Source organism: Rhodococcus sp. P3_B8 (assembly GCF_056402775.1).
The window spans coordinates 1-56,025 of record NZ_JBFUGT010000022.1 but is presented as its reverse complement, the minus strand read 5'-3'; the positions used below and the strand labels follow the sequence as shown (position 1 = coordinate 56,025).

Genomic DNA, 56,025 nt, shown 5'->3' with positions numbered 1-56,025 from the left:
GATGGTCGCGGACGCGTCGGGACGGCTCAGCGCCAAACCCTCCGACGTCACCTCCACGCTGGACACCGGCCTGGTGTTGCGCTCGATCGGCTACCGCGGTCAACCCGTGCCCGGCATCCCCTTCGACGACCGGCGCGGCGTCATCCCCAACGAGAACGGCCGGGTGATCGATCCCGAGACCGGCGCGCCGGTGCCCGGCGTGTACGTGGCGGGCTGGATCAAGCGCGGGCCGACGGGCGTGATCGGCACCAACAAGTACTGCTCCGCGGAGACGGTCAAGATGCTGATCGACGATTTCTCCGCCGGTCGGCTCGACGCGCCCGCCGAACGTGAGGCTCTCGACCGCCTGATCGCCGAGCGTGCGCCCGACGCTGTCGACTACCAGGGCTGGCAGCGGATCGACAAGACCGAACGCGCCGGGGGCAAGGCGGCCGGCCGGACGCGCACCAAGCTGATCACCATCGAAAGCATGCTCGCCGCCGCCCGCGCCGAGACCTGATCGTGAGCACTTCTTGACCACTCGGTGACACCACCTCCCCGCAGGCCGCGGAGCGGCAACGATTGCGGGCAAATTGCTCGCGGCCGGATGATGTGTGTTAATGGCAGTGCGCGATTGGTAGGTCCGTCGGGGACGCGCGTTGCACACGTCGTCGAACGAGAGTGGTCATATGGGCAAGTCAGGAATCGGTTTTTCCAGGAACAAGCACTGGTCTTCGCGCGTCGCCGTCGCACTGACCGGGGCCGTCGTCTCGGGAACTGCGCTGGTCGGGGCCGCACAGGCCGCACCGCTCTTTCCCGGTGGACCGGAGATTCCGAGTCTTCCCACCCTTCCCGGGCTGCCCGGCGCGCCGCAGCTGCCGCTTCCCGAACCGGCACCCGCGCCCGCGAACTTCTCGGCTCCGTCCCTCAACCCGGGCGCCGGCGAGGTCGTGGGTGTCGCGCAGCCGGTGATCATCCGCTTCAACGAGGCGATCGGCGACCGCGCCGCCGCCGAGCGGGCCATCAAGGTCACCACCAGCCAGCCCGTCGAGGGTGGTTTCTACTGGATCAACGACAGCCAGGTGCGCTGGAAGCCCACCGAGTTCTGGCCCGCGAACACCGAGGTCACCGTGGATGCCGGCGATGCGCACTCCACGTTCACCATCGGCGACGCGCTGGTGGCGACCGCGGACGACAACACCAAGCAGATCACCGTCACCCGGAACGGCGAAGTGGTCAAGACCATGCCGACGTCGATGGGTAAGACCGATCACGAGACGCCGAACGGCACGTACATCATCGGCGACAAGTTCCGCGACATGTACATGGACTCGTCCACGTACGGAGTCCCGGTCGACTCGGCCGAGGGGTACCGCACGTACGTCGAGTACGCCACCCGCATGTCGTACAGCGGCATCTTCGTCCACGCCGCACCGTGGTCGGTGGACGCCCAGGGCAACACCAACGTCAGTCACGGCTGCCTCAACGTGAGTACCGAGGACGCCAAGTGGTTCTACGAGAACTCGAAGAAGGGTGACGCCGTGGTCGTGCAGAACACCGCGGGCGGCGTGCTGAGCGGCTCCGACGGTCTCGGCGACTGGAACCGCTGACCCCGATTCCCACCGCGTTCTTCCCGTAGCCCGCACAGTTCAATGTGCGGGCTACGGCAATTCACCGGCTATTCGTCATCGGTCGTCAGACTGCCGCAGTGAGATCGAGTCCGCAACGTTCCCTGCCGTCGCCGGGAAAGCAGGGACTGCTCGGGCGTCCGTGGCGGGACTATGCGTTGTTCGCGGCGCTGGTGGGTCCCAATCTGGTTCTGCTCGTACTGTTCACCTACCGGCCCCTGGTCGACAACATCCGGCTGTCGTTCTTCGACTGGAACATCGCCGACCCCGTCGCCACGTTCGTCGGATGGGACAACTACCGCGAGTGGTGGAGCCGGACCGACACCTGGCAGATCGTCGGCAACACCGTCGTGTTCACCGTCGCGACCGTGGTGGGATCGATGATCGCCGGTCTCGCGCTCGCCGTGCTGCTGGACCGTAACCTGCACGGCCGCAACCTCGTCCGCTCGGCGATCTTCGCGCCGTTCGTCATCTCGGGAGCCGCGATCGGCGTGGCGTTCCAGTTCGTGTTCGATCCCCGTTTCGGGTTGATCCAGGATCTGCTGCACCGTGTCGGGATCGACTCCGTCCCCGACTTCTATCAGGACCCGCACTGGGCGCTGTTCATGGTGACGGTCACCTACATGTGGAAGAACCTCGGCTACACGTTCGTGATCTACCTTGCGGCACTGCAGGGCACGCGGCGTGAGCTGACCGAGGCCGCGGAGATCGACGGGGCGGGCCGGTGGACGACGTTCCGCCGGGTCATCCTGCCGCAGTTGCGTCCGACCACCTACTTCCTCTCGATCACGGTGATGCTGGGCTCCCTTCAGGTGTTCGACATCGTCAACGTGATGACCCGGGGCGGTCCGCTCGGCACCGGAACCACCACGATGGTCTACCAGGTCTACAACGAGTCGTTCCGCAACTTCCGTGCCGGCTACGGCGCCACCGTGGCCACGATCATGTTCCTTGTCCTGCTAGGGATCACCGTCTACCAGGTGCGGATCATGGATCGCGGTGAGGTCCGGTGACCGCGGAGACACTGCGCGAACAGCGCAGCACGGAGGTGCCGGTGGCGACAGACCCGGCCCGTGACCATCGCCGCCGGGAAGCGCTCGTGACGGCCCTGGGATACGCCGCGATGGTGGCGGTGCTGGTCATGGTGGCCCTGCCGCTGTACTGGATCGTGATGACGTCCTTCAAGKATCGCCCGGACGTCTACACCCTGCCGGTCACCTGGTGGCCCGGCACCTTCCATCCCGAGAACTACTCGGAGGCCACCACGTCGGTGCCGTTCTGGACGTTCCTGCGCAACTCCGTGATCATCACCGGGGTGCTGGCCGTCGTGAAGTTCGCACTCGGCGTGTTCAGCGCCTACGGACTGGTGTTCCTGCGGTTCCCGGGTAAGAACGTCGTGTTCCTCGGCATCATCGCCGCCTTGATGGTGCCCAACCAGATCACGGTCATCTCCAACTACGCACTCGTCGCCGAATGGGGCTGGCGGAACAGCTTTCACGGCATCATCGTTCCGCTCGCCGGGGTCGCGTTCGGAACGTTCCTGATGCGCAACCACTTCCTGTCGATCCCCACCGAGATCATCGAGGCCGCCCGGATGGACGGCGCAGGCCACTTCCGCCTGCTGTGGCGGGTGATCCTGCCGGTGTCCGGGCCCACCATGGTGGCGTTCGCGATCATCACCGTCGTCACCGAGTGGAACGAATACCTGTGGCCGTTCCTGATGGCCGACGACGCGTCCGTCGCGCCGCTGCCGATCGGGTTGACCCAACTCCAGAACAACGACGGGCTCACCAACTGGGGTCCGGTCATGGCGGGAACGGTACTCACGATGCTGCCGATTCTCGTGGTTTTCCTTGTGCTGCAACGGCGCATGATCAAGGGCCTCACATCGGGTGCGGTCAAGGGATAGCGGAGAACGAGGAGAGACATGAATCGGATGAACCGTCGGGGATTCCTCGGGCTGGCGGGCGCGGTGGCCGCCGGCGCCGCGCTGTCCGCGTGCGCCGGGTCGGGGTCGGGCTCGTCGGCGACGTCCGGCGCGGCGGGCGACGCGAACACCATCACGTTCTGGTCCAACCACCCGGGCAAGTCGCAGGACGTCGAACGGGAACTGATCAACCGGTTCCAGGCGAAATACCCCGACCTCACCGTGAACCTCGTCGACGGCGGAAAGAACTACGAGGAGGTCTCGCAGAAGTTCAACGCGGCCCTGTCGGGCGGCGAACTGCCCGACGTGGTGGTCCTGTCGGACGTCTGGTGGTTCAACTACGCCCTGACCGGGGCCATCGAGCCGCTCGACGGACTGTTCGGCGAGGTCGGTGTCGACTCCTCCGACTATGTCGACTCGCTGCTCGCCGACTACCTGTTCGAGGGCAGGCACTACGCCCTTCCGTATGCGCGGTCGACGCCGCTGTTCTACTACAACAAGCAGGTGTGGGCGCAGGCCGGACTGCCCGACCGGGGGCCCGCCACCTGGCAGGAGTTCGACGAGTGGGGTCCCGAACTGCAGCGGGTGATGGGCGGCGGCAAGCTGGCCCACGGCTGGGGCGACGCCAAGAACTACCTGGGCTGGACGTTCGAGGGGCCGGTCTGGACGTTCGGCGGGGCGTACTCGGACCAGTGGGACCTGAAGTTCGGCGACGAGAAGACAGTCGCCGCGGGGACGTTCCTGAAGGACATGATCCACACGAAGAAATACGCGGCCGTGTCGAGCGACATCGCCAACGAGTTCGGCGCCGGCATCCTCGCGTCGACCATCGCCTCGACCGGCGACCTGTCGGGGATCACCAAGTCGGCCGCGTTCGACTTCGGCACCGCCTTCCTCCCCGCGTCGGGCGCGCCGGGCTGCCCGACCGGTGGCGCGGGCCTCGCGATTCCGGCGCGGATCTCCGACGAGCGGAAGAAGAACGCGCTGACGTTCATCGACTTCGTGACCAACGGCGAGAACACCGCGTACTTCTCCCAGAACGTCGGATACATGCCCGTCCGCAAGTCCGCTGTCGAGGACCCGAGCATGAAGGCGTACCTCGACGCGAACCCCAACGCGCGCACCGCCGTCGACCAGCTCGCGAAGACCCGGTCGCAGGACTACGCCCGGGTGTTCGTGCCCGGCGGCGACCAGATCATCGGCACCGGACTCGAGCAGATCGCGCTGCAGAATGCGGACGTGGCGGCGACGTTCGCCGGCGTCGGGACGCAACTGCAGCAGATCATCGACCGCCAGATCACACCCAAGCTGCCCCAGTAGGAGGAGAAGGAACATCCATGGCCCACGTGCAGTTCGCAGGTGTCACCCACCGTTATTCCGGAGCCGATCGACCGGCGGTCGATCGGCTGGACCTCGACATCGCGGACGGCGAGTTCCTCGTCCTGGTGGGTCCGTCCGGGTGCGGTAAGTCGACCAGTCTGCGAATGCTGGCCGGCCTCGAAGCCGTCGAGGCGGGCCGCATCGAGATCGGCGGCGCCGATGTCACCGCGCTGCCGCCCCGGGCGCGGGACGTGGCCATGGTGTTCCAGAGTTACGCGCTGTACCCGAACATGACCGTCGCCGACAACATGGGTTTCGCGCTCCGCAACGCCGGCGTCGGGAAGGTGGAACGCACCGAACGGGTGCTGGAAGCGGCGCGGATGCTCGAACTCGAACCGCTGCTGGATCGCAAACCGGCGAAACTGTCCGGCGGGCAACGTCAACGGGTCGCGATGGGCCGGGCCATCGTGCGGCACCCCAAGGTGTTCTGCATGGACGAACCGCTGAGCAACCTCGACGCCAAGCTGCGGGTGAGCACCCGCTCGCAGATCGCGGGCCTGCAGCGCCGGCTCGGCACGACCACCGTGTACGTGACCCACGACCAGGTGGAGGCCATGACGATGGGCGACCGGGTGGCGGTCATGCAGGGTGGGCGCCTCCAGCAGGTGGCCCGGCCCCGCGATCTCTACGACGACCCGGTCAACACGTTCGTCGCCGGCTTCATCGGCTCGCCCGGGATGAATCTCATGGACACCCCGATCCGCGACGGCGTCGCCGAACTGGGCGACCTGCGAATTCCCGTGCCGCACTCGGCTATCGGGGACGGCTCCGTGATCGTCGGGGTGCGCCCGGAGTCGTGGGTGCTGGTGGGGTCGTGGCGCAAGGACTCGTACACCGTCGACGCCGACCTGCTCGAGGAACTCGGGGCGGAGTCCTTCGTGTACGCGTCCGGGACGTCCGGGAAGGTGGTGGTGCGGGTGGACCGCACCCGCACCGTCGCCGCGGGGGAGAGGGTGCACCTGCAGCCGAAGCCCGGCGAGGTGTACTTCTTCTCCGCGGCGACGGGGAACCGTCTGCGGTAGTCGCTACCAGATCTTGACGCGCTCCTCCGGATCCAGATACAGGGCGTCACCCGGCTGGACGTCGAACGCGTCGTGGAACGTGTCGAGGTTGCGGACCACGCCGTTGCAGCGGAACTCCGGCGGCGAGTGCGGATCGACGGCCAGCCTGCGGAGCGCCTCGGCGTCCCGGGCCTTGGTGCGCCACACCTGTGCCCAGCCGAAGAACACCCGCTGGATACCGGTGAGGCCGTCGAGAACCTCGGGCTCGGACCCTTCCGTGGCGATCCGGTACGCCGCGATGGCGATGGACAGGCCACCGAGGTCGCCGATGTTCTCACCGATGGTGAACTCGCCGTTCACGCTGTGTCCGGGCAGCGCCTTCGGCTCGAATTCGTTGTACTGCTCGATCAGCGCCTTCGTGCGCTTGCCGAACTCGGTCCGGTCGTCGTCGGTCCACCAGTCGACCATGTTGCCGTCGCCGTCGTACTTGGCGCCCTGATCGTCGAAGCCGTGGCCGATCTCGTGACCGATGACGGCACCGATTCCGCCGTAGTTGGCGGCGTCGTCTGCGGCGGCGTCGAAGAACGGAGGCTGCAGAATGGCTGCGGGAAAAACGATTTCGTTCATGCCCGGGTTGTAGTAGGCGTTGACCGTCTGCGGTGTCATGAACCACTCGTCCCGGTCGACGGGGCCGCCGAGCTTCGCGAGGTCGCGGTCGTACTCCGCCGCGTAGCCGCTGCGGTAGTTGCCCACCAGGTCGTCGCGGGAGATGGTGACGGCCGAGTAGTCGCGCCACTTGTCGGGGTAGCCGATCTTGGGCGTGAATTTCTCCAGCTTGCGGAGCGCCGCCTGCCGCGTCTCGGGGCTCATCCAGTCCAGGTCGGAAATGTTGCGCCGGTAGGCCTCCTGCAGGTTGGCGACGAGTTCCTGCATGCGGGCCTTCGCGTCGGCCGGGAAGTGGCGTTCGACGTACAGCTTGCCGACGGCCTCGCCCAGCAGATCCTGCACCAGGGACACGCCGCGCTTCCAGCGCTCACGGATCTCTTCGGCACCGGTCAGCGTCTTCCCGTAGAACGCGAAGTTCTCGTCGACCAGGGCCTGCGTGAGGTACGGGGCGCGGGAGCGGATGACGTTCCACGTCGCCCACGCCTTCCAGTCGTCGATGTCCTCGGACGTCCACAGCTCGGTCAGCGTGGTGAGGAAGTCGGGCTGGCGGACCACGATCTCGGCGAACTGCTCGGACGTGCCGCCGAGCGCGCCGATCCACGACGACCAGTCCAACCCGGCGGGGAGCTGGTCGAGGGTGAGCAGGTTGTAGCTCAGCTCGGCGTCGCGACGCTTCACGACGTCCCAATGACCGGCCGCGATCTTGGTTTCCAGGTCGAACACGCGCTGCGCGTCGTAGTCGACGCCTGCGAGGGCGAACATCTTCGCGATGTGCTTCACGTACGCCGCGCGGATCTCCGCGTGGTCGTCCTGGCGGTAGTACGACTCGTCGGGCAGGCCGATGCCCGACTGGCTGAAGTGGACGAGGTAACGCTCGGAGTTCTTGGCGTCCGTGTCGACGTAGTGGCCGACGGCTCCGCCGACCCCCGTGCGCTGCTGGCGGCCGATGACGGCGGCGAGCGCGGAGAGGTCGGCGGCCGAGGCCACGTCGGCGAGCTCGCCCGCGATCGGTGCGAGCCCCGCGGCCTCGACGACATCCGCGTCCATGAAGCTGCCGTACAGGTCACCGATGCGCTGCGCGTCGGTCCCCGGCGCCGCGCCGGAGTCCGCCGCCTCCTCGATGATGGTCTGGACGTCTACCTCGGCCTTGTCGTACAGCGTGCGGAACGCGCCGTCGATCGCCCGGTCCGCGGGAATCTCGTAGTCGTCGATCCACTTGCCGTTCACGTGGACGAAGAGGTCGTCCTGGGCGCGGGTGTCGTTGTCGAGGTGAGTGAGGTCGATGCCGGAGCGCTGAGCCGTGGTCATGCGTTCCATCCTTACACCGTTCCGCGCCGGGAGGTCCACCACTGCGCTCAGGGCGAAACAGACGACCGGGGATCGATCAGACGTCGATGCCGAGGTTGATCGCCGCGAGGTAGCCGTCCGACTGCTTGTCGACGGTCAGCAGGCCGGCGGCGTCGTAGATGCTGTCGGTGGAGTTGTTCACGTTGTTCTCGCGTCCGGTGTGATCGGAGTACGGCGCGGTCGCGTACACCTCGTCGAGCAGGGCCTCGTCGAAGAACAGCTGGGTGGTGAGCACCGTCTTCTTGTCGATGTGCACCTTCAGGTGGATGTGGGTGGTCCGGCTGATGTACCAACCGGGGAAGATGGTGGTGAACTGGGCGACACCGTTCGCGTCCGTGGTCTGGGCGCCGCGCAGGTAGGTGCCGTCGTCCGTGGTGGCGGCCTCGCTGTCGCCGACGCTGTAGGACCCGTCGGACGTCTCACCCGAACCGCCGGACATGTCGCCGCCGGGACCACCCGCACCGGGACCACCTGCGCCACCGGGAGCACCGGCCGGGGGTTGGCCGCCACCGGGTCCGCCCGCCGGAGGCGCGCCTGCGGGGGCGCCGTTGCCGCTGAGGTCCGCGGCCTCGGAACCCGACTCGAAGCCGGAGTACACCCCACCCGCGTCGCAGTGCCAGATCTCGACGACGGCATTGCTCACCACCGCGGCGGAGCCGTCCGCGGAACAATTCGTCAGGTCCTGCACCCGCAGTGCGAGCTGCAGGTTCGTGCCCGGCCGGTCCTCGCGGATGTCGCTGCGGATGGAGTCGACGTCGAACCAGTACGGTCCCTGCGTCTCCTCGACGGCCAGGACGCACCGCGGTGCCTGGTCGAGCAGGGCGCTCACGGTGTCGGCGCTCGTCGCGGCACTGGATGCGGCTGCGGTCGACGTGGCCGACGCCGACGTGCTGCTGCTCCCGTTCCCGGTGCAGGCGGCGATGAGCCCACCCAGGCTCACCGTTCCACCGACCGCCAGTGCGCGGCGGCGGCTGATGCGCAGACGGCTCTTCTCGACGTCCTTGTTCACTATGCGTACCTCTCCATGATCGGGCTGTGACCTGATCGTGGCGCACGAACCTGCGCGCAGCGTGCCGTCCGGCTGTGAACTTGCTGGGAACTCACCCGCCGAGGCGGGCGTGCATCTCCCAGACGAGGACCTCGGCGCCGGAGTGCGAGGTGACCTGCTGGCCACCGGAGGCGCTCAGCCGGACGGCGTCCCCCTCGTACAGGGTGCCGACACCCTCCATCTCCGCGGTGCCCCGGGCGACGAAGACGTGGAGGAACGGCGCTTCGGGAAGCGTCACCGATGCGCCGGGGAAGAGTCGCGCGACATGCAGGGCCGCGTGCTTGTTGTGGATCCGGATCGCCGAATTATCTTTGTATTCCGGCATTCCGGACGCAACGGGCATCAGCCCGCCCTTGAGGATCTCGTCCTCGATCTCGAGTTGTTCGTAGCTCGGAGTGAGGCCGGCTTCGTCGGGTACCACCCACATCTGGACGAAATGCACCGGCTCGTGGTGCTGCTCACCCTCGAGGCGCCAGCTGTCGTTCTTCTCGGAATGCATGATGCCCTTGCCTGCGCTCATGCGTTGCGCAAGGCCGGGATAGATGATGCCGGAGTGGCCGATCGAATCCTGATGGACGAGCGAGCCGCGCAGCACCCACGTGACGATCTCCATGTCTTTGTGCGGGTGCGTGTCGAATCCCTGACCGGGGAGCACGGTGTCGTCGTTGTTCACGAGGAGCAGCCCGTGGTGTGTGTTGTCGGGGTCGTAGTGCTGGCCGAAGGAGAACGAGTGCTTCGAATCCAACCAGGAAATCTTGGTTTTCAGCCGATCGCCGGCACGATGAACATAGACATGAGGTGTGGTGACTGCTGGCATATCGGTCCTCCTTCGGGTGGTACCCGGTCCAGAGTACGAGGTGCCGGCTGCAGGTACTCGCAAGACGGTGTCGATTGTGCATCGAATTCATCGCCTGCCGGCAGCGGTGGAGGACCCGCGTCGAAGGCGAAATGAGGTTGCGCAGTGCGACATTGGCGAACCTGACGTCCGTAAGGTGGTGTTCGGCAACAGGTTTCACCGACGGTGCGAAATGCCCGAAAGACGGGCGTCCAGTTCGTGCCGCCGTGAATGCCCGCTTCGGCCGGGCCCGCGGCGTACAGTTCGAATTGTGCGTCCGGAAGTCGCAGGATTTGCGGCCCGTCGCACACAGCGGAAGGAGCGTGATGAAGGCGAATTCGGATCGACACGATCAGCACCTCCCCGAGCACCAGCGGATCGCAGACCTCGTCGACGACATGGAAGACCGGCTGGTGGCCGAGCGCGAGGCGAAGGGAATCGCGGGCAACGCGTCCGAGCGGAAGCAGGCGGAACAGGTCGAGCCCGACGACCAGGCTCCCGAGTAGTGCGGCTTCGCCACCCGTGAGTACTTATTAACCCCGGGCGGTTAATAAGTACTCACAGGTGGGTCACTCGAAGAAGCGGTACACGGCCTCGACGACTACCGCGGGACGCTCGCTGCCCTCGAGTTCGATCTGCCCGGCGACGGTCACCTGGACGCCGCCCTTGGGCAGCTCCTCGACGGACTGCAGCGTCGCGTTCAGCCGGACGCGTCCCTCGGCGGGTACGGGGTTGGTGAATCGGACCTTGTTGAGACCGTAATTGACGGCCATGGTGACGCTGTCGACGGTCAGTACCTCGTCCCACATGGGGATGATCAGCGACAACGTGAGGTAGCCGTGGGCGATGGGCCCGCCGAACGGGCTCTCCGCCTTGGCGCGCTCGGGGTCGACGTGGATCCACTGGTGGTCGTCGGTGGCGTCGGCGAACGTGTTGATTCGCTGCTGGGGGATGTCGATCCACGAGCTGGTGCCCAGCGGCTGGCCCTCGAGTGCGGCGAGGTCGGCGAGGGTGGCGACGCGGGTGGTGGTTGCGGTGGTCACGATAAGTCTCCTGGTGGTTCGGTGGGGCCGGGTCAGTGCTTGATGCCGAGAACGCGCAGCGCGTTCTGCTTGAAGATCAGCGGCGCGACCTCGGGTTTGATGTCGAGGTTCTCGAAGTCCTTCATCCAGCGGTCGACCTGGATGACGGGGAAGTCGGAGCCGAACAGCACCTTGCCGCGGAGCATGCTGTTGGCGGCCTTGACCAGCTGCGGCGGGAAGTACTTCGGCGACCACCCGGACAGGTCGATGAAGACGTTGGCCTTGTGGGTGGCGATGGAGATCTGCGAGTCGACCCACGGCACCGACGGGTGGGCCATGATCACGGTGAGGTCGGGGAAGTCGGCGGCGACGTCGTCGAGCAGCATCGGGTCGGAGTAGCGCAGTTTGATGCCGTGGCCGCCGGGCAGCCCGGCGCCGATCCCGGTCTGACCGGTGTGGAACAGGGCGGGGACCCCGGCCTCGGTGATCGCCTCGTAGAGCGGGTAGAACTGCCGGTCGTTCGGTTCGAAGCCCTGCATGCTCGGGTGGAACTTGAATCCCTTCACGCCGTAGTCGTCGACGAGCCGGTGCACGCGCCGCACGGCGGCCTTGCCCTGCCAGGGGTCGACGGATCCGAACGGGATCAGGACGTCGTTGTGGCGGGCCGCGCCCTCGGCGATCTCCTCGACCGAGTTGGCGGCGTGTCCGCTGGCTGAGGCCGCGTCGACGGTGAACACGACCGCGGCCATGTTGCGCGAGCGGTAGTGATCGGCGATCGCGTCGATGGACGGGGTGCGTTCCTCCCCGGACTTGAAGTACTTCTCCGAGGCGGCCATCAGTTCGTCGTCGAGCGACCGGTGCCCGCAGCCGTCGATCTCGACGTGAGTGTGGATGTCGATGGCGTCGATCTTGTCGAAGTCGATGCCGTACTCGTAGCGGCTCACTTCGCCATCAGCTCCTCGGGGAATTCCTCGCCGACGGACTGGACGGCGTCGCCGAACGTGCCGTTCCACTGAGCCGCGATGTCGTCGGCCGACCAGCCACCGTCGTGGTACTCGACCGCGGTCAGGTCGGGGTGCGACCACAACGCGAGGCGGTCGCCGCCGACGGCGAACGCCTGGCCGGTGATCTCGGCGGCCGCGTCGGACGCGAGGAACGAGATGATGCCTGCGGCGTCCTCGGGGGTGCCCAGGCCCACCTCGCGGCGGATGATGTCGGGGAGCGGCTCGCCGTTCTTCATGCCCTCGATGTAGGGGGCCAGGAACGGGACGGTCTCCGTCATCGCCGTCGCTGCGACAGGGCAGACGGCGTTGGCGGTGATGCCCGCGCGCTGCAGTTCCATCGCCCAGGTGCGGACCATGCCGACGATGCCGGACTTGGCGCCCGAGTAGTTGGTCTGCCCGAAGTTGCCGCGCTGGCCGGCGGGGGAGCCGATGCAGATGATGCGACCACCGTCGCCCTGTTCGCGGAACTTCAGGACGGCTTCGCGTACGCAGGTGAAGGTGCCGCGCAGATGCACGTTGATCACGGCGTCGAAGTCGTCGTCGGTCATCTTCCACAGCACCTTGTCGCGGAGGATGCCGGCATTGGTGACCATGACGTCGAGGCGTCCGAATGCGTCGATCGCGCCGGCGACCAGCTTCTGGGCGGTTTCGGTGCTGCCGACCGGGGCGACGACGGCGACTGCCCGGCCGCCCGCGGCGGTGATCTCGGCGACGGCGGCGTCGGCGGTGGCCTGGTTGACGTCGTTGATCACGACCGCGGCGCCGTGGCGCACCAGGTCCTTGGCGTATGCCAGTCCGAGGCCCTGTCCGCTGCCGGTGACTACGGCGACTTTGTTGCTGAGGTCCATGTCGTGATTCTCCTAAGGTCGTGTTCGCTGGATCACACGTAATCATTGATGATTGAGAATGTCAATGATTAAGGTCTGCTACTCTACCGACAATCATCAGAAGGGGGTCGTCGCATGGCAGAGTCGCAGGCGTTATCGGACGACATCGGGTTCCTGCTCTCGCGCGTCGGCGGAATGGTGCTGGGCGCGGTGAACAAGGCCCTCGTCCCCACGGGTCTGCGGGTGCGCTCCTACTCGGTCCTGGTTCTCGCCTGTGAGCAGGCCGAGGGCGTCAACCAGCGCGGGGTGGCCGCCACCATGGGTCTCGACCCCAGTCAGATCGTGGGGCTGGTCGACGAACTCGAGGAACGCGGACTCGTCGTGCGTACCCTCGACCCCTCGGATCGCCGCAACAAACTGATCGCCGCCACCGAGGAAGGGCGCCGGCTCCGCGACGACGCCAAGGCGCGTGTCGACGCCGCGCACGGACGCTACTTCGAGGGCATCCCCGACACGGTCGTCAATCAGATGCGGGACACGTTGCAGAGCATCGCCTTTCCCACCTTCGTGGAGTAGGGCGCGATGACCGAGCTCCTCGCCCCGGCCCCGCCCGGCATGTCGTTCCTCGCCACGTTCGTCGTGGAGGTGGCCGAGCCGGTGGAGATCGGGTCCACGCCCGAAGGGACACGTCGCATCATCCCCATCGTCGGTGGCCGGGTCGAGGGCCCCGAGCTGCGGGGCACCGTGCTGCCCGTCGGGGCGGACTTCCAGCTGCTCAGCTCGTCCACGCTCACCGAGCTCGAGGCCAAGTACGCCATCGAGACCGACGACGGCGACCGCATCTACGTCACCAACTTCGGGCTGCGCTCGGGTACCGCCGAAGACATCGCCCGACTGGTCGACGGCGAGGCCGTGCCACCCGAGCGCATCTACTTCCGCTGCACGCCGCGGCTCACCGCCGCCGAGGGCCGGTGGTCGTGGCTGCGCTCACGGATCCTCGTCGGCACCGGCGAGCGCCTTCCCGGCGAGGTGCGTCTCACGGTGTTCGTGGTGGACTGACCGGTCGTGGAGATCCGCTGGATGAAGTCGTTCGTCGCGGTCGCCGAAGAACTCAACTACGGCCGGGCGGCCGAGGTGCTGCACATCGCGCAACCCGCAGTGAGTCAGCAGGTGCAGCAACTCGAGAAACGCCTCGGCGTCAAATTGTTCGACCGCACGACGCGATCGGTCCGGCTCACCGCGGCGGGGGAGCGCTTCCTGCAGCCGTGCAAGGACGCGCTCGCCGGAATCGACCGCGCCGTCGATGCCGCGGTGATCGCGGATCCGGCGGTGGAGGGTCGCGTCCGCGTCGGTTTCAGCGGCGCCTACGGGCAGACCGAATTGTCCTCTCTGGCACGGTCGGTGCGCCGTCGGTATCCCCTGATCGATCTCGTTCTCGAAGGGGCGACGGTCAGTGGGCAGATCCTCGACGAAATCTGGGAGGGGCAACTCGACCTCGGGATCGTCTCGGACGCGGTGTCCCACCCCCATGTGCTCACGCGGCAGATCTCGGTGGAGTACCTCAGTGCACTGCTCCCCAGCGATCACCCACTCGCCGAACGGAAGTCGATCGACCTCGCGGAACTACGCGACGAAACGTTCGTCGCGAATCCCGCCGCCACCGGATCCACGCTCCGCCGCGATCTGCTCGCCGCGTGCCGGGATGTCGGGTTCACGCCGAACATCGTGCAGGAGACCACCGACGGGATCGTCCTGACCGCCCTCGTCGCGGCGGGGGTCGGTGTGGCGCTCGTGCCGGGTGACGTCCAGACGTATCCCAATCGGGTGGTCCTGGTTCCCCTCGATGCCGGCCGATACGAAGTCCGGGCCGCGCTGGCCTGGTCGGACCGTCCCGTATCGCCGGTGGTGCGGACGGTCCTCGACCTCGCCGACGAGGTGCTGCCGTCGCCGGATTCCATCGCCGACGAGCAATAACGATCGCTTATCAATCGGTGCCGATACTGCTCTTGGACGGTGATCGGTTTCTTTGGCAGAGTCTCCCTCGGCGGCGCGGATGTGACCTGGACGACTCCGATCCCCGGTGCCGCACCCGCCTCGAGGCCTCTCCGAACTCCCGGATGCCCTTCACATTCAGGTAGGAACCACATGACTTCCACATTCGACGGCCGCGCCGTACGCGCCCACACGAGCGTCCGGTCGCCCCACGCGCGCCGGGCAGCCCTGGCCTCCTTCGTGGGCAGCACCCTCGAGTACTACGACTTCTTCATCTACGCGTCCTTCTCCGCGCTCGCGTTCAACACCCTGTTCTTCCCGGATCTCGGTTCGTTCTGGGGGACCATCGTGTCGATGGCGACCATCGGGATCGGTTACGTCGTCCGGCCGCTCGCGGCCCTCGTCTTCGGGCACTTCGGAGACACGCTCGGGCGTAAGCGGATGCTGGTGGTGACGCTCGTGATGATGGGTGTGGCCACCTCGCTCATCGGCTGCCTGCCGACGTACGGGGCGATCGGCGTCGCGGCGCCGATCCTGCTGGTGCTGCTGCGGGCCGTCCAGGGTGCGTCGGCGGCAGGCGAGTCGGCGGGAGCCGCGTCCCTGGCGCTCGAACACGCACCCGCCCATCGCCGGGCGCTTGCGGCGAGCTGGGTGAACACCGGTGCCGCCGCGGGAATGCTGCTGGCGTCGCTGGTCGTCCTCGTGTTCTCCGGACTGCCCGAGGACGCCTTCCTCAGCTGGGGATGGCGTATCCCGTTCCTGCTCAGCATCTTCGTCGCACTCGCCGGGCTCGTCATCCGCCGGATGCTGCCCGAGAGCGAGGTGTTCGAGGAGGCCGTGTCGACCGGCGAACCGAAGGAGATGCCGGCGAAGGTGATCTTCCGCGACCACTGGCCGAGTGTGCTGCGGGTCGTGGGGTGTGGGCTGTTCGCGGTGGTCTCCACCATCTTCAGTGCCTTCGCCCTGTCGTGGGGCACCCACGAGGCAGGTGTGTCCCGGACCGTCATGGTCGGCGCGACCGTGCTCACCGCCGCACTCGCGCTCGTGGCCCAGCCCGCCGCGGGGATCCTCGCCGACCGGATCGGACGCAAGCCGATCTTCATCACCGGCAACCTCGTCTGCGCCGTCGCCATCTCCGGATTCTTCTGGGCGGTCAGCCAGCGTTCGACGGCGCTGATCCTGATCACGGCGTGCATCGTGATGGTGGCCGGCTACTCGCTCGTCAACGCCGTCGGTCCCGCGCTGTACGCCGAGATGTTCGAGACGCGCATCCGGTATTCGGGCATGGCGATCTCCGGGCAGCTGGCGCTGGTGGCCACCGGATTCGCCCCCACCATCGCCGCGGCTCTCGTCCGGCCCGGACCGAACGGCTGGATCCCGGTGGCCGTGTTCACCGCGTGCTGCTGCCTGGTCAGCGCGCTCACCACGCTCACGGTCCGGGAAACCTACCGGACCAGCACCACCGACCTCGGCAAATGACCGCACTCCCGTCGAAAGTGACCGAACCTGTGAAACACGATGTACTGATCGAGAACGACGTCGAGGCAACGATGCGGGACGGGGTGGTTCTGCGCTCGACCGTGTACCGCCCGAACGGATCCGGACGCTTCCCGGTTCTGCTCACCCGCACCCCGTACGGCCGCGACCTGTCCGTGAACTCGGGATACCTCAACCCCACCACCGTCGCGGCCGCCGCATTCGTCGTGATCATGCAGGACGTCCGCGGCAGGTTCGGCTCGGACGGCGAGTTCGTGCCGTCGGAGAACGAAGGTCCGGACGGTTACGACACGGTGCAGTGGGCCGCCGAACTGTCGTATTCGRCCGGCGCCGTGGGCATGTGGGGACGGTCCTACTTCGCCGAAACCCAGTGGCGTGCAGCCCAGGAGAAGCCGCCGGCCCTGCGCGGCATCGCCCCGGGCATCTCCGCTGGCGGCAATGCGCGGTCCGGTGGGCTCGTGCGCGGCGGCGCGGTGGAACTCGGTGCCCGGCTCGGGTGGGGGCACTATTCGGCCGGACCGGCCGAGATCGCGAAACTGTCCCGGACCGATCCCGCCCGCGCGGAACGCGAATGGGAGTCGTGGGCGCGGATCGATCGGGCGATGTCCGAGGACACGTTCCTCGACATCCTGCCCGTCCGCGACATGGCCGTGGACGCACCGGTGTTCTTCGCGTCGCCGATCGTCGAATCGCTGGGATTCCCGATCGATCACCCCACCCGCGACCTGTGGGACAGCGCGAGCGACCGGGCCGTCGACCTCCCCTCGCTGCACATCGGGGGGTGGTACGACATCTTCGTGAACAGCACCCTCGACCAGTACTTCGGCCAACTGGCGCACAGTGATTCCGGTGCGGCCCCCGCGCCGTACCTGATCGTGGGCCCGTGGAGTCACACCAACTTCTCCGGGCTCGGTGGCTCGGTCGTGTTCGGCAGTCCCGCGAACCAGGCGGTGCTCGACTCGGGTCAGGACCTGTCGTCGGTTCACGCGCAGTGGTACGCGTCGGTGCTCGGCGACGAGGAACCCGCCATGCCCCGCGTCCGGATCTTCGTGATGGGTGAGAACCGGTGGCGGAGGTACGACCGCTTCCCGGAACCCACGCGGACGGCCGAACTCTTCCTCGCTCCCGGCGGAACCCTCGTCGCGCAAGCGGAGGAAAGCGACGGGCGCGTCGACTACGACTACGACCCGGCGGATCCGGTGCCGACGGTCGGTGGGGCGACGATGATGCCGGGAACGTTCGCGCCCGGCGCACTGGAACAGAGCCGCGTCGAATCCCGCGACGACGTCCTCGTCTTCACCGGTGAGACACTCACCGAGCCGTTGACGGTGATCGGCCGGGTGTCCGCGACACTGTTCGCGTCGTCCAGCGCGGTCGACACCGATTTCGTCGTGCGACTGTGCCGGGTGACCGCGGACGGCACGTCGATCACACTCACCGACGGCATGGTGCGGGCCCGCTACCGCGACTCCTACCGAACCCCCGGGACGTACACGTCCACCGAACCGAGCCTGCTCGTGCCCGGGGAGGTGTACGAGTACGCGATCGACCTGTGGTCCACGGCCGTCACCTTCCAGCCGGGCGAGCGGATCCGGGTCCACGTGACGTCCAGCAACCATCCCCGTTGGGACCGCAACCTCAACACCGGCGAATCCGCCTACGAATCATCCGAATTCGTGGTCGCCCACCAGATCGTGCACACAGGGGAGCGCTACCCCAGCCGCGTGTCGCTGTCCGTGGTGCGCTGACGCGCCCGTGAGTACTTATTAACCGCGGGTGGTTGACAAGTACTCACAGGGGGCGAGGGTCGTACTGGATATAGCGGCGCACCTCGCGCGCCCGCTCCGCTCCGGCGAAGCGGGCGACGAGGTGCAATGCCATGTCGATACCCGCGGAGACACCGGCCGACGTGATCACGTCGCCGTCGTCGACGAATCGATCGTCCGGGCGCACGTCGATGGTCGGATCGATCTCCGCCAGCAACGCCAACGACGCCCAATGCGTCGTAGCCGGCCGGTCTTTCAGCAGGCCGGCTTTCGCGTAGACCAGGGAACCCGTGCACACGCTGGTCATCAACGGAACGACGGCGCGCTGCCGGCGCACCCAGTCGAGATGGGCGTCGTCGAGCAGTTGTGGCCGCGTGCCCTGACCGCCGGGATGGAGCAGCACGTCGAGGGGCGGCGCGTCGGCATGGGAATGATGAGAGCCCAGGACGAGGCCCTTGGCGCACTGCACACTCCCGCCCGACGCGGAGAGGCAGGACACGGTGTATCCGTCGTCCGGGTACATGCGCGTCCACGCGGACAGCACCTCCCACGGCCCGACGGCGTCCAACTCCTCGACGCCGTCGAACAACACGATCCCGATGTGCTTCATTCCATAATGCAAGCACGCTCGTGAGTACTTGTTAACCGCCCGCGGTTAAGAAGTACTCACAGGCTGCGAAGCGGCAAGCTTGCGCAGGTCGGGTTTGCGGATCTTGCCGGTGGCGGTGCGGGGGAGTGCCTCCGCGATCTGGATGGACGTGGGAATCTTGAACCCTGCGAGCTTTTCTCGCAGCCGGGCGCGCACCGTCTCCTCGTCGAGTGTCGTGCCGTCGTCGGCGACGACGAAGGCCATGCCGGTCTCACCCCACTTTTCGTGGGGGACGCCGATGACCGCCGCCTCCCGGATGCCGTCCAGTTTCAGGAGCGCCGCCTCGACCTCGGCGGGGTAGACGTTCTCGCCGCCCGAGATGTACATGTCCTTGTAGCGGTCGCAGATGAAGAGGAAGCCTTCGTCGTCGAAGTAGCCGGCGTCGCCGGTGTGCAGCCAGCCGTCGACGATGGTGCGGGCGGTCGCCTCGGGCTGATTCAGGTAGCCGAGCATCACGTTCGGGCCCTTGGCGACGATCTCGCCGATCTCGTGCGGTTCGGCGCTCGACCCGTCCGGGCGTACGACGTCGACGTCGGTGAAGAACGTCCGCTTGCCGGCGGAACCGATCTTGGTGCGCACGTCCGCACTCGACAGCATGGTCACCGACGGCGCGGTCTCCGTCAGGCCGTACGCCTGCGTGATCGCGACGTTCCGGTCCTGCCACGGGGAGATCAACGCTTCGGGTAGCGGAGCCCCGGCGACGCAGATGGCCCGCAGGCTGGACAGGTCGGCGTCCGCGAACCGGGGGTGGTGCCAGAGTTCCTGGATCATCGTGGGGACGGCGAAGAACGTGGTGATGCGTTCCTTCTCGATCGTGTCGAGGACGACGCCGGCATCGAACTTGCGCAGCAGCACCACGGTGCCGCCGTTGAGCAGTGTCGGCGTGACAGCGCCGCCGATCCCGCCGATGTGGAACAGCGGCGCCACCGACAGTGTGCGTTCCTTCGACGTCATGTCCTGGGCGAGAAGCTGGTTCAGTGCGTTCCACAGCATGTTGCCGTGGCTGAGCATGACGCCTTTCGGTGCGCCGGTGGTGCCCGACGAGTACATCAGTACGGACAGGTCGTCCAGGCCGACCTGTTCGTCGATGCGGGTGTCCGGCTGGCCGGCGCGCACGCCCTCGTACGTGTGGGTGGACCACGAGTCGCCCAGGCCGATCCAGGTGGTGACCGGGGTGTCCGACTGCGCCAGCTCCTGCGCGACGTCGGCCTGCTGATCGCCGAAGATCACTGTGGTGCAGCGTGAATCGCCGATCGCGTAGCGTGCTTCCTCCGCGGTGAGGCGTGCATTGAGCGGGAGATACGTGGCGCCGAGCAGCCCGGCAGCGAACATCACCTCGAGCGCCGCCGGGTCGTTGAACCCGAAGAAGCCGACGCAGTCACCCTTCTCGACGCCGAGAGCGCGCAGGCCGTGGGCGAGTCGGCGTGTCCGCAGTGCCATCTCCTCGTACGTGACGGCCTGACCGTCGAAGACGAGCGCCTCGTTCTTCGGCGTCATGGTGATGCGGCGCTCGAGCCACGAGCCGATGCCTTCGTTGTCCATGGTGACTCCTCGTTCTCTTCGAAACTACTCTCGAGCTTGTGGCGGGGTGGTGTGTCAGGCCGACGGGGTGTCGGCGGTCAGGTCGTTGTCCTTGCTCTCCTTCGTCGCGACGAGGAAGACGGCGCTGACCACGCACAGTGCGATGATGAACAGCCCGACCGGGAGGATCGATTTACCGGACGACGCGAACAGCGACGCCAGGATGACGGGGGTGAATCCCGCACCGATGAGGGTGGCCAGCTGATATCCGAGCGACGCACCGGTGTAGCGCGCCCGGGTGCCGAACTGCTCGGAGATGAACGCGGCCATCGGACCGTAGGTGGCCGAGTGGCAGATGGTGTAGCCGACGAAGGCGAGCGCGATGAACAGGAACTGTCCCGTGCTGAGCAGCAGGAAGAGGGGGTAGACGCTGAGGATCATCGCGCCGAGTCCCGCGAGCATGACCGGGCGGCGGCCGATCCGGTCGGACAGTCGCGCCGATCCGAGGACCAGGAAGATCGCGCAGAACTGGCAGAAGGAGAACGCCAGCAGCGCGTCGGACCGCGCGGCGCCGCTCGACACGGCGTACGTGATGGCGAACGTGGTGAACGCGGTTTGCATTCCGAAGCTCGCGATGCAGCTCATCGACGCCACGACGACCGCGCGGGGCCGCTTCAGGATGGTGACGATGGGCGGGGTGGTTTCCTTCTTCGCGGATTCCTTCAGCGCCGCCGTGAACAGCGGGCTCTCCGACACCTTGGACCGGATGAACAGGCCGAGGGCCAGCATGAACGCCGAGATCAGGAACGGGATACGCCAGCCCCAGGTCAGGAACTGCTCGTCGGGGAGGAGTGACACGGCCGCCAGCGCGAGCGTGCCGAGCAGTGCGCCGGTGGGGGCGCCCGCGTTGGTGAACGCCGCCGCGAAACCGCGCTTGCCGGATTCGGCGTGCTCGAGCGACATCAGCGCTGCGCCACCCCATTCGCCGCCGACGGCGAGTCCTTGGCAGACGCGGAGAAGGACGAGGATCACCGCGGCCCAGGAGCCGATCATTTCCGGTGGGGGAATGAGTCCGATCGCGAACGAGGCGATGCCCATGACGGTCATCGAAATCAGCAGCATGGCCTTGCGGCCGACGGTGTCCCCGAAGTGACCGAAGACGATTCCGCCCAGGGGGCGCGCGACATAGCCGGCGGCGAACGTTCCCATCGACGCGATGCTCGCGGCCAGGGGGGCCAGATCGGCGAAGAAGACCGGACCGAAGACGAGGGACGCTGCCGTGGCGTAGAGCAGGAAGTCGTAGAACTCGATGGTGCTGCCCAGGTAGCTCGACAGGATCACCCTGCGAACTTCCTTCTTGCGTTGGGTGGCCGACATGGTGCCGGCGGTGGCGGTGACCGTCATCGAAACTCCTTGGCCGAAGCGTGGGACAACAGAGCGGATCGCGTGTGTAGCGCGGATCACAATTAAACATTAATCATTGAACTTGTCAATGGAAGAGATCGCCAACGCTTCTGTGGTAACCGCACCCATCAGGCACGCGTGAGCGTGCGCCCGATGATTTCCTTCATGATCTCGGTGGTCCCGGCGTAGATCGACCCGCCGCGGCAGTCGAGATAGTCCTGGGCGACGTCGTACTCGCGCATGTATCCGTACCCTCCGTGGAGTTGGACCGCGCGCTGGACCACCCGTTGCTGCAGCTCGGTGACCCACCATTTGGCCATCGCCGCGGTCACCTCGTCGAGCGTGCCGTGGGCGGCGTCGAGGATGCAGCGGTCCGTGAAGCACTGCGCGATCTCGATCTCGGTGGCGAGCTCCGCGAGGTAGAAGCGGTTGGCCTGGAAGTCGGCCACCCGCCGGCCGAACGCCGTGCGGTCGCAGCTGTACGTCAGGGCCTGGTCGAACGTGCGTCGCATCGACGCCATGGACGTGACGGCCACGCTGAGGCGTTCCTGGGGCAGGTTGTGGCGCAAGTAGCCGAAGCCGTCGTTCAGCTCGCCCAGGACGTTCTCGCGGGGGACGCGGACGTCGTCGAACACCAACTCGGCGGTGTCCTGTGCGGTCAGGCCGACCTTGTGCAGCGGTCCGTTGCGGGTGAAGCCGGCCATCCCCTCTTCGACCACCAGCAGGCTCACGCCCTTCTTGCCCGCCACCGGATCCGTCTTGGCCACGACGATCACGAAGTCGGCGAGCATTCCGTTGCTGATGAAGATTTTGGTGCCGTTGAGGACCAGATCGTCGCCGTCGGGGAGGGCGGTCGTGGAGATCGCGGCCAGGTCGCTACCCGCGCCCGGCTCGGTCATGGCGATGGCGCCGATCTTCTCGCCGGTGCACAAGGGGGTCAGGAACCGATGCTTCTGCTCCTCGTTCGCCAGCGAGACGAGGTACGGCGTCACGAGGTCGTTGATGCCGGCCAGGCCCATCACCACGGCGGGGGCCCCGACGCGGCAGAGCTCCTCGATGGCGATGGCGTTGAAACGGAAGTCGTCGATTCCGCCGCCGGCGAATCGTTCCTCGACATTGATCCCGAGGAGCCCGAGCTTGCCGGCCTGACGGTAGAGGTCCCGGTCCACCTGTCCCGCCTCGGCCCAGTCGCGAAGATGCGGGGCCACGTCACGTTCGGCGAACCGGCGCACCGTTTCCCGGAACGCATCGTGATCGGCGTCGAAGATGGTCCGTTCCAGTGCAACCGAAGACATGCGAGGTTCCTTTCGACGGCACGCGTGCGGCGCACGCGTGCATACTCGAAAGGAACCTATCTATCAATCATTGATAATGTCAATGATTGATCATGTCCAACGGAAGGGCGCCGGCGTCAATACCAATACTTCCGCCCGCCGACCGCGCGGCCCGTCGTGCCCAGCAGTAGTAGCACGAGGCCGATGACGAGAAGGATGATTCCGATCGTCGTGAGGATGGAAATCCCCGCGACGAGGCCGATGACGAGCAGGATGATCCCGAGAACGATCACGGTCTTCCCTCTTTCGGTTGACGGTCTGGAGCTACTGACTCGGTTGCGGCACTTCACAATCGATCTTCGGGTTCACACCCGCATAGTTGAGTGGGCCGGCGATCACGGTGACCGCGATCGTTCCGGCGCTGGCGCAATCGGCCGTCGTGTCCTTGAAGTAACCGCGCTGCCACACGGCAACGGCGCCGATGATCAGCCAGATGATCACGATGAGCGTCACGAGCCGTCCGATACGCATTTCCGACCTCCCGTGTGGGCACCGGCGCCCGGCCGGTGCACGTGTCGTACTCGAACGCTATGTCGACGACGTGTCGGTCGGCTTCGCGTGTGCTCCGTGGGTATTCGTGGAGTCCGTGCCGCTGGGGCGACCGTTGGCAGGCCCTGCGCCCGTGGTGCGAGCGTCGGTGGCCCGAGTGTTCGTGGGCCCCGCTCCCGTGGTTCGAGCGTCGGTGGCCCTGGCGTCGTTCGTCGCCGTGTCCGTCTTCTTGACGTCGGGATCGAGCTCGTCGGCGCGCTGCCACTCGTGCTTCAGGTCATCACGCGACGTGGTCGCCGTATTCTGGTGCGTCTGCGCATCGACCTGCAGTCTCTTGGCCTCTGCCGCCTTGGCCTCGGCTTCTGCTTGAGCCCTTCTGGCGTTGGCTGCAGTTTCCTCCGCGATCGCCTCGCGCTTCTCGACGACGGACGTCTGCTCCTGCGCGTTTGCGCGGATGCTGTCGGCCTGCTGACGGTGGCGCTGGTTGCGCTTGCGCGATGCCGCAACGGCCAGCGCGATCAGGGCGAGAACGACGACGATCGCGACGATGATCCAGATGACAGTCATGGTGTCCATTGGCTACTCCCAGCGGTTGTGTTGTTAAGGTACCCCGCGCTGAAACCCGGCAAACAGACCGAGAGCCAATCGCAATCAACCGTCGTATTTCGACACCACATAGGGTGCGGGCATGGAGATCCGCTGGATGCGCGCGTTCCTCGCCGTAGCGGAGGTGTCGAACTACGGCCGGGCCGCCGAGTCGTTGCGCATAGCCCAGCCCGCGGTCAGCCAGCAGATCCAGCAGCTGGAGAGGCATCTCGGAGTGAAGCTGTTCGACCGCGGTACGAGACCGATTCGGCTGACCGCCGCGGGCGAGCAATTTCTCGAACCCTGCCGATCCGCGATGAAAGCCGTTGCCTGGGCCGAGCAGTCGGCGTCGGCGGGCAATCCCGCGGAGGAGGGCCGTGTGCGTGTCGGATTCAGCGGTGCCTACGGACAGTCGAAGCTGCCCCTGTTCGCTCGGACCGTGCGCAAGAGATATCCGAAGCTCGAGCTGGTTCTCGACGGGGCGAGACCGAGCGGGCTGATCCTCGACGACATCTATTCCGGCAAGCTCGATCTCGGTTTCGTCTCGGCGGCCCTGTCGCATCCCGAGATCCGGACGAGAGTGATCTCGGTCGAGCCTCTGGGGGCGCTGATCTACGCCGACCACCGATTGGCGAAACGCTCGGAGATCTCGCTGTCCGAACTGCGCGACGATCCGTTCGTCACCAACCCCGCGGCGTCGGGATCGACTCTGCGTCTGGACGTGCTGGCTGCATGCCACGACGCGGGGTTCACGCCGGAGATCGCGCAGGAAACGTCCGACGGAACGACGCTGACCGCGCTGGTGGCGGCGGGTGTGGGGGTCTCGCTCATTCCTGTCAGTTCCCATCGCACCGGAGCCGTCGACGCCGTCGTCGTGCCCACGGACGGCGGACGCCACCGAATCCGCGGTGCGCTGGCGTGGGCGGACAGGCCCCTGACACCGCTGCTCGAGACGGTCCTCGCCCTCGCGGCGGAGCTCATGCCGACGATCGACGGTGTCGATAAGTAGTTCTTATCGAAAGTATGCCAAGTTGATCTTGGACTGTGATGAAGGGGTTTGGCAGAGTCGTCGGCGCAGCGGTGGTGTGATCCGCGGCACGTCATCACCTCTACTCCGGTCCGAAAGGTCCTCCCATGAGCGTACGAGCTGGTTCTGCTGCGCACCCGGACGCGCAGCAGCCTGTCGGTACCCCGGCGAGTGTGCCCGCGCGTCAGCCGCGTAAGGCGGCCTTCGCGAGTTTCCTCGGCAGCTTCGTCGAGTACTACGACTTCTTCATCTACGGGTCGGCGGCCGCCCTGATCTTCCCGACGGTCTTCTTTCCGTCGGAGAGTCCGGCGACCGGCACGTTGGCGGCACTGGCGACATTCGGCGTCGGATACATCGCCCGCCCGATCGGGGCCGTGGCGCTCGGCCACTACGGCGACCGCATCGGACGCAAGCGTGTGCTCGTCTTCACGCTGGTCCTGATGGGTGTCTCGACGTTCCTCATCGGATGCCTGCCGGGGTTCGGGAGCATCGGGGTCGCGGCGCCGATCCTGCTGGTGGTCCTGCGGCTCATGCAGGGTGCGTCGGCGGCGGGCGAACAGAGTGGCGCCAATTCGCTGACCCTCGAGCATTCGCCGGAGGGTTCGAGGGCGTTCTACACCAGCTTCACGATGAGCGGCACCCAGGCGGGGCAGCTCATCGCGACCCTGGTGTTCATCCCCGTCGCCGCGCTGCCCGAGGGCATGCTGATGACGTGGGGGTGGCGAATCCCGTTCCTCGTCAGCGGAATCCTGACGATCGTCGCGCTGTTCGTCCGCCGGACGATGGAGGAGACACCGGTGTTCCGGGAGGCGGAACGCGACAACGAGCTGGTCGAGATCCCCGTCGTCGAACTGTTCAAGAATTATCGGCTGCAGATGCTCCGGGTGATCGCGTGCTCGCTCTTCGCCGTGTCGGGCACGATCATGACGGTCTTCGCGCTCGCCTACGGTACCGGTGAGGCCGGGCTCGAACGGCAGACCCTGCTGTGGGCGGGCGTCATCGCAAACATCATGCAGCTGTTCGCCATTCCACTCTGGGCGATGCTGGGAGACAGGATCGGCCGCCGGCCCGTGTATCTCGCCGGAATCGTCGGCGCCATCGCCGCGTTCTTCTTCTACTTCGAGGCGATGAGCATCGGTTCCGTTCCCCTGATCTTCGCGGTGTCGGCCTTGTTCGGTGCCGCCGCATCCGGTGTCAGCGGTGTCGGTCCGACCTTCTTCGCGGAAATGTTCGATACCCGAGTGCGGTTCTCCGGCATCGCCATCTCGACGCAGATCGGGTTCGCTTTCGCGGGCTTCGCCCCGAGCATCGGCTATGCGCTGCTCGGAACCGGCACGCACGGGTGGATACCGGTGGCGGCGTTCGGCTCCGTCTGCCTGCTGGTTGCCGGCCTCTCGGCGGTGACCGCCCCGGAGACGGGCAGCGTCGCGATCACCGACCTGGGCAAGAAGTAATCGATCCCCGAACCGCCTCGGTGCGGTTCCCCATCACGAGGAGAACTCATGACGCTCGACCCCGACATGGCAGTGCTGCTGGACAAGCTGAACGACTGGGACGCCGCCGCAGGTCCGCAGACGACGATCGAAGGCGCCCGCAAGCGCATCGAGGAGATGCGTGCCCTCTACTTCGAACCCGAACTGCTCGAGGTACGAGAAGTCGAGAACGTCACCGTCCCGGGTCCTGCCGGCGGCATCCCCGCCCGGATCTACCGGCCGGACACGGAGGAGTCGACTCTGCCGACCGTCCTGTACCTGCACGGCGGCGGCTGGGTGATGGGCGGCCTCGACTCGCACGAGTCACACGCTCGACGCGTCTGCGCCCGAACCGGCTCCGTCGTCGTCGCCGTCGACTACCGGCTGGCACCGGAACACCCGTTCCCGGCGGGCTACGACGACTGCCTGGCATCGCTCCACTGGATCCACGACACCATCGATCGGCTGGGCGGCGACGCGTCCCGAATTGCCGTCGCCGGAGACAGCGCGGGTGCAAATCTCGCGGCGTCGGTGGCCTTGGCGGCCCGCGACGCGGAACTTCCTCTGCGGGCACAACTGCTGCTGTACGTGCCGGTGCATCTCGCGAAGCGTTACCCGTCGATGGACGAACTCGCCGACGGGTATTTCCTCAGGATGCCGGCAAACGAGGACATGGGGGCCGGCTACCTCGACGACCGCAGACTGTCGTCGGACCCCCGCGTCTCGCCGATCGAGGGCGATCTGGCGGGGGTGGCACCCGCCATCGTGTGCGGGGCCGAATGCGATCCGCTCCGAGATCACGCCCCCGCGTACGCCGCTGCGCTGGAGGCCGCCGGTGTGCCGGTGCGACTCCGGATCTCGCCGGGCATGCTGCACGGGTACTGGAGCATGGGCGTCGTGCCACGCGCCAACGACCTCGCGAACCAGCTGTGCGAAGAACTCGCGGAGTTGCTCGCCCCGGAGTAGCTCGCCATTCCACTACCGTGAACCGCATGAACGAGTTGCTGGAACGTGACGGTGTGCGCGGACATCTCCACCGCCCCGCGGGTGACGCAGTGGCGGGGCTGGTTCTGACGCATGGAGCGGGAAGTGACTGCGACACAAAGCTGTTGCGTGCCATGACCGACGGGTTCGTGGAGCGGGGCGTCGTCGTCCTGCGGTTCGATCTGCCGTTCCGTCAGCGCCGCGCGTCGGGTCCGCCGCATCCGTCGAAGGCGGCGGAGGATCGGGACGGCGTCGCGGCCGCGGTGGCCGTGATGCGGGAGCTGGTGTCGGCGCCGGTGTGGGCAGGCGGGCACTCGTACGGCGGGCGGCAGGCGTCCATGCTCGCTTCGGAGCGACCGGGTCTCGTCGACGCCCTGTTGTTGCTGTCGTACCCGCTGCATCCACCGGCCAAGCCGGAGAAGCTCCGCACCGAGCACCTGCCCGGTCTCCGCACCCCAACCGTGGTGGTGCACGGTTCGAAGGACCCATTCGCGACCACCGGCGAAATGCGGTCGGCACTCGAACTGATCCCCGCACCGACGACGCTCGTCGAACTCGAGGGGGCCCGCCACGATCTGGCCCCGGACAAGTTCCCGGTGGTCGAACGCGCGGTCACGGCCATGCTCGACCTTCTGTAGGGCGGGCGAGGACGGCCGCGCGTCGTCGGTATGTTCGGTGAATGAGCAACGTGCAGACGAACGCGCCCCACTGGTTCACCACGGCGTTGGCGTCGCCGGTCGACACCGGCCGGGTCGACGTCGCCGGGGCGCAGGTCCACTACCGTGCGTGGGGGCCGTCGGGCTCACCGGGAATCGTGCTCGTGCACGGCGGCGCCGCCCACAGCCGGTGGTGGGACCATGTGGCACCCATGCTGGCCACGGGCCGTCGCGTCGTCGCACTCGACCTGACCGGGCACGGTGACAGCGACCGGCGCGCGGAGTACGGCCTGGAGCAGTGGGCGGAGGAAGCCCTGGCGGTGGCGAAGCCGGCGGGCATCTCGGGGGCGCCGGTGTTCGTCGGGCACAGCATGGGCGGCATGGTGTCCTACGTGGCAGCGCAGCTGTTCGGCGAGGATCTGGCCGGTGTCCAGCTGATCGATTCGCCCGTCCTCGCCCGCACACCGGAGGAGGAGGAAGCGCGCAAGCAGCGTGCCTTCGGTCCGAAGAAGGTCTACCCGTCCAGGGCCGAGGCGCTCGAGCGGTTCCGGTTCGTCCCGCCGCAGGACACCGCGGTGCCCGCGGTCCTGCGTCACGTCGCCGAGAACTCGATGGAGGAGGTGGACGGCGGCTGGTCGTGGAAGTTCGATTCCACGTTCTTCGCGCGCCACGGCAGCAACCACCTCGGTGGATCCGACCCACGCTGCCGCATCGCGTACTTCCGCGCCGAGAACGGCATCGTCACCGACGCCATGATGGACGACATGCGCCGTCGATTCGGGCCCACCGCGGTGGTCGTGGAAATCCCCGACGCCGGACATCACGTGATGATCGACCAGCCGCTCGCGCTCGTCGTGGGCATCCGGACGGTGCTCGCGTCGTGGGACGTCGAAGATTCCGTGGCCGGGATGCCGGGCTGACTCAGTCGCCGGACCGGACGGCGGCGACGAACTGCTCGATCAGCGCCGCATCCTTCACTCCACGCGAGGATTCGACACCGCTCGACACGTCGACGCCCCACGCGCCGGTCGCGTCGACGGCGGCCCGCACGTTGCCGGGATGAAGTCCGCCGGCGAGGATCCACTCGCCGTCGGGCCGGCTCTGGTTCGCCCAGTCCCAGGGCACGCCCGCCCCGGCGGTCGCCCCGTCGACGAGGATGCGGTCGGCGCCGAAATCGCCCGACGTGTCACCGGCGACCACGGCACGGATCACGCCGAGCCCCGCCTCCCGCAACCGGGCGACGTCGTCGGCGGACTTCAGGTCGTGCACCTGGACGGTCCCGAGACCCGCCGCGGCGGCGACCTCGATCACCTCCGACACGGGACTCCCCTTGAACACACCCACCGCGACGGTGTGACCGGTGACCCGGCGGACCAGCGGCGCGGCGTCCTCGGGGGAGATCCGGCGGACGCTGTCGGCGAACACGAAACCCACGGCGTCGACGCCGAGGCGCACGGCCAGGTCGACGGAGGCCTCGTCTCGCAGACCGCACACCTTGATGAATGTCACTCCGGCAATTTTACCGGTCGCTCCGAGTCGCCGACGCAGTGCGGGTTCGCGCTCTAGGCTTCGTGACGTGGAATGGCTCAGCGACCTCAGCGTGATCTCAGGGCCTCTGCCCTGGATCCTCACGGTGATCGGTGCGCTCGGCGGCGTGTGGCTGCTCGCCGCCCGCGCACCCTGGTACCCCAGGAAAGCGATTCCGATCTGCCTGGCCGTGTCGGTGGTGGTCACCGTCGTCCTCTACGCGATGGTCGAGAAGGTGCTCCGGCCGTTCCCCGACCCCATCGAGATCTCCATCTACGTGTGGATCGGTCTGGGGCTCTTCGCGATCGTCCTGCTCGTGCCGAGGATCCGCGCCGGCCGGACGGTGAAAGCCGCCGTCGTCTCGGTCCTCGCGGTTCTCGCCGTGATTCTCGCGTCCGCGACGCAGATCAACCTGGTGTTCGACGCCTACCCCACGGTGGGCACGGCCTTCGGGGCGGAGCCGTTCGACCGGGTTCAGATGAACGACCTCGGCAGCGCCGCCGAGAACGTGGTGACGGGAACACCTCTCGACGCGTCGTGGACCGCCCCGCCCGGAATGCCGAGCGAGGGACGGGTCCTGACGGCGACCGTTCCCGGGACGGCGTCGGGGTTCGCCGCCCGCGACGCCGAGATCTACTTCCCGCCGGCCTACTTCGCCAACCCACGCCCCCTGTTGCCGGTGCTCGTGATGCTGGCCGGTCAGCCCGGTTCGCCGGAGGACTGGTTCGCCGGCGGCAAGCTCGCCACCACGATGAACGAGTTCGCCGCGAAGCACGGGGGACTGGCCCCGATCGTGGTGGTGGCGGACGGCACCGGCTCGCAGATCGCGAACCCCCTGTGTGTCGATTCGAAGCTGGGCAACGTGGCCACGTATCTGGCGAAGGACGTTCCGTCCTGGGTGAAGTCGAACCTGCAGGTGAACCCGGACCACAAGGCGTGGGCCATCGGCGGCCTCTCCTACGGCGGCACCTGTTCGCTGCAGATGGCCACCAACTATCCCGACGTGTACCCGACGTTCCTCGACATCTCGGGTCAGGAAGAACCCACACTCGGCGACCACCAGCGCACCCTCGACGAGGCGTTCGGCGGTGACGAGGCCGCGTTCAAGAAGGTCAACCCGCTCGATCTGATGGCGTCGAACAAGTACCCGGACTCGGCAGGGGTCTTCGTGGTCGGCTCCGACGACGACGCCTACAAACCGGGCGCGCAGAAGGTGTATCAGGCAGCGAAGGCCGCGGGTATGGACGTGCAGTACGCGGAGGTCCCCGGCGGGCACAGCTTCGCGGTGTGGTCGGCGGGGCTGGAGAAGGAACTGCCGTGGCTGGCACAGCGGTTGGGGCTGATCGGCTCGTAGGCACTCGTCACGGCGGAGAGGGATGAGATGACGGCGGCAGCGCACATACTGCGAGTGGGTTCGGCGTTGCCCGACCCGCCGTTCGAATTCCGGGACGGCGGGGCTCCTGCGGGTTTCGATGTCGAGTTCACGCGGGCCGTCGCGCAGGTGCTCGGCCTCGAATGGTCGCTCGTCCCGTACCGGGGCACCGACTTCAACGGCATCTTCGATGCGCTGGCGGACGGTGAATTCGACTGCATCGCCTCGGGAACCACCGTGACACCGCAGCGGAGGGCGCGCGCAGATTTCTGCGCTCCGTACCTCGTGTCGGGTCAGTCCCTCGCCGTCGACACGTCGCGGCATCCGGGAGTGCGCGGGGTGGACGACCTGGGCGGTCTGACCGTCGGTGTCCAGCACGGCAACACGAGTCAGCCGATCGTGGAGAGACTGGTTGCGGAGGGTCGCGCGGGCGCGATCAGGGTGTACGCCTACGACCGGATCGGGCAGGCCCTCGACGACCTGTCCTCGGGCGGGTGCGACGCCGTCATGAAACTCGCGCCTGTCCTCACCTGGCTCGTCCGGGATCGCCCGCACGTGGAGGTGGTCGAACGGGGAATCTCCCGCGAGGAGATCGCCGTCGCCGTCCGCACGGGCGATCACGCGCTGCGCGAACGCATCGAGTCGGCGCAGCGCACCCTGGCCGCGGACGGCACCCTCGACCGGCTGAGGTCGACGTGGCTCGGGGTCGGTGAAACGGACGGCCGCTAGTGCTGACCGGCACACCTGTCCAAGAATAGGAACGTGTTCTATATTTGCGGCAACCCTTTCTCTCAGTGACTGGAGTGCCCGGCATGTATGAGTGGTCAGATACCGACCTGATGTTCCGCGACGCGATCCGCGGTTTCATCGACAAGGAGATTCGACCGCACGTCGACAAGTTGGAGACCGGTGAGCTGCCTCCGTTCGACATCATCCGCAAACTCTTCGCCACCTTCGGTCTGGACGAGATGGCCCGTGACGCGCTGACGAAGTCGTTGGACCGCGAACGCAGTGGGGCCGTGTCCGGCGCGAAGGAAGAGAAGTCCGGCGGCCTCGGCGGTGCGGGCAGCATGGGCGTCATCATGAACGCCGAGTTGGCCGGCGTCAGCCTCGGGCTCGTCGCCTCGCTCGGGGTGAGCCTCGGGCTGGCGGCGGGCACCATCCGCAGTCGCGGGACGCTGGCGCAGAAGGAGCGCTGGCTACCCGGACTGGTCACGTTCGAGAAGGTCGGAGCCTGGGCCATTACCGAGCCCGACTCCGGCTCGGACGCGTTCGGCGGCATGAAGTCGTACGTGCGCCGCGACGGCGACGACTACATCCTCAACGGGCAGAAGACGTTCATCACCAACGGCCCGTACGCCGACGTCATCATCGTCTACGCGAAGCTCGACGAGGGAGACTCGTCCGTCGACCGCCGCGACCGGAAGGTTCTCGCCTTCGTCCTCGACGCGGGCATGGAGGGGCTCACCCAGGGTGCGCCGTTCAAGAAGATGGGCATGAACTCCTCACCCACCGGAGAACTGTTCTTCGACAACGTGCGCCTCACCCGCGACCGTCTGCTCGGCGAGACGGAGGGCGGCGGCAAGTCCGACGGCAAGTCCAGCGCGAAGGAGAGCTTCGCGGCCGAACGGATCGGCATCGCGTCGCTGTCACTGGGCATCATCAACGAGTGTCACCGGCTGTGCGTCGACTACGCCAAGTCCCGCAAGCTGTGGGGTAAGGAGATCGCCCAGTTCCAGCTCATCCAGCTCAAGCTCGCGGAGATGGAAATTGCCCGCATCAACGTGCAGAACATGGTCTTCAACGCCATCGAGCGCACCGCGGCGGGGGATCAGGTGAGCCTCGCGGAGGCGTCGGCGATGAAGCTCTACTCCTCGCGGGCGGCCACAGAGGTGGCGATGGAGGCGGTGCAGTTGTTCGGCGGCAACGGGTACATGGCCGAGTACCGGGTGGAGCAACTCGCGCGCGATGCGAAGTCGCTGATGATCTACGCAGGCAGCAACGAGATCCAGGTGACGCACATCGCGAAGGGTCTGCTGGCGATGTGAGGTGTGGCCCTCGGGAACAAATGTCGTACGGCGTACGTTAGTGGGGTGTCGTCAACGAAAGGACACCACCGTGAAGGTCACCGCGAGCGCACTGTCGCTGAACGTCGCAGACCCCAGTGCGTCGGCCGAGTTCGCCAAGTCCCACCTGGGCTTCGTCGAGGAGATGGCAGCCGAGGGCTTCGTGTCACTGAAGCGTGCGGACGTGGGCTTCAATCTGGTCTTCCTGGAGACCGGACTGGAAACCTTCAAGCCCGCGCGGATCGCCGGTGACGCCGGCCAGGGGTTGCTGATCGCGCTCGTCGTCGACGGTATCGACGCCGAATACGAGCGACTGCAGGCGGAGGGTGTCCCGATCGTGACGCCCATCGAAACCGAGCCCTGGGGCGAACGCTACTTCCAGATGAGCGACCCCAACGGGGTGATCATCCAACTGGTCGAATGGATGTAGCGGTCACACCGAAGCGAGGAACGGCTCGACGGCCGCGAGCACCTCGGTGCTCGCGGCCACCGCCGTCGAGTGGTCGAAACCGGGCAGGATCGTCAGCGACGCACCGGGAATCAGTGCCGCCACCCGCTGGGTGTCGCCGATCCTCTCGGCGTCGTTCGAACCGACGAACAACAGGGTGGGGACGGCGATCCCGCGCAGGACGTCGTCGTCCACGCCCGGCTCCACACCGGAACGCCGCATGTACGCGGCGAGCGCCTTCGCGTCGTTCGCCGTGAACGCCGCCCGGGTGCCGGCGTCGATCGGCCACGCGCGCAGGGCATTCCACTGCCCCAGGAACGCATCCATGCCGTCCCGCTCGAGGACGTCGATGCAGCCCGGGAAAAACAGGCGGTCGAACGCGCCGGCCTGCGGTCGGCTGCTGCCACCGCCGACGATCAGGCTCTCCAGCCGTTCGGGCGCCCCGACCGCCAAGGCCAGCGCGACCCGGCCGCCGAGCGAATACCCCAGCACGTGCGCGCTCGGAAGATCCAGGTGGTCGAGGACCGCCAGAACGTCGCCGCTGACCAGCTCCATGGCGTACGCGCTCTCGTCGTGCGGCTTGTCGCTGCGCCCGTGGCCCCGCAGATCGACCAGGATCAGCCGGTACCGGTCACGCAGCGCGGCGACGTAACCGAATCCCCGCCAGATCGCGTGGGAGAGCGCCGTGCCGTGAAGGAGAACGAGCGGCTCACCGTCGCCGACGGTCTTGTACGCGATCCGGACACCGTCGACGGGATTGGTAGCGTGCTCCACCCGCCCAGTCTGCATCACTCAGAAGTCGCGGCCCTCCGACACCCACTGCAGATCCTCCGAACGCGCACCCTCCACGTGCTCCCCGGCCGAGTTCAGCACCGCCAGCTGCGCCGCATCGAGTTCGATACCGAGAGCACCGGCGTTCTCCGTCACCCGTTCCGCACTGCGGGTTCCGGGGATGGGCACGACCGGAAGTCCGAACGCGCGGCCTTGCGCGTAGAGCCACGCCAGCGCAACCTGTGCGGGCGTGGCACCCAGGTCGCCTGCGACCGAATTCACCGCGTCCACCACGCCGAAGTTCCGCTGCAGCGTGCCCGCCGCGAACCGGGGGAGAGTCCGGCGGAAGTCGTTGGGCGCCAAGGTATCGACGCCGGTGACGGTCCCGGTGAGGAACCCCCGGCCGAGCGGCGAGTAGGGGACGAACCCGACACCCAGTGCAGCCGTTGCCGGCACGATCCGCGCCTCGACGTCGCGGCTCCAGATGCTCCATTCCGACTGGACTGCCGTGATGGGATGCACCGCGTGCGCTGACGCCAGCTCCCCGGCCGTCACCTCCGACAGTCCGAGGTGTCGCACCTTGCCCGCCGCCACCAATTCGGCCATCGCACCGACGGTGTCCTCGATCGGAACCGACGGGTCGGGGCGGTGCAGGTAGTAGAGGTCGATCGTGTCGGTGCCGAGTCGGCGCAGGCTGGCGTCCACCGCCTCGTGGACGTAGGCGCGGTCGCCGCGGGTCGAGGCGCCGCCCTCGCTCCGCTTCCTCGGATCCCCCACAATCCCGAACTTGGTTGCCAGCGTGACTTCCTCGCGCCGGTCCCTCAGTAACTGCGCGATCAACCGCTCGTTGTCGCCGGCCCCGTACACGTCGGCGGTGTCGAGGAAACTCACTCCGAGATCCACCGCGTGATGCAGCGTCGCGAGCGCCTTCCCCGGTTCCACCCCGCCGTAGACGGGTGTGAGAGCCATTCCTCCGAAACCCATGTCGGAGACGGTGAGCGCGTCACCCAGGGTTGTCGTACCGATGTCGGTCATACTTCTCCTCGTCGTTGTCGGGCAGGGTCTTCGTCGGTCCCTGCGATGAGGGCCCGGTAGTGATCGACCTTGGTGTCGAGTGCCGCCAGGGCGTCGTCGAGCCTCGCCTGCTGGGCGAGGATGCGTTCGCGATGCGCGAGCAGCAGCGCCAACCGCCGCTCGTGGGTCTCGGCGTCCCCAGCCAGCAGCACCGCGAAACGCTGCATGTCACTGGTCGGCATGCCCGTCGTCCGCAGCTTCACCAGCAGTTCGATCAGCCGCACGTCCCGCTCGCTGTAACGGCGGCGACGGTCCGAACCCCGCGCGATCGTCGGGATCATCCCCTCGCGCTCGTACCAGCGCAGGGTGTCCTGCGTGAGGCCCGTGATCGCCGCGACCTCCGAGATACTCGCGAACGTTCCGGTCGACTGCTCCAACTGGGTGGCCATGACTGAACCGTACGACTTGGAGTGCACTCCAGCGCAAGAGCCGGGCGACTCCGTACCCTTGCTACGTCACAGAGGGGGTCGCAGCTGACCTGCATCCCTTTCGAGTGCTGCGCCGACCTGGAGGAGGAGGTCGTCGCGGTGGTGTGAGGCGATGAGTTGGACCGCGCAGGGCAGCCCGTCGGCGCTCAGGCCCATGGGGATGCTGATGGCCGGATTGCCGGTGTCGTTGAATACCGAGGTGTAGGTGATGGGTATCGTCCGGTCGCGCAGCGCCGCGCTCATGTCCGGTCCTTCGGCGGGCCAGGCGGTGGTGGGTGTGGTGGGCGTGAGCAGCAGGTCGTACGGCTCGAACAGGTCGGCCGCCCACACATCGAGCCGGCTGCGGTATTCCCAGTAGCGGGCGAGGTCGTCGAGGGTGGTGGCGCGACCGCGGTCGAGAATCGCCGCGAACCATGGTTCGAAATCTTCTGGACGTGAGTCGAACTCGTCCCGTACCGCAGTGAACCTGATGTACGCGAGGATCTGCTGGCGCAGTTGGAGCGATGCGGGGAACGTTTCCGCGCCGGGGAGTGCAGTGTTGTCGTCCATGACTTGGTGACCGAGTGAGCGCAGCGACTGGGTGGCACGCTCGACCGCGTGCAGGATGTCCGGGTGCGGATTCGCGACGCCGAAGGTCCGGTTGACGCCGACCCGCAGCCGCGGCGACGGCCGATCCAGTGCACCGCGGTAAGAGTATCCAGGATCCGGCAGCGAGAACGTGTCTGCGGGATGGTATCCGGCGACGATGTCGAGGTGCAGTGCGGTGTCACGAACGCTGCGACCCATCGGGGTCGGGCAACTGTGATGGGTCCAGGCAGGTGATGCTGCGGGAATGCGGCCACGGGTGGGTTTGAGGCCGACGATTCCGCACAGAGCTGCGGGGATTCGGGTGGATCCGCCGCCGTCGCCCGCGGTGGCGAGCGGTGCGAGGCCGGCGGCGACCGCGGCGGCCGATCCACCGCTCGAACCGCCGGCCGAGGCCATCGGGTTCCACGGGTTTCGGGTGGTGCCGAAGGCGTCGTTGTCGGTGTGGATGGCGGCGCCCATCGGGGGCGCGTTCGTCTTCCCGATCACGATGGCTCCCGCACGACGAAGGCGGGCGACGTGGATACTGTCCGCGACGGCGTCCGGCCCGAGGCAGAACGCCTTTGTCCCTCTGCTGGTAGGGAATCCGCGCGCGTTCTCGAGGTCTTTGACCACGACCGGTATTCCGGTGAGTGGTCCGACCGTGATTCCGCGGGCGATGTTTCCGGTTGCGGTGGCGGCTTCTGCCCGTGATCGATCGGCGTCGAGGGAGACGACCGCATTGATGTCCGGGTTGTGCTTGTCGATCCGGTCGAGAAAGTGCTCGACCAGTTCGGTCGGGGAGAGGGCCTTGGCATGGATCATGGCGGCGAGATCGCTGACCGCGGTGAAGGCGAAGTCGGACATGCTGATTGTGGCTCCTGCTGTCGAATGTCGGGTCAGTTCGGACTGGATGCGGCGAGTCGGTGGGCGTCCCGCGGGGGATCGACGGTGACGATCGCGACGAGGCCGCCGATCACCATCACCACGGCGGCGGTGAGGAAGGCGTTCTGGTACCCGGCGTGCACGGAGTCCGACCAGCCGATGATCTTGCCCGTCAGAAACGGCGCAATGACCCCGGGCAAGGTGCTCACGGCAAGAGTGATTCCGAAAATTGCGCCGCGCTGATGGGCGGGCATGATTTCTGCCATGGTCAGATAACCGAGGGGGTAGGCCAGCGTGGGTGCACCGAAGGCGATGACCGCCAAAGCAATACACAGGGGCGTGGAATCGACGAACGGGAACGCCAGCATGCAGATGCCGGCGACGGTCACCGCAGTGCCCTGCACGACTCCTCGCATCCATCTACTCGACACACCGCGGCGGATCATCACCCCGGTCAGCGGGACGACGGTGAGCACCAGGACGAGCGACAGCGCCGCCTTGCCGCTGATGACCGACGCCGCACCGCCGGGTGTCATGTCGACCTGAGACTCCAGGTAGGCCGGCACCCACGCCACGGCAATGGCCATGGACCAGTACGCCCCGAAACTGCACGCCAGTCCGCCGAGCACCGTCCCGTTTCCCAGTAGCGTGCGGTACGGCAGTCGCGGGCGGGTCGGGTCACCGTCCGCAGACGCTGCCGGGTCGGCGGTGAACGGTCCGTCCTGGCCGAACCGCAACCACAGAACCGACCACACCATGGCGACGACGCTCAGCGCGATGAATGCGGCGCGCCAACCGTAGTTGGTGATGATGAAGGCCAGGACTGGTGCCGCGAGTAGGAGTCCGATCGAGCCGCCGGCGATTTGCAATGCCGTAGGCAGTGCGCGTTTCCCCTCGGGGAACCACTTGTACAGGGCGTGCATGGACATCGGTGACGCGGGTCCCTCGGCGGCGCCGAGCAGCATGCGGCTGACGACCAGCGTCGGCACTGCCGCCACGAGGAGTACCGGAATCGGTGCGAGTGCCCAGCCCACCGCGAGGGAGAACAGGATCATGCGGCTCGACATCCGAGTGGAGATCAACCCCACCAGGAGTCCGGTGAGGTTGAACAACAGGTAGAAAGCGCTGGCAACCAGGCCATAGGTGCTCTCGCTCATGTTCAACTCGTCCATGAGGGGTATCGCCGCGAATCCGAGCACTGCCTTGTCGGCGAAGTTGATCAGCATGAACACGACGATCAGGCCGAGAACGGTCCAGGAGCGCCGTCGGTCGAATACAGGTTCATCCGGCTGTCTGGGAGTGGGCGGGTGCGGTGTCTTCGTTGTGGCCGCGGAAGTCCGTTGGATCCCGGTGTCGGTCATGGCAGTGTCCTCGAAGTCGTGGGATGCGGTGCGCCGGTCACGTTCAGATGACGCCGTCGGTGCGTAAGCGGGCGAGGTCGTCGCCGGACAGGCCCAGCATCTCGGTGAGGACCGCGTCGGTATGCTCCCCCAGATCGGGGCCGAGGGTGCGGATCCGGCCGGGAGTGCCCGTCATGCGCGGCAGCGGTGCGGCCATCGGCAACACGCCGTGCTGCTCGTCGTCGACGGTGACGACGGTGCCGCGTTCGCTGTAGTGCGGGTCGGCGGCGATGTCGGCGATGTTCATGATCGGAGCGGCCGGAATAGCTGCGTCGTTGAGGAGTTTGACAGCGTGGTCGGCGGTCTGGTCGGCCACCCAGTCGGTGATGATCGAATACAGCGCATCCTGGTGGACGACGCGGTCGGTGCGGGTGGCGAAGCGAGGATCGGTGGCGAGGTCCGGTCGCTCGAGGACCGCGGCGAGCTTGCGGAACAGCGGGTCGGTGCCGGCGTGCAACGAGATCCGCCGTTCGTCGGCGGTGTCGAAGTCGCTCGCCGGCACGATGCCCAGATTCTTGTTGCCCAACCTCTCGCGGATCTGACCGGCGGCCCCGTAGGCGAGCAGTGCGTTCTCGCTGGCCCGGAAGCCGGCCTCGTAGAGCCCGAGATCGATGATCTGCCCGGTACCTCCGCGATGGTCGCGGTGGTAGAGCGCGGTGACGGTGGCGAACGCTGCGAGATACGCCGACATGTAGTCGACCACCGAGTATCCCGAACGCACCGGATCCCGATCCGGCTCACCGCTCACATAGGTCAGGCCCGCGAAGGCACTCGAGATCCGATCGAACGCACCGCGGTCGCGGTAGGGCCCGGTCAGGCCGTACCCGGTGATGAACACCAGAACGGCTCGAGGGTTGAGTTGCTGCAGTGTCTCCGGTCCGAGTCCCCACTTCTCCAGAGTCGGTGGCCGATAGTTCGACACCACCACGTCGAACTGCGGGATCAGCTGCCGGACCAGGTCCCGGCCGCATTCGGTGCGCAGGTCGATCGTCACCGATTTCTTGTTGCGCCCCTCCTGGACCCATTGGAGTGAACGGTGACGACCGTCCTCGCTGCCGAGCCCGGCCCGCGTGAAATCCCCGGTGCCCGGCTCCTCGACCTTGACCACCTCGGCACCGAAGTCGCCCAGGAAGGTCGCGGTGACCGGCGCGGCCAGCACCGTGGACAAATCCAGAACCCGAATGCCTTCCAACGGCAACTGAGTGTCCGTCATACCCGCCCCACCTTCTAACGAAGTGTTATTAACGTTTGGTAGTAACGGACTGTATATTGTGAGTGAGGTCACCACAAGGTGCCGAGGAGAAATCGGAGGACGGTCGATGACCGAGGCGGGTGCAACGCAGAAGAAGCCGCGTAGGCGGCGTGGAAGCCGCGAAGACACCGAGAACGAATTACTCGACGCCACACTGCGATTACTCGAACGCGACGGTGTACTCGCCGGCATCACGCTGCGGGAGGTCGCGCAGGAGGCCGGTGTCAATCACGGGCAGATCTACCAGTATTTCGGCAGCAGACAGATGCTGCTGCGGGCTGCGATCAGCCGCCTGGTCGACCAGAACCGCCTCGACCCCGACGAGCATTGGAGCCTTCCGTTCAGTGACCGCCGGCGGGTGATGTGGCAGCGAGCCCGACAGCATCCCGATTTCGTCAAACTCGAGGCATTGCTCGCCCTCGACGGCGACCCCGACTTCACCCTCTTCCCGCTACTCGACCGGACCCGTGCCGCGCTCGACCGAGACGAGGACACCGGGGCGCTGCCACAGGGCGCCGACGGAGAAGTCATGCACGCCTTGACCGCCGCCACCTATCTCGGATACGGCATATTCCGCGACACCATCGCCAGGGACCTGGGCATCTCGCTCGACGAACTCGACGAACGCGCCGGAGCCGTATTCGACCAGATCCTCGACGGACTGCAGAACGCTGACACCCCAGCACGCACCTCCGACCGTGCAACCACACCTCGCGCGGGCAAGTAGGCGACGCCCGTCGCCGCGGCGCCATGTCCAACCGGAAGAATTGGAGGGCGTCCATGCCTGACCACCCCGAACCCGACTACCGCTTCACCCTCGCGAACGAGCGCACCTTTCTCGCCTGGATCCGCACCTCACTGGCACTGATTGCGGGGGCGGTGGCCGTCACCCATCTCGCACCGACATTCGGCAACTCGTCTACCGGCACTGCCCTCGCGATCGGCTCCACCCTGCTCGCCGTCACCATTATCATCGGCAGTTACTTCCACTGGCGCTCAGTCCAACTCGCCATGCGTCGAGGGCTGCCATTGCCCACGTCCCCGCTGATGCGGATCCTGGTCTGCGGCACCACCGGCCTCGCGGTCCTCACGATGACCACCCCGCTCCTCGGATGACCGATCCGACCGAACGCGATCAGGGTCTGCAACCCGAGAGAACCGCATTGTCGTGGCGCCGGACTGCCCTGTCGTCGGCCACGGTGGCCGGCATCCTCACCCACGCTGCAATACGGACGCAGCACACCGCCGCGATCGTTCCCGCTGCCGCAGCATTGATGACCATGAGCACCATCGTCGTCGTCGCGGGGCTGCGCGGCCGTGCTCTACGTCGGCACACTGCGCGTCTCCCCGACAAGGTCCCCGCCCTGACAAGCCTGGCGGTGCTCACTACCGCACTCGCAGAACTAGTGACGCTCGACCTCCCCCCCATGACACCAACCGATCCGGCGAATGAGGTTGAGTGATCGGGCAAGTCACCCGCGTACCTCACACTCCGGGACGATGCTCTCGCGTGTAGTCCCACGGTCGCAGCTGTTCGACGGCCTTGCCGACCCGGAAGACGGTGGCGTCGTCGTAGGTGTGCCCGACGATCTGCACCCCGGTGGGGACGCCGGATGACGCGTGACCGCTGGGGACGGCCAGGACCGGACACCGGTTGTTGATGTTGAACGGGAGGGTGAGCAACGCCTCCGCGGCGTGATCGAGCCGCTGATCGTCGACGACGATCCCGTCGAGCATGTCGTCCCCCGCGGGGTAGGCCGATACGCCGGACGTCGGGCACAGCAGGGCATCGAACCCGGACATCGCCTCGGCGAGCTGTCGGTGCATCCGGGTCTCGATTCGCAAACCGTCGACGAAGGTGGCCCCCGTGCGCGCGCTCGCGGTTTGGGTCGCGAACGCGCGGGTGTAGGGGGCGAGAAGATCCTCGTTCCCGGCCGCGATCTGCGCCACGATCGCACCCATGATCGTGCCGAAATGTGTTGTCACTGCCAGTCGGATCTCCTCGGCGGTCCACGGCAGCTCGATCTCCTCGACGATCGCCCCGGCGGTCTCGAGCGCACGTGCCACCGCGCGCGTGTTGGCCTCGATCTCCGGTTCCACCACGAAGCAGCCCAGCCGGATACTCAACGCCACGCGCATGCCCTCCACCGAGGGGTACTCGGTGGGCAGCGTGATCGCAGGACGTAGTGAGGTGTGGTCGCGGACGTCCGGCCCGATGAGCGTGTTCGCCAACAGGATCGTGTCGTCGACGGTGCGTGCCATGGGACCGTCGCCGCGATAGAAGTCCATGCTCATCGGAGGCACCCCGGGGATTCGCCCGTACGGGGCCTTGTATCCGACGGTCCCGGTGAACGCCGCCGGGCCCCGGGTCGAGCCGCCGATGTCCGACGCGGTCGCCAGCGGGGTGGTTCCGGCGGCCAGCGCCGCCGCGGAGCCGCCGGAGGATCCGCCCGGGCTGTAGGCGAGGTTCCAGGGGTTGCGGGTCACGCCCCACATCGGGGTGTGGGTGAACCCGGCGACGCTGAATTCGGGGGTGGTGGTGCGGGCGTGGATGATGCCGCCTGCGGCGTGGATTCGCTCGATCACCGGAGCGCTCTCGGCCGCGACAACGTCCTTGTTCACCAGCGAGCCCTCGGTGAGGGATCGCCCGGCGATAGCGTGCTTTTCCTTGGCGGCCACCGGAATGCCCTCCAGCGGACGCGGCGCCGGGCCGCGTCCGAGATAGCGCTGCTCGGCTTCCTCGGCCTGTACGAGTGCCTCGTCGAAGAGTTGCTCGCAGAACGCGTTCACGTGGGGTTCGACCTGCTCGGCACGGTCGATGAGGGCGTGCATCAGCTCTACCGGGGACAGTTCGCGCGAGTCGAACAGTGCTCGCGCTGCGGTGGCGCTGAGGTACGGGAGATCGGTGGTCATATGTTCCTCGTCTTTCGTGAACCCGATGGGTTGTCGAAGCTGTTGTGGCGCAGTGCTAACGGGACGCAGCGTGCGATGAGCGCTCCGTGGCGAGCGCGTGCGTCGCCGCCGCGTGCATTGCTGCGGTCGCGGCGGGCAGCACGGATGCCGGGTCGGGCGCGAACCGTGGTGAGTGGTTCGGTGGGATTCCGGCCGGCGGTTGCCCCGCTGCCAGGGCCGCGAGATCCGCTTCACTGAAGTGCTCGTGTTCCATCCCGCCGATGTGCCAGATCACCGAAGGACACCGCGCCGCGGTCCCGAGTTCGCCGAAGTCCTCGCTGCCGGTCAGTGGATGGGGCAGACGATGTACGGGCATTCCGGCCTCGGCGATTGTCCGCAGCACGGACCCGGTCACGTCCGGAGTGTTGACGGTCAACGGAAAGCTGTTGAACTCCTCGATATCCGGAGACTTCGGCGCATCGGCAGCGGCCGCCTCCGCTTCGGCCAGTCGCCTGATCGCCGTCAGCATCCGCTCACGCGACGCCGGTGTGAACGTCCTGAGACTGAGGAGCAACTCGGCATCGTCGGCGATGATGTTTGCGGCGGTGCCCGCATGCAGTGCACCGGTGGTGAGCACCGGCGCCGGCCGGGCGGAGGCCTCACGGGCGGCGAGAGTCTGGAAACGCAGTGTCAGTGAGGCCGCCATCAGCAACGGATCGACCGCGCTGTGTGGCGTCGACGCGTGGCCACCGCGCCCGAACAGTGTCACTCGGATGCTGTCGGACGCGGCCATCACGGCACCCTCCCGGGAGACGACGACGCCCGCGGGCAACGGCGCTACGTGCTGGCCCAGGCAGATCGCGGGCGTCGGAAACCGTTCGAACAGGCCGTCGTCCAGCATGGCGCGCGCACCCTGCCCCGTCTCCTCTGCGGGCTGGAACACCGCCAGAACCGTGCCGTCGATCGTCGGCGCGCTGGCGAGTCGCGCGCACACCGCGAGGAGCGCAGCGACGTGCACGTCGTGTCCGCACGCATGCATGACCCCGGGCACCCGCGACGCGTAGTCCAAGCCTGTGTCTTCCTGCACAGGCAAGGCGTCCATGTCCGCGCGCAGAAGCACCACCGGCCCGGGGCCGCCCCGCAGAACACCGACGACGCCGGTGCCACCGACGCGCTCGGTCACCTCCCAGCCGCCGAGGGCGCGCAACTCGTGCGCCACGAGACCCGCGGTGCGGTACTCGCACGCTGAAAGCTCGGGATGCGCGTGGAGATCGTTGTAGACGTCTCGCCAATGGGACTGCTGTGCGGCATCATTCGACAGTGGAGTGCTCATGGGTTTCCTCTCGGTCGGGGGTGCGGTCGAGCCGGACGGCGGCGAGCATGTGGTCGGTGGTTTGGGGTGCGGCGAGAACGGCGGCGATCGCGATGAGCGGGCCGATGGCCAGCGCACCGAAAGCAGTGGTCCAGGACGCGGCGTCGACGATCGCTCCGAAAGCCAAGGGCGCCGCGATGCCGGCGATCATGCCGCCGAACAGGATCATCGAGGACGCGGCCCCGGAAACCGAAGCCGGGAGGCTGCGCAGCGGCACCGCGAACGCGGGCATGTAGCACAGTGCACTGATGCCGCTGAGGACGGTTCCGACGACGACGAACATGGTCACCGATTCCGTGTGGGGCAGGACGATCACGAGTGCGGCACTGACGATCATCGCGGGGACGATGATGCGGCTGGGTCTTCCCTCCCACCGGTCCGACAAACGGCCGCCGACGATCACGGCGACGGCGGCCACGAGGGTTGGGGCGATCGAGAGCAGACCCGCGGTGCCGATCGACACGCCCCGCTCCTCGTGGAGATACGAGACGGTCCAGGAGCCGATGCCCCACACGATCACGTCGTATCCGAAGAACACCAGCGCGAAACACCACATCGCGGGCGCTCGGAGCACGATCCCCACGCCACTCGAACTGCTGCTTCGGTGTGCCGTGGCGGGGTCGAGTGCGGACACGTCCGAGGGCAGTGCCTCGGGCATCCAACGCTTGATCGCAACCACGACCACAACCCCGAGGACGGCGATGACGGCGAACATCGGCCGCCATCCCCACAGTGGCAACAGAATCGACGCGATGATCGCGGCGGCGAACGAGCCGAAGGCGTTCGAACTCAGCATCCACCCGTTGGCTGTCATCCGCTGCTCGGGCAAGCTGCGTTCCGACAACAGCTTGATCGCGGCTGCGGGGAACACGCCCTGCGCGAAGCCGAACAGCAACCGGATCGCCAACAGTGCGGTGAACGACCAGGCGATCGCCGTGAGCCCGGTGAACAGGGACCACGCGATGAGACCCGCGAGGGCGATACGCACACCACCGAACCGATCGGCGAGCAGCCCGCCCGGGATCTGCGACAGCGCGTAGGCGACGAAGAACGCCGACACGATCAGGCCGCGCTGCCCGTAGTCGAGTGCGAATTCCGTACCGATCGCGGGCAGGGCGAGATTGATGACGAGTCGGTCGATGTAGTCGACCGCCCACGCCGCGAAGAGCAGTAGCACGGTGATGCGAGTGGAACGCAGCACGATAAATCTCCTCACAAGACGAACTCGATGGGTGGGATGACTCACAATGGACCGCGTGGCACTCGAAACCCCTGACGCGCAGCATTCCGGCGCAGAACACCCCTTCGTGCCGGATTCCGGCGGCACCTCGTTCAGCGAGTTCGACCTGACCCTGCTCAACGCGCTCCAGATCAGCCCACGCGGGTCCTGGGCCCAGATCGGCACTGCCCTCGGTGTGGACGCCACCACCGCCTCACGGCGCTGGCGCCAGCTATCCGACGACGGACAGGCGTGGATCACCGCGTACCCGGTCGGGCAACACCACACGAACGCCTACGTGACGCTCGAGTGCACTCCCGAGGCCGTTCACCGCGTCGGCTCAGCACTGTGCGGGCTGAACTGCGCTTATCAGGTCGAACGCACCGACGGCAAGGCGCAATACTTTGCCGCCGTCGCCACCGCCGGCCCCCAGGCCCTGGACGATCTGGTCCACGACCATCTGAGCCGGATACCCGGAGTGGTCTCGATTCGGGCCGAGCTGTGTCTGCACGTCTACCACGAAGGCGGCGGATGGCAGCCGCGGACGCTGGACAGTGCCCAGCGCGCCCAGCTCACCACGCCACCGAGTGATCCGTTCCCGGTTCCGCTGAAGGCGTCCGACCGTCCGTTGCTGGACGCATTGAGCGCCGACGGGCGCTGCAGCTACGCCGAATTGGCCGACCGGTGCGGAGTCAGCGAGACGACCGTCAGGCGCAGGCTCGGCAAGCTCACGCGATCAGGCCAATTGGCCTTCCGATGTGACATGACCCAGCAGGCAGCAGGCTGGCCGCTCAATGCAATATTCGAGGTCGACGCGGGTGCAGATCTCGACCGTGTGGGCCGTGCCGTGTCCACGTGGCCCGAAATCCGGCTGTGCGCCTCGACCAGCGGGCGATACAACCTGCTCGTGTACCTGTGGCTGCGCTCGGCGCAGGACTGCCGCCGCATCGAGGAACGGCTCGTTGCCCTGTCCGACCACGTTCGCGTCGACAGCCGCCGGGTGACGCTTCGACCGCTCAAACGGATGGGGCGGTTGCTCGGCCCGCACGGCGCCGCAGTCGGCCACGTTCCCTTGGATGTGTGGCGCGACAGTTCGCCGAGATCGGCGTAGCGAACAACCCACACGATTTCGCTGTTGTGGTGGCCGCGTCCCGCAGGGAAGGTAGAGGCATGTCGATTCCCCTGAACTCCGCGCGGGCGGCGCTCGACCCCGAGGAACTGCTGGCCGTGGCGATCGCCGAAGCCGAACTCGGCAAACGTGAGGGCGGAATACCGATCGGGGCTGCATTATTCGCCGGCGACGGAACCCTGCTGGGCAGCGGTCGCAACCGACGAGTCCAGCACGGCGACCCGTCCGTCCACGGTGAGACGGACGCCTTCCGCGCGGCCGGGCGCCAACGTGACTACCGCTCGACGATCATGGTGACGACCCTGTCACCGTGCTGGTACTGCAGCGGCCTGGTCCGGCAGTTCAACATCGGCGCGATCGTGGTGGGGGAGAGCGTCACGTTCACCGGCGGTCACGAATGGCTCCGCGAGAACGGCGTGGACGTGACCGTCCTGCGCGATCAGCACTGCATCGACCTGATGGCCGAATTCATCGAGACCCAGCCCGAACTCTGGAACGAGGACATCGGCGTAGCCGAATGACCGGCGCCTCCGGCACCCGTGCGCCTTTCGGGCCCCACGGGTCCGAAGGGCCTCGTCGGTCAGTTCCAGCCACCGGGTGACGCCGATGTCGTGGAGGAACTGCCGGTCGTGACTGACCACGATCAACGCGCCGCGGTAGCTGCGGAGCGCCTGCGTGAGGTGAGTGAGGCTCGGCAGGTCGAGGTTGTTCGTCGGCTCGTCCATCAGCAGCAGCCGCGGGGCGGGTTCGGCCAGCAGGATGGTCGCGAGCGCGGCCCGCAACCGTTCCCCACCCGACAATGCCGCCGCGAGCACATCGGAATCGTTGCCGCGGAACAGGAACCGGGCCAGTTGGGCACGGATCTGTTCCTGCGACGCGTGAGGCGCCGCCGCGGCCACGTTCTCGGCGACCGTGAGCGATTCGTCAAACACGTCGAGTCGCTGCGGCAGCGCCTTGAACGGAACTCGCGGTCCCGCGGCCACGACGGCGTCGAGCAGGGTCGTCTTGCCGACGCCGTTGCGTCCGACGAGGGCGATCCGCTCGGGGCCCACGACGTCCAGCGACACCTGCTGTCCGCTGAGCAGGCTCACGTCCCGGACGGAGACCACCTCCTGGCCCGAATGCACTTCCGTGGCCGGGAGGTCGATGCGCACCTCGCGGTCGTCCCGCAGGGCACTTTCGGCTTCCGTCAACGACTCCCGCGCCTCGTCGACCTTCGCGATGTGGTTGTTCCGTAGCTTCCCCGCGGATTCCTGCGCCTGACGCTTCCGCAGCCCCATCACGATCTTCGGTTCGCGCTTGTTCTCGAACATCTTCTGCCCGTACCGCTTACGACGGTCGATCTTGATGCGGGCCTCGACGAGTTCCCGCTTCTGCTTCTGCACATCGCTGCGGGCATCGCGCACCGCGGCCCGCGCGGCCCCCTGCTCCGCCTCGACGATCTCCTGGTAGGCACTGAAGTTCCCGCCGAACATGCGGATCTCACCACCACGCAGCTCCGCGACGGAATTCATGAGATCGAGCAGGTCGCGGTCGTGGCTGACCACCAGCAGGGTGCCCGGAAACTGTTGCACCACCTCGTAGAGCTTGCTGCGGGACGCGCTGTCGAGGTTGTTGGTGGGCTCGTCGAGGAGCAGCACCTCCGGTTCCTTCAACAGTTGCGCGGTGAGGCCGAGCAACACGGTCTCACCGCCGGACAGGGTGCCGACGGTGCGATCGAGGTCGGACGTGCTGCCGAGCACGCGTTCGAGACCGAGCCGGTGCAGGGTCGAGACCGCCCGCTCCTCGATGTCCCAGCGGCCGGTCGCGGCATCGAAATCGTCGGGTGTGCCGTCGCCGGACTCGATGCGGTGCAACGCCGCCCGGAGGTCGGCGATGCCCAGGATCCGGTCGACCTTCAGCGTGGGATCGAGCGTGATGTCCTGCGGCAGGTACGCCACCTCGCCCTGCGCCGTCACCGACCCGCGGTCGGGGTGCAGGCGCCCGGCGATCAGCCGGAGCAGGGTGGATTTACCGGAACCGTTGAGACCGACCACCCCGGTGCGTCCGGGGCCGAAGACGGCGTCGAGGCCGTCGAAGACCGGCTCGCCGTCGGGCCAGGTGAACGTGAGGTCGGACAGGGACAGATATGACTGGGCCATGGGGTACTCCCGAGGTGTGTGCGGATGAAGACTCGCGTGACTACCTCGTCAGGAGCAATGGACCGTTCCCCTCTGTCTGACACGCCCGGTGCGCATCGGTGACGTCCACGATAGGACGCCGCCGATGCCCGCGCAATCGAATTAGATCTGGGGGCCGTCGGCCCGGAGTTCGTCCACCTTCGCCATGGCGTCGCGGAGCTCGGCGAGCCACTGTTCGCTGTGCTGGCCGGCCAGGCGCACCGTCCACATCAGGGCGTCCGACCGCGACCGTGCCACGCCGGCGTCGACGAGTGTGTCCAGAACCTTGCGTTCGGGCTGGCGCAGCCGGGTCATCACCGGAACGGCGAGGTGAGTGAACAGTGTCTTGTGGCCGTCGAGGCTGACGCCCCACGCGACCTTGCGCCCGTAACGCCTCTCGGCTTCGTCGGCGATGCGCATCCGATCGCCCCGGGTCGTTTCGCGGAACCGGGAGATGCGTCCGTCGATCGCGGCCTCCGAACCGGAGTCGGCGGACTCGACGGGCGGCAATTCGCCGACCACCACGATCTCCTCGCGGTCGACCTCGACGGTCGCGGGGCCGGTGAACCAGTCGTCGGGAAGACGGCCGGTGAACCATTCGGCCGCGTCGCTCGCATCGGGGACATCCGCCTGCTGCCATCCACCGGGCCGGCCGAAGCGGCGCGGGCCCGGACCTTGTGTGTTCCTCATGGCGTCCTCCTGGGGACCCTGGTGCCGCGATCACTGTGATGCAGCACTGATTACATGATTACACCGATTATTCGAAGCGCGCCACCACGTCAGGCATGATCGAGTCCGTGCGCACCTCAACCGTTCGTCACAGCCCCATCCGTCCCACCCCCACCCGGAAGGCAGCGGCCGGAATCGCCGTCCTCGCGTCCGTGCTCTCCGCCTGCGGACTCTTCGGGCCGGACCAGCCCGACACCGTCTCGCAGCAGTTCGCCGACGCCCTCAACAGCGACGACGTGCAGGCCGCCGCCGAACTCACCACCGATCCGGCCGCCGCAACCGCCGCGATCACGGCGATGTACGACGGGCTCGGAAACAAGGACGGGACGTTCACCCGCACCGACGTTCAGGAGTCGGGTGACAACGGCGGCACGTTCACGATGGACGTGTCGTGGCCGTTCGCGCCGGGGCAGGAGTGGAAGTACAGCACCACCGGCAACGCCACCAAGGAAGGCGACGACTGGAAGATCGTCTGGGACCCGGCCGTCCTCGCACCCGGCCTCACCGACGACACCACCGTCCGGTACACCACCACGACCGGGGCGCCGCCGAAGGTCCTCGCGGCGGGCGGGGCACCGATCCTCGAGCAACAGGTCGTGACGCTCGTCAACCTCGAACCGGGTGCGGACACCGCGGCGGCGGCCGCGTTGCTGTCGCCCATCGCCCCGACGATCACCACCGCCTCGCTCCAACAGGATCTGGCCGGCGCCCAGGGCAAGCCGGTGACGGCCATCTCGCTGCGCGCCGAGGACCTCGCGCCGATCGAACCGCAATTGCGGCAACTCGCCGGCGTGACACTCGCCCCGCAGACCAGACTGCTCAGCACGGACAAGGCGCTGGCCTCACCCACCCTGGCGGGCCTCGGCGACCTGTGGCAGGAGGGACAGGACGCCTCCGCCGGCTGGGCGGTGCAGCTGGTCGGCCAGGACGGCGCGGCCAAGAGCGTCGCCGGCGAGCAGGGCCCCGACGCCCCCGACATCGCGACGACCCTCGACCTCCCGATGCAGATGGCTGCCGAGCGGGCGCTCGCCGACGTCCCGCAGCAGGCCGCGATCGTCGCCCTGCGACCCTCCACCGGCGAGGTGCTGGCGGTAGCGCAGAACGCCCCGGCCGACGCACTCGGGCCGGTCGCGCTGACCGGCCTCTACCCACCGGGATCCACGTTCAAGACGGTGACGACGTCCGCGGCCCTGCAGGCCGGTGCCGCCACACCGGACACCGTTCTGCCCTGCCCCGGCACCGAGAACATCGAGGGCAGGCAGATCCCCAACGACGACGAATTCGACCTCGGTGCGGTCCCGCTGCACACCGCCTTCGCGCGGTCGTGCAACACCACCATGGGACGGCTGGCGGTCGGCCTGCCGCCCGACGCCCTGCAGCAGGCCGCGCTGCAGTTCGGGCTCGGCGTCGACTACGTGACGCCCGGGCTGACGACCGTGACCGGCAACGTGCCCGTCGCCGACAGTCCGGCGGCCCGCGTCGAGTCCGGGATCGGGCAGGGGCAGGTGACCGCGACGCCGTTCGGGATGGCCATGGTGGCCGCCTCCATCGCGAACGGTTCGACGCCGTCGCCTATGATCGTGCAAGGCCAACCGGGAACCGCCGACAAGACGGCGCCCACCGTGCCTGCGAACGTCACCTCCGACCTCCGGACGATGATGCGCGAAACTGTGACGGGCGGTACCGCTACTGCGCTGCAGGACATTCCGGGACTGCTCGGCAAAACGGGGACGGCCGAGTCGGGAAATGGTCCAGCGCACGGCTGGTTCGTCGGAATCAAGGACGACCTAGCATTTGCCGTATTTATAGCAACAGGTGACAGTTCGGCCCCTGCTGTGCAGGCTGCGGGGCGTTTTCTTCGATAAACCCGTTCGCGCTTGGCTGTTCGGGGATAAGTTGTGGCTCAACCGTAACTCCTTCGTAGGCAAATGGTGCTTGTTACGCATGTGACTGAAAGCAAGATGGTGGACATGGGGAATGGACGATCGCTTGGCCGCCGCAACAGATACGTGATCGCCCTGACGTCGGCTGTCGTTCTGGCGGTGATTCTGGCGTCGTGTGTGCTGTCGAAAGAGGAGGCGACCGCTCAGTCGGTCGTCGACGACTTCGTCAACGCACTGAACGAGGGCGACGCCGCCGCTGCTGCAGCGCAGACCTCTTATCCCAACGCCGCGGAGACGGCGATTCAGCAGATGTTCGACGGTCTCAAACCCGAGGACGCCAAGTTCGACCTGACCCAGTTCATGGATCTCGGCTCGGACTCCGGCTTCTTCACCGTCGGTGCCGCTTGGCATTTCGGTGAGGGCAAGGATTGGACCTACCAGGTTCAGGGTGGCGTGCGGAACCTGTCCGTCGGCTGGCGCATCTCCTGGGATCCGTCGATCCTCGCGCCCGACCTGGGCAACGGACGGGTCGTCCGCTACGACCGGACGGACGCCGCTCCGCCGCGGGTCTTCGACGCGTTCGGTGCGTTGCTCATGAACGAGCAGACCATCAACTCGGTCACCCTCGATCCCGCCACGATGCCCGATCCCGTCGCGACCACCCGGCGGCTCGCGGAGGTCCTCGAGCCGGTGGCGCCGCTCGTGACGTCCGACACGATGATGGCGGAGATGGCCGAGAAGCCCGGCCAGCAGGTCACCGCCGTGCTGCTGCGCGACCAGGACTGGGAGTACCTCGAGCAGGATCTCGCTATCCCCGGTGTCGTCACCATCAAGACGCCGAAGCTCATCACGGCGGATCGGCGCATCACGACGCCGCTGCTGGATCCGCTGCGCAAGGTGTGGCAGGCCAACCGGGATGCCACGGCCGGCTGGGCCGTCCATCTCGTGGACCCCGACGGCACGCTCATCCCGCAGGCAGGCTTCCAGGGCCCGCCTGGACCGGACATCGTCGCAACCATGGACTCCCGCCTGCAGCTGGCAGCCGAGGAAGCCGTGGTCAGTGTCGGCACCCCCGCGACGATCGTCGCGATCCAGCCGTCCTCCGGCGCCGTGCTGGCCGCCGCGCAGAACAATCAGGCGATGGAGCAGGGGCCGATCGCGTTCCAGGGCCTGTATCCCGCCGGGTCGAACCTCGACCTGGTGAAGAAGGCCGCCGGACTGCAGAAGGGCGTCGACCCGTCGTCGCTGTCGATCGAGGACATCGAGAAGGCGGGCAATCAGCTCGGGCTCGGCATGAACTACAAGATCCCGGGCCTCGACCATCAGACCGCCGTCTTCACCGCCGACCAGTCGGGCATGAACCAGGTCATGAACCGTAAGGACAGCGACCTGCCCGCCGTGACGCCGTTCGGGATGGCCATGCTGGCCGCGTCGATCGCGCGGGGCAGTGCGCCGGCCCCGATGATCGTCCAGGGACAGCCGGGCACCACGGATGTGGCCGCTCAGCCGCTTCCGGCGAACGTCAACGACCAGCTCCGCGGCATGATGCGCGACAACGTGGTGCGGGGCGGAGCGTCGTTCCTCAACGGCTACCCGGACCTCATGGGCATGAACGGGGCGAGCGGCGACGACCGCTGGTTCTACGGCTCACGCGGCGACCTGGCCTTCGCGGTCTTCGTCGCCGACGCCGATGGTGGCGACCGGGCGGTGAAGATGACCGACATGCTGTTCCGTGAGATGGCGAAGCCGGCGAACTGAGGACACGGTGATGGCGAAGCCGGCGAACTGAGGACACGGCGGGGCCGTCCGCGCTGAGGGAGTAAGTGAGCAAGGGTAAGTTTCTACCTTGTGTCCCTGCTTGATATCGGTCTTCTCGTCGTAGCGGGGTTCTTCGCGGGACTGGTCGGCTTCGTCACCGGCCTGGCGTCCATCGTGTCGTATCCCGCCCTCCTCGCGGTCGGTCTGCCGCCGGTGACCGCGAACGTCACCAACACGGTCGCGATGGTGGCGGTCGGCGTCGGCGCCTTGTCCAACTCGACGCGGGAGGTCGCCGACACCGGTCCCAAGCTGTGGCGCTGGGCGCTGTACTCGGCTGCGGGCGGCCTGGTCGGCGCGGGAATCCTGCTGGTGGCCCCGGCGGGGTCGTTCGAGGCGATCGTTCCGTTCATGGTGGCGTTCGCCGCGCTGGCGCTGCTGTTGCAGCCCCGACTCCGCGCGCTCGCAGGCGAGCGGGACATGCCACGCGCGTATTCGGTGTCGCTGTTCGTCGTCGCCATCTACGGCGGGTACTTCGGCGCCGGCGCCGGCGTGATCTTCCTGGCGATCGCGCTGATCCTCACGTCGGAGAAGATCTGGCGCGCGACCATCTTGAAGAGCTTTTTCCTCGGCGTCGCGAACCTGGTGGCGGCGATCGGGTTCGCGGTCTTCGGTCCCGTCCACTGGGGCGCCGCCGCCGCGATGGCGATCGGCGCCCTGGCCGGTGGCTGGTGCGGGCCGCCTGTCGTCAGGCGGATACCACCGTCCGTCCTCCGCGTCGTCATCGCGATCGCGGGATTCGGGTTGGCCGCGTGGTTGTGGGTGCGCTGAGTCGACGTCCGTGCATCGTCAGTGTCGTAATGCCGCCATGCGTCAGTGCACGCCCTTCATCAGACGCCGGATCCACGGGGAGCCGATGGCGAGGAGCACACCGACGGCGATCGAGCCCAGCCCGACCGCGGTGAAGTACGGGACTTCGTTGTTCTCGTCGTAGTAGCCGGCCAGTGTGCCCGCCATGGCGGTGCCCAGGGCGACGGACAGGAAGAACAACGCCACCATCTGGGTGTGGAAGGCCTCGGGCGCCAGTTTGGTCGACAGCGACAGCCCGACCGGGGACAGCAGCAGTTCGGCGAATGTGAACAGCAACAGGATTCCGGCCAGACCCAGCAGCGGTGCACTGTTCGCGCCGCCACCCGACATCGGGATGAACGCCAGGAACGCGATACCCATGATGACGGTGCCCGCCGCGAACTTGATCGGCGACGACGGCTGGCGGGGTCCGAGCTTCGTCCACGCGGCTGCGAAGACGCCCGCGAAGATGATGATGAAGACCGGGTTGATGGACTGCACCCAGGACGGCGGGAAGTCCCAGCCGAACAGATTGCGGTCGAGTCGCTTGTCGGAGTACACCGCGACGGTGGTGAACTGCTGCTGGAACAGCGACCAGAACACCGCGCTGGCGATGAACATCGGGATGAACGCGTAGACGCGGCTGCGCTCGACGGCCGTGATGCGGCGGCTCGACAACATGATCGCGAAGTAGCCGATCGCCGCGACGATGGTGAGGCCGACCACGATGTCCGACATGTTGGCCGCGGTGATCACCCCGGTCAGGGACAGGGCCGCAATGACCACGACCGCGGCGGCGCCGATCGCGATCCACTTGGGTCGCTGGGCGCGGGGGAGGGGATTGGGCGGTTCCGCGCCGATGCCGCGGAGGTGCTTGCGGCCGAGCGTGTACTGGATCAGTCCGAGCGCCATGCCGATTGCGGCGAGCGCGAAGCCGGCGTGGAAGCCGATGGAGTCCTGCGCCCAGCCCGTCAGCAGCGGGCCGACGAGGGCGCCGAGGTTGATGCCCATGTAGAAGATGGAGAATCCGGCGTCCCGGCGCTCGTCGTTTTCGTCGTAGAGATCACCGACGAGGGATGTGGCGTTGGCCTTGAGCCCGCCACTACCGAATGCGACGCAGACCAGGCCGATTCCCACACCCCACAGTCCCGGGAACACGGCGAGGGCGATGTGGCCGAGCATGACGAGGATGGCGCTGTAGAACAGGGTCCGTTCGGAGCCCAGGAGCCGGTCGGCGATCCAGGCTCCGAGAATGGTGGACAGATACACCGTTCCGCCGTAGGCGCCGACGATGCTGGTCGCGGACGATTCGGCGATTCCGAGGCCACCGTCGGCGGCCGAATAGTAGAGGTAGTAGATCAGGATGCCTTGCATCCCGTAGAAGGAGAATCGCTCCCACATCTCGACGCCGAACAGGTTCGCGAGGGCGAACGGCTGGCCGAAGAAGCCGCGGTCGGACCGCTTCTCGTCCCGGGCCGGATCGATGGTGTCACTCATGGGAAAACTGTCTCACCTCGAGCGGGTGTGCGTGTGCCGTCGGGGCGGATTCGCCGCTATCGGGTGGTGGCGCGCGACTTCGTCACGATCTTCGCGACGGCACGCCAGCCGAGGAGGAACACGGCGAGCACCGTGCCCGCCACGAGGACGAAACTGAACGCCGTTCCCTGGCCGCTGACGACGCGCAACAGCATGCCCACCGCGAGCGTCGACAGCCACACCACGATGCCCGTCGGGACGATGAGGAACGCGTCGAACTTGTCGCGGTAGAGCGCGACGGTGGCGAGCCAGCCGACCGCCAGGCCGGTCAGGAACGGCCACGCCGTGGTGGCCAGACCCGTCAGTGCGTTGGCTTCGTCGTGACTGCGGCGGCCGATGGCGCAGAACACGATCACGAGGACGACGTCCAGGACGAGCGCGGGGAGGTACTTCTTCACACGGCCAGCCTAGAGGTGGTGCCTTCTCACAGTTCCGGCCGATCGACTTCGCGCTGATCGCGAGACCGCGCCGGCCGGAACGCGTCGCGAGCCGACGGTCGTGCGGTCACCGATCGTGGAAGGGCACGGCGTTCATACGATGACGCGGTGCGGGTCGGTACGTGGGAACGTTCGCAGGTTCCTCATCCGCATCGGGTGATGCGGACCGGGGCTGATCACCGCAGTGTTGTCAATCGTAGGGCTCGCCCACAGTCGGGGCCGGTATGGAGACCCGACG

General features: G+C 67.2%; 55 protein-coding genes and 1 pseudogene (1 of these 56 only partly in view). 29 read left to right on the top strand and 27 right to left on the bottom strand.

The genetic code is table 11. The annotated features are described in order from the left end of the window. From AC1D1G_RS11710 to AC1D1G_RS11685, 6 genes are all read left to right on the top strand, one after another. Positions 1–499: the end of an FAD-dependent oxidoreductase gene (locus AC1D1G_RS11710; RefSeq protein ID WP_477952229.1), read on the top strand. The gene continues 1,181 nt to the left of window position 1, outside the view; 499 of the gene's 1,680 nt are visible here — the last part of the coding sequence; its start codon lies beyond the left edge, outside the window; it ends in the stop codon at positions 497–499. Between the two features lie 169 nt (positions 500–668). Further along, positions 669–1,589 carry a L,D-transpeptidase gene (locus AC1D1G_RS11705; RefSeq protein WP_280784596.1) on the top strand — a complete coding sequence of 307 codons (921 nt, stop codon included), beginning with the start codon at positions 669–671 and terminating at the stop codon, positions 1,587–1,589. A 98-nt stretch (positions 1,590–1,687) separates the two neighbouring features. Then, entirely contained in the window at positions 1,688–2,620 is a 933-nt protein-coding gene (locus AC1D1G_RS11700) for a carbohydrate ABC transporter permease (protein WP_283330829.1), read from the top strand. Between the two features lie 41 nt (positions 2,621–2,661). Further along, positions 2,662–3,516, top strand: a complete 855-nt coding sequence (locus AC1D1G_RS11695; RefSeq protein WP_477952238.1) for a carbohydrate ABC transporter permease — start codon at positions 2,662–2,664, stop codon at positions 3,514–3,516. An 18-nt stretch (positions 3,517–3,534) separates the two neighbouring features. Then, entirely contained in the window at positions 3,535–4,854 is a 1,320-nt protein-coding gene (locus AC1D1G_RS11690; protein WP_280784593.1) for an ABC transporter substrate-binding protein, read from the top strand. Between the two features lie 17 nt (positions 4,855–4,871). Continuing rightward, positions 4,872–5,936, top strand: coding sequence for an ABC transporter ATP-binding protein (locus tag AC1D1G_RS11685; protein WP_283330832.1), 1,065 nt, complete (start codon positions 4,872–4,874; stop codon positions 5,934–5,936). A gap of 3 nt (positions 5,937–5,939) precedes the next feature. Here AC1D1G_RS11685 and AC1D1G_RS11680 read toward each other — a convergent pair whose 3' ends face one another. The 3 genes from AC1D1G_RS11680 to AC1D1G_RS11670 all read right to left on the bottom strand — a co-directional run bounded on the left by AC1D1G_RS11680 (position 5,940) and on the right by AC1D1G_RS11670 (position 9,793). Beyond that, positions 5,940–7,889 (bottom strand): M13 family metallopeptidase, encoded by a 1,950-nt coding sequence (locus AC1D1G_RS11680; protein WP_280784591.1) that lies wholly within the window; start codon positions 7,887–7,889, stop codon positions 5,940–5,942. Between the two features lie 76 nt (positions 7,890–7,965). Beyond that, positions 7,966–8,937 (bottom strand): intradiol ring-cleavage dioxygenase, encoded by a 972-nt coding sequence (locus tag AC1D1G_RS11675; protein WP_477952227.1) that lies wholly within the window; start codon positions 8,935–8,937, stop codon positions 7,966–7,968. 91 nt (positions 8,938–9,028) lie between these two features. Next, positions 9,029–9,793 (bottom strand): pirin family protein, encoded by a 765-nt coding sequence (locus tag AC1D1G_RS11670; RefSeq protein WP_283330834.1) that lies wholly within the window; start codon positions 9,791–9,793, stop codon positions 9,029–9,031. Between the two features lie 344 nt (positions 9,794–10,137). Here AC1D1G_RS11670 and AC1D1G_RS11665 point away from each other — a divergent pair, with 344 nt between their 5' ends. Continuing rightward, entirely contained in the window at positions 10,138–10,317 is a 180-nt protein-coding gene (locus AC1D1G_RS11665) for a hypothetical protein (RefSeq protein WP_005243850.1), read from the top strand. A 63-nt stretch (positions 10,318–10,380) separates the two neighbouring features. Here the strand turns inward: AC1D1G_RS11665 and couM are convergent, their stop codons facing one another. From couM to couN, 3 genes are read right to left on the bottom strand one after another with little or no spacing between them, the layout of a single operon-like run. Next, positions 10,381–10,854 carry a p-hydroxycinnamoyl-CoA hydratase gene (gene couM, locus AC1D1G_RS11660; RefSeq protein ID WP_283330835.1) on the bottom strand — a complete coding sequence of 158 codons (474 nt, stop codon included), beginning with the start codon at positions 10,852–10,854 and terminating at the stop codon, positions 10,381–10,383. 32 nt (positions 10,855–10,886) lie between these two features. Continuing rightward, positions 10,887–11,777, bottom strand: coding sequence for a 4-hydroxyphenyl-beta-ketoacyl-CoA hydrolase (couO, locus tag AC1D1G_RS11655; protein ID WP_172649992.1), 891 nt, complete (start codon positions 11,775–11,777; stop codon positions 10,887–10,889). Continuing rightward, the gene (couN, locus tag AC1D1G_RS11650; protein WP_283330836.1) at positions 11,774–12,685 is read right to left on the bottom strand and encodes a 4-hydroxyphenyl-beta-hydroxyacyl-CoA dehydrogenase; all 912 of its coding nucleotides are present in this window, start codon (positions 12,683–12,685) and stop codon (positions 11,774–11,776) included. Before couN ends, couO begins: the two co-directional genes overlap by 4 nt. A gap of 114 nt (positions 12,686–12,799) precedes the next feature. Between couN and couR the strand changes: the two genes are divergently transcribed. The 5 genes from couR (at position 12,800) to AC1D1G_RS11625 (ending at position 17,901) form a co-directional block, all read left to right on the top strand. Next, positions 12,800–13,240: a MarR family transcriptional repressor CouR gene (couR, locus tag AC1D1G_RS11645; protein ID WP_009478157.1), complete on the top strand. Its 441-nt coding sequence runs from the start codon at positions 12,800–12,802 to the stop codon at positions 13,238–13,240. A gap of 6 nt (positions 13,241–13,246) precedes the next feature. After that, positions 13,247–13,723: a DUF3237 domain-containing protein gene (locus AC1D1G_RS11640; RefSeq protein WP_283330837.1), complete on the top strand. Its 477-nt coding sequence runs from the start codon at positions 13,247–13,249 to the stop codon at positions 13,721–13,723. Positions 13,724–13,729: 6 nt separating this feature from the next. Then, positions 13,730–14,638: a LysR family transcriptional regulator gene (locus tag AC1D1G_RS11635; RefSeq protein ID WP_317569941.1), complete on the top strand. Its 909-nt coding sequence runs from the start codon at positions 13,730–13,732 to the stop codon at positions 14,636–14,638. Positions 14,639–14,809: 171 nt separating this feature from the next. Beyond that, positions 14,810–16,135, top strand: a complete 1,326-nt coding sequence (locus tag AC1D1G_RS11630) for an MFS transporter (RefSeq protein ID WP_477952226.1) — start codon at positions 14,810–14,812, stop codon at positions 16,133–16,135. After that, positions 16,132–17,901 carry a CocE/NonD family hydrolase gene (locus AC1D1G_RS11625; protein ID WP_477952225.1) on the top strand — a complete coding sequence of 590 codons (1,770 nt, stop codon included), beginning with the start codon at positions 16,132–16,134 and terminating at the stop codon, positions 17,899–17,901. The genes AC1D1G_RS11630 and AC1D1G_RS11625 overlap by 4 nt, the downstream gene beginning before the upstream one ends. A gap of 43 nt (positions 17,902–17,944) precedes the next feature. On the opposite strand, the gene AC1D1G_RS11620 is transcribed toward AC1D1G_RS11625, so the two are convergent. The 7 genes from AC1D1G_RS11620 to AC1D1G_RS11590 form a co-directional block, all read right to left on the bottom strand. Further along, on the bottom strand, positions 17,945–18,529 hold the full coding sequence (locus AC1D1G_RS11620) for a DJ-1/PfpI family protein (RefSeq protein WP_477952224.1): 585 nt from the start codon (positions 18,527–18,529) through the stop codon (positions 17,945–17,947). A gap of 45 nt (positions 18,530–18,574) precedes the next feature. After that, complete coding sequence (gene couL / locus AC1D1G_RS11615; RefSeq protein ID WP_477952223.1) at positions 18,575–20,110, bottom strand: p-hydroxycinnamoyl-CoA synthetase; 1,536 nt, start codon at positions 20,108–20,110, stop codon at positions 18,575–18,577. A gap of 54 nt (positions 20,111–20,164) precedes the next feature. After that, positions 20,165–21,493 (bottom strand): p-hydroxycinnamate MFS transporter, encoded by a 1,329-nt coding sequence (couT, locus tag AC1D1G_RS11610; protein ID WP_477952221.1) that lies wholly within the window; start codon positions 21,491–21,493, stop codon positions 20,165–20,167. A gap of 128 nt (positions 21,494–21,621) precedes the next feature. Further along, positions 21,622–22,788 carry a dihydro-p-hydroxycinnamoy-CoA dehydrogenase gene (gene couH / locus AC1D1G_RS11605; RefSeq protein WP_477952220.1) on the bottom strand — a complete coding sequence of 389 codons (1,167 nt, stop codon included), beginning with the start codon at positions 22,786–22,788 and terminating at the stop codon, positions 21,622–21,624. 116 nt (positions 22,789–22,904) lie between these two features. Next, the gene (locus AC1D1G_RS11600; RefSeq protein ID WP_005263616.1) at positions 22,905–23,060 is read right to left on the bottom strand and encodes a DUF6131 family protein; all 156 of its coding nucleotides are present in this window, start codon (positions 23,058–23,060) and stop codon (positions 22,905–22,907) included. 31 nt (positions 23,061–23,091) lie between these two features. Continuing rightward, a complete protein-coding gene (locus AC1D1G_RS11595; protein ID WP_005571421.1) occupies positions 23,092–23,298 on the bottom strand; it encodes a hypothetical protein in 207 nt (68 codons plus the stop codon). Positions 23,299–23,355: 57 nt separating this feature from the next. Next, positions 23,356–23,892, bottom strand: a complete 537-nt coding sequence (locus AC1D1G_RS11590) for a hypothetical protein (RefSeq protein WP_280784578.1) — start codon at positions 23,890–23,892, stop codon at positions 23,356–23,358. Between the two features lie 112 nt (positions 23,893–24,004). Between AC1D1G_RS11590 and AC1D1G_RS11585 the strand changes: the two genes are divergently transcribed. From AC1D1G_RS11585 to AC1D1G_RS11565, 5 genes are all read left to right on the top strand, one after another. Continuing rightward, entirely contained in the window at positions 24,005–24,910 is a 906-nt protein-coding gene (locus AC1D1G_RS11585) for a LysR family transcriptional regulator (protein ID WP_477952219.1), read from the top strand. Positions 24,911–25,035: 125 nt separating this feature from the next. Continuing rightward, complete coding sequence (locus AC1D1G_RS11580; RefSeq protein ID WP_477952218.1) at positions 25,036–26,382, top strand: MFS transporter; 1,347 nt, start codon at positions 25,036–25,038, stop codon at positions 26,380–26,382. 48 nt (positions 26,383–26,430) lie between these two features. Continuing rightward, positions 26,431–27,366, top strand: coding sequence for an alpha/beta hydrolase (locus AC1D1G_RS11575; protein WP_283351593.1), 936 nt, complete (start codon positions 26,431–26,433; stop codon positions 27,364–27,366). A 17-nt stretch (positions 27,367–27,383) separates the two neighbouring features. Further along, complete coding sequence (locus AC1D1G_RS11570) at positions 27,384–28,022, top strand: alpha/beta hydrolase family protein (RefSeq protein WP_280784573.1); 639 nt, start codon at positions 27,384–27,386, stop codon at positions 28,020–28,022. 41 nt (positions 28,023–28,063) lie between these two features. After that, positions 28,064–28,960, top strand: coding sequence for an alpha/beta fold hydrolase (locus AC1D1G_RS11565; protein WP_280784572.1), 897 nt, complete (start codon positions 28,064–28,066; stop codon positions 28,958–28,960). Between the two features lies 1 nt (position 28,961). On the opposite strand, the gene AC1D1G_RS11560 is transcribed toward AC1D1G_RS11565, so the two are convergent. Continuing rightward, positions 28,962–29,549 (bottom strand): phosphoribosylanthranilate isomerase, encoded by a 588-nt coding sequence (locus AC1D1G_RS11560; protein WP_280784571.1) that lies wholly within the window; start codon positions 29,547–29,549, stop codon positions 28,962–28,964. Between the two features lie 67 nt (positions 29,550–29,616). Here AC1D1G_RS11560 and AC1D1G_RS11555 point away from each other — a divergent pair, with 67 nt between their 5' ends. The 4 genes from AC1D1G_RS11555 to AC1D1G_RS11540 all read left to right on the top strand — a co-directional run bounded on the left by AC1D1G_RS11555 (position 29,617) and on the right by AC1D1G_RS11540 (position 33,435). Continuing rightward, positions 29,617–30,921, top strand: a complete 1,305-nt coding sequence (locus AC1D1G_RS11555) for an alpha/beta hydrolase (RefSeq protein ID WP_477952217.1) — start codon at positions 29,617–29,619, stop codon at positions 30,919–30,921. 27 nt (positions 30,922–30,948) lie between these two features. Then, entirely contained in the window at positions 30,949–31,668 is a 720-nt protein-coding gene (locus AC1D1G_RS11550) for an ABC transporter substrate-binding protein (protein ID WP_283330848.1), read from the top strand. Positions 31,669–31,751: 83 nt separating this feature from the next. Next, positions 31,752–32,987, top strand: coding sequence for an acyl-CoA dehydrogenase family protein (locus tag AC1D1G_RS11545; RefSeq protein ID WP_477952216.1), 1,236 nt, complete (start codon positions 31,752–31,754; stop codon positions 32,985–32,987). A 70-nt stretch (positions 32,988–33,057) separates the two neighbouring features. Then, a complete protein-coding gene (locus AC1D1G_RS11540; RefSeq protein WP_477952214.1) occupies positions 33,058–33,435 on the top strand; it encodes a VOC family protein in 378 nt (125 codons plus the stop codon). Between the two features lie 3 nt (positions 33,436–33,438). Here AC1D1G_RS11540 and AC1D1G_RS11535 read toward each other — a convergent pair whose 3' ends face one another. The 6 genes from AC1D1G_RS11535 to AC1D1G_RS11510 form a co-directional block, all read right to left on the bottom strand. Next, complete coding sequence (locus AC1D1G_RS11535; RefSeq protein WP_477952213.1) at positions 33,439–34,245, bottom strand: alpha/beta fold hydrolase; 807 nt, start codon at positions 34,243–34,245, stop codon at positions 33,439–33,441. Then, complete coding sequence (locus AC1D1G_RS11530; protein ID WP_477952212.1) at positions 34,246–35,259, bottom strand: aldo/keto reductase; 1,014 nt, start codon at positions 35,257–35,259, stop codon at positions 34,246–34,248. Then, on the bottom strand, positions 35,256–35,687 hold the full coding sequence (locus AC1D1G_RS11525; protein ID WP_477952210.1) for a MerR family transcriptional regulator: 432 nt from the start codon (positions 35,685–35,687) through the stop codon (positions 35,256–35,258). Before AC1D1G_RS11525 ends, AC1D1G_RS11530 begins: the two co-directional genes overlap by 4 nt. Before the next feature lie 66 nt (positions 35,688–35,753). Then, entirely contained in the window at positions 35,754–37,157 is a 1,404-nt protein-coding gene (locus AC1D1G_RS11520; RefSeq protein ID WP_477952208.1) for an amidase, read from the bottom strand. A 32-nt stretch (positions 37,158–37,189) separates the two neighbouring features. Continuing rightward, positions 37,190–38,536: an MFS transporter gene (locus AC1D1G_RS11515; protein ID WP_477952207.1), complete on the bottom strand. Its 1,347-nt coding sequence runs from the start codon at positions 38,534–38,536 to the stop codon at positions 37,190–37,192. 43 nt (positions 38,537–38,579) lie between these two features. Continuing rightward, positions 38,580–39,788 (bottom strand): CaiB/BaiF CoA transferase family protein, encoded by a 1,209-nt coding sequence (locus AC1D1G_RS11510; RefSeq protein ID WP_477952205.1) that lies wholly within the window; start codon positions 39,786–39,788, stop codon positions 38,580–38,582. Between the two features lie 106 nt (positions 39,789–39,894). On the opposite strand from AC1D1G_RS11510, the gene AC1D1G_RS11505 reads away from it, so the two are divergent. From AC1D1G_RS11505 to AC1D1G_RS11495, 3 genes are read left to right on the top strand one after another with little or no spacing between them, the layout of a single operon-like run. Next, positions 39,895–40,554 carry a TetR/AcrR family transcriptional regulator gene (locus AC1D1G_RS11505; RefSeq protein WP_317569955.1) on the top strand — a complete coding sequence of 220 codons (660 nt, stop codon included), beginning with the start codon at positions 39,895–39,897 and terminating at the stop codon, positions 40,552–40,554. 53 nt (positions 40,555–40,607) lie between these two features. Continuing rightward, positions 40,608–40,943 (top strand): YidH family protein, encoded by a 336-nt coding sequence (locus AC1D1G_RS11500; RefSeq protein WP_317569956.1) that lies wholly within the window; start codon positions 40,608–40,610, stop codon positions 40,941–40,943. Then, positions 40,940–41,290 carry a DUF202 domain-containing protein gene (locus tag AC1D1G_RS11495; RefSeq protein WP_283351604.1) on the top strand — a complete coding sequence of 117 codons (351 nt, stop codon included), beginning with the start codon at positions 40,940–40,942 and terminating at the stop codon, positions 41,288–41,290. Before AC1D1G_RS11500 ends, AC1D1G_RS11495 begins: the two co-directional genes overlap by 4 nt. 22 nt (positions 41,291–41,312) lie before the next feature. Here the strand turns inward: AC1D1G_RS11495 and AC1D1G_RS11490 are convergent, their stop codons facing one another. Genes AC1D1G_RS11490 through AC1D1G_RS11480 form a run of 3 tightly spaced genes read right to left on the bottom strand, consistent with a single transcriptional unit; the run spans position 41,313 to position 45,292 of the window. Continuing rightward, a complete protein-coding gene (locus AC1D1G_RS11490; protein WP_477952203.1) occupies positions 41,313–42,740 on the bottom strand; it encodes an amidase in 1,428 nt (475 codons plus the stop codon). A 55-nt stretch (positions 42,741–42,795) separates the two neighbouring features. Then, the gene (locus AC1D1G_RS11485) at positions 42,796–44,052 is read right to left on the bottom strand and encodes an amidohydrolase (protein WP_477952202.1); all 1,257 of its coding nucleotides are present in this window, start codon (positions 44,050–44,052) and stop codon (positions 42,796–42,798) included. Next, positions 44,030–45,292 (bottom strand): MFS transporter, encoded by a 1,263-nt coding sequence (locus AC1D1G_RS11480; protein WP_477952201.1) that lies wholly within the window; start codon positions 45,290–45,292, stop codon positions 44,030–44,032. The genes AC1D1G_RS11485 and AC1D1G_RS11480 overlap by 23 nt, the downstream gene beginning before the upstream one ends. A gap of 46 nt (positions 45,293–45,338) precedes the next feature. Here AC1D1G_RS11480 and AC1D1G_RS11475 point away from each other — a divergent pair, with 46 nt between their 5' ends. Both AC1D1G_RS11475 and AC1D1G_RS11470 read left to right on the top strand, forming a co-directional pair. Beyond that, entirely contained in the window at positions 45,339–46,421 is a 1,083-nt protein-coding gene (locus AC1D1G_RS11475) for an Lrp/AsnC family transcriptional regulator (protein WP_477952199.1), read from the top strand. A gap of 59 nt (positions 46,422–46,480) precedes the next feature. Further along, the gene (locus tag AC1D1G_RS11470; protein ID WP_280784562.1) at positions 46,481–46,960 is read left to right on the top strand and encodes a nucleoside deaminase; all 480 of its coding nucleotides are present in this window, start codon (positions 46,481–46,483) and stop codon (positions 46,958–46,960) included. Positions 46,961–47,002: 42 nt separating this feature from the next. Here the strand turns inward: AC1D1G_RS11470 and AC1D1G_RS11465 are convergent. Both AC1D1G_RS11465 and AC1D1G_RS11460 read right to left on the bottom strand, forming a co-directional pair. Beyond that, a pseudogene (locus tag AC1D1G_RS11465) lies at positions 47,003–48,580 on the bottom strand (ABC-F family ATP-binding cassette domain-containing protein); the annotation flags it as partial. Positions 48,581–48,721: 141 nt separating this feature from the next. Further along, positions 48,722–49,288: a hypothetical protein gene (locus AC1D1G_RS11460; protein WP_280784560.1), complete on the bottom strand. Its 567-nt coding sequence runs from the start codon at positions 49,286–49,288 to the stop codon at positions 48,722–48,724. A gap of 95 nt (positions 49,289–49,383) precedes the next feature. Between AC1D1G_RS11460 and AC1D1G_RS11455 the strand changes: the two genes are divergently transcribed. From AC1D1G_RS11455 to AC1D1G_RS11445, 3 genes are all read left to right on the top strand, one after another. After that, positions 49,384–51,192: a penicillin-binding transpeptidase domain-containing protein gene (locus AC1D1G_RS11455; RefSeq protein ID WP_477952198.1), complete on the top strand. Its 1,809-nt coding sequence runs from the start codon at positions 49,384–49,386 to the stop codon at positions 51,190–51,192. A 96-nt stretch (positions 51,193–51,288) separates the two neighbouring features. Further along, positions 51,289–52,968, top strand: a complete 1,680-nt coding sequence (locus AC1D1G_RS11450; protein WP_477952236.1) for an NTF2-like N-terminal transpeptidase domain-containing protein — start codon at positions 51,289–51,291, stop codon at positions 52,966–52,968. Between the two features lie 90 nt (positions 52,969–53,058). Then, positions 53,059–53,796, top strand: a complete 738-nt coding sequence (locus AC1D1G_RS11445; RefSeq protein WP_280784558.1) for a sulfite exporter TauE/SafE family protein — start codon at positions 53,059–53,061, stop codon at positions 53,794–53,796. A 42-nt stretch (positions 53,797–53,838) separates the two neighbouring features. Here AC1D1G_RS11445 and AC1D1G_RS11440 read toward each other — a convergent pair whose 3' ends face one another. Beyond that, positions 53,839–55,311: a peptide MFS transporter gene (locus tag AC1D1G_RS11440; RefSeq protein ID WP_283330856.1), complete on the bottom strand. Its 1,473-nt coding sequence runs from the start codon at positions 55,309–55,311 to the stop codon at positions 53,839–53,841. A 56-nt stretch (positions 55,312–55,367) separates the two neighbouring features. Then, complete coding sequence (locus AC1D1G_RS11435; RefSeq protein WP_280784556.1) at positions 55,368–55,748, bottom strand: DUF3054 domain-containing protein; 381 nt, start codon at positions 55,746–55,748, stop codon at positions 55,368–55,370. Positions 55,749–56,025 lie beyond the last annotated feature (277 nt).

Excerpts from the sequence above, each read along its gene's own strand:
- AC1D1G_RS11450 (WP_477952236.1), top strand. The coding sequence starts at position 51,289 with ATGGTGGACATGGGGAATGGACGATCGCTTGGCCGCCGCAACAGATAC.
- AC1D1G_RS11620 (WP_477952224.1), bottom strand. The coding sequence starts at position 18,529 with ATGAAGCACATCGGGATCGTGTTGTTCGACGGCGTCGAGGAGTTGGAC.
- AC1D1G_RS11595 (WP_005571421.1), bottom strand. The coding sequence starts at position 23,298 with ATGCGTATCGGACGGCTCGTGACGCTCATCGTGATCATCTGGCTGATC.
- AC1D1G_RS11680 (WP_280784591.1), bottom strand. The coding sequence starts at position 7,889 with ATGACCACGGCTCAGCGCTCCGGCATCGACCTCACTCACCTCGACAAC.
- AC1D1G_RS11565 (WP_280784572.1), top strand. The coding sequence starts at position 28,064 with ATGAGCAACGTGCAGACGAACGCGCCCCACTGGTTCACCACGGCGTTG.
- AC1D1G_RS11455 (WP_477952198.1), top strand. The coding sequence starts at position 49,384 with ATGATCGAGTCCGTGCGCACCTCAACCGTTCGTCACAGCCCCATCCGT.
- couR (WP_009478157.1), top strand. The coding sequence starts at position 12,800 with ATGGCAGAGTCGCAGGCGTTATCGGACGACATCGGGTTCCTGCTCTCG.
- couL (WP_477952223.1), bottom strand. The coding sequence starts at position 20,110 with ATGGACAACGAAGGCATCGGCTCGTGGCTCGAGCGCCGCATCACCATG.
- AC1D1G_RS11520 (WP_477952208.1), bottom strand. The coding sequence starts at position 37,157 with ATGTCCGACTTCGCCTTCACCGCGGTCAGCGATCTCGCCGCCATGATC.
- AC1D1G_RS11575 (WP_283351593.1), top strand. The coding sequence starts at position 26,431 with ATGACGCTCGACCCCGACATGGCAGTGCTGCTGGACAAGCTGAACGAC.
- AC1D1G_RS11515 (WP_477952207.1), bottom strand. The coding sequence starts at position 38,536 with ATGACCGACACCGGGATCCAACGGACTTCCGCGGCCACAACGAAGACA.
- AC1D1G_RS11630 (WP_477952226.1), top strand. The coding sequence starts at position 14,810 with ATGACTTCCACATTCGACGGCCGCGCCGTACGCGCCCACACGAGCGTC.
- AC1D1G_RS11685 (WP_283330832.1), top strand. The coding sequence starts at position 4,872 with ATGGCCCACGTGCAGTTCGCAGGTGTCACCCACCGTTATTCCGGAGCC.
- AC1D1G_RS11585 (WP_477952219.1), top strand. The coding sequence starts at position 24,005 with ATGGAGATCCGCTGGATGCGCGCGTTCCTCGCCGTAGCGGAGGTGTCG.
- AC1D1G_RS11485 (WP_477952202.1), bottom strand. The coding sequence starts at position 44,052 with ATGAGCACTCCACTGTCGAATGATGCCGCACAGCAGTCCCATTGGCGA.
- AC1D1G_RS11580 (WP_477952218.1), top strand. The coding sequence starts at position 25,036 with ATGAGCGTACGAGCTGGTTCTGCTGCGCACCCGGACGCGCAGCAGCCT.
- AC1D1G_RS11590 (WP_280784578.1), bottom strand. The coding sequence starts at position 23,892 with ATGGACACCATGACTGTCATCTGGATCATCGTCGCGATCGTCGTCGTT.
- AC1D1G_RS11525 (WP_477952210.1), bottom strand. The coding sequence starts at position 35,687 with ATGGCCACCCAGTTGGAGCAGTCGACCGGAACGTTCGCGAGTATCTCG.
- AC1D1G_RS11640 (WP_283330837.1), top strand. The coding sequence starts at position 13,247 with ATGACCGAGCTCCTCGCCCCGGCCCCGCCCGGCATGTCGTTCCTCGCC.
- couT (WP_477952221.1), bottom strand. The coding sequence starts at position 21,493 with ATGACGGTCACCGCCACCGCCGGCACCATGTCGGCCACCCAACGCAAG.
- AC1D1G_RS11550 (WP_283330848.1), top strand. The coding sequence starts at position 30,949 with ATGACGGCGGCAGCGCACATACTGCGAGTGGGTTCGGCGTTGCCCGAC.
- AC1D1G_RS11505 (WP_317569955.1), top strand. The coding sequence starts at position 39,895 with ATGACCGAGGCGGGTGCAACGCAGAAGAAGCCGCGTAGGCGGCGTGGA.
- AC1D1G_RS11705 (WP_280784596.1), top strand. The coding sequence starts at position 669 with ATGGGCAAGTCAGGAATCGGTTTTTCCAGGAACAAGCACTGGTCTTCG.
- AC1D1G_RS11690 (WP_280784593.1), top strand. The coding sequence starts at position 3,535 with ATGAATCGGATGAACCGTCGGGGATTCCTCGGGCTGGCGGGCGCGGTG.
- AC1D1G_RS11470 (WP_280784562.1), top strand. The coding sequence starts at position 46,481 with ATGTCGATTCCCCTGAACTCCGCGCGGGCGGCGCTCGACCCCGAGGAA.
- couN (WP_283330836.1), bottom strand. The coding sequence starts at position 12,685 with ATGGACCTCAGCAACAAAGTCGCCGTAGTCACCGGCAGCGGACAGGGC.
- couH (WP_477952220.1), bottom strand. The coding sequence starts at position 22,788 with ATGTCTTCGGTTGCACTGGAACGGACCATCTTCGACGCCGATCACGAT.
- AC1D1G_RS11490 (WP_477952203.1), bottom strand. The coding sequence starts at position 42,740 with ATGACCACCGATCTCCCGTACCTCAGCGCCACCGCAGCGCGAGCACTG.
- AC1D1G_RS11530 (WP_477952212.1), bottom strand. The coding sequence starts at position 35,259 with ATGACCGACATCGGTACGACAACCCTGGGTGACGCGCTCACCGTCTCC.
- AC1D1G_RS11460 (WP_280784560.1), bottom strand. The coding sequence starts at position 49,288 with ATGAGGAACACACAAGGTCCGGGCCCGCGCCGCTTCGGCCGGCCCGGT.
- AC1D1G_RS11670 (WP_283330834.1), bottom strand. The coding sequence starts at position 9,793 with ATGCCAGCAGTCACCACACCTCATGTCTATGTTCATCGTGCCGGCGAT.
- AC1D1G_RS11475 (WP_477952199.1), top strand. The coding sequence starts at position 45,339 with ATGGACCGCGTGGCACTCGAAACCCCTGACGCGCAGCATTCCGGCGCA.
- AC1D1G_RS11510 (WP_477952205.1), bottom strand. The coding sequence starts at position 39,788 with ATGACGGACACTCAGTTGCCGTTGGAAGGCATTCGGGTTCTGGATTTG.
- AC1D1G_RS11495 (WP_283351604.1), top strand. The coding sequence starts at position 40,940 with ATGACCGATCCGACCGAACGCGATCAGGGTCTGCAACCCGAGAGAACC.
- AC1D1G_RS11665 (WP_005243850.1), top strand. The coding sequence starts at position 10,138 with ATGAAGGCGAATTCGGATCGACACGATCAGCACCTCCCCGAGCACCAG.
- AC1D1G_RS11545 (WP_477952216.1), top strand. The coding sequence starts at position 31,752 with ATGTATGAGTGGTCAGATACCGACCTGATGTTCCGCGACGCGATCCGC.
- AC1D1G_RS11440 (WP_283330856.1), bottom strand. The coding sequence starts at position 55,311 with ATGAGTGACACCATCGATCCGGCCCGGGACGAGAAGCGGTCCGACCGC.
- AC1D1G_RS11500 (WP_317569956.1), top strand. The coding sequence starts at position 40,608 with ATGCCTGACCACCCCGAACCCGACTACCGCTTCACCCTCGCGAACGAG.